Annotated in this window: 61 protein-coding genes, 1 tRNA gene and 1 pseudogene (1 of these 63 cut by a window edge); 30 read left to right on the top strand and 33 right to left on the bottom strand. The window is 68.5% G+C overall.

The window, feature by feature from the left end:
• The 7 genes from EV683_RS09640 to EV683_RS09610 all read left to right on the top strand — a co-directional run.
• Nucleotides 1–455 carry the 3' portion of a Dph6-related ATP pyrophosphatase gene (locus EV683_RS09640; RefSeq protein WP_131862631.1) on the top strand. Its footprint begins 211 nt before the window's first position, so the window shows 455 of its 666 coding nt (coding positions 212–666); its start codon lies beyond the left edge, outside the window; the stop codon is at nt 453–455.
• A 52-nt stretch (nt 456–507) separates the two neighbouring features.
• Nucleotides 508–1,614: a bifunctional 3,4-dihydroxy-2-butanone-4-phosphate synthase/GTP cyclohydrolase II gene (gene ribBA / locus EV683_RS09635; protein ID WP_131862630.1), complete on the top strand. Its 1,107-nt coding sequence runs from the start codon at nt 508–510 to the stop codon at nt 1,612–1,614.
• Between the two features lie 45 nt (nt 1,615–1,659).
• Nucleotides 1,660–2,127: a 6,7-dimethyl-8-ribityllumazine synthase gene (gene ribH / locus EV683_RS09630; RefSeq protein ID WP_066609492.1), complete on the top strand. Its 468-nt coding sequence runs from the start codon at nt 1,660–1,662 to the stop codon at nt 2,125–2,127.
• 68 nt (nt 2,128–2,195) lie between these two features.
• Nucleotides 2,196–2,681: a transcription antitermination factor NusB gene (gene nusB, locus EV683_RS09625; protein WP_066609491.1), complete on the top strand. Its 486-nt coding sequence runs from the start codon at nt 2,196–2,198 to the stop codon at nt 2,679–2,681.
• 64 nt (nt 2,682–2,745) lie between these two features.
• Complete coding sequence (gene thiL, locus EV683_RS09620; RefSeq protein WP_131862629.1) at nt 2,746–3,699, top strand: thiamine-phosphate kinase; 954 nt, start codon at nt 2,746–2,748, stop codon at nt 3,697–3,699.
• Nucleotides 3,683–4,180 carry a phosphatidylglycerophosphatase A family protein gene (locus tag EV683_RS09615; protein ID WP_131862628.1) on the top strand — a complete coding sequence of 166 codons (498 nt, stop codon included), beginning with the start codon at nt 3,683–3,685 and terminating at the stop codon, nt 4,178–4,180. The genes thiL and EV683_RS09615 overlap by 17 nt, the downstream gene beginning before the upstream one ends.
• A 235-nt stretch (nt 4,181–4,415) precedes the next feature.
• Complete coding sequence (locus tag EV683_RS09610; RefSeq protein ID WP_066609488.1) at nt 4,416–4,712, top strand: hypothetical protein; 297 nt, start codon at nt 4,416–4,418, stop codon at nt 4,710–4,712.
• Nucleotides 4,713–4,831: 119 nt separating this feature from the next.
• Here the strand turns inward: EV683_RS09610 and EV683_RS09605 are convergent, their stop codons facing one another.
• Complete coding sequence (locus EV683_RS09605; protein ID WP_131862627.1) at nt 4,832–6,601, bottom strand: ABC transporter ATP-binding protein; 1,770 nt, start codon at nt 6,599–6,601, stop codon at nt 4,832–4,834.
• A gap of 88 nt (nt 6,602–6,689) precedes the next feature.
• A complete protein-coding gene (locus EV683_RS09600) occupies nt 6,690–7,805 on the bottom strand; it encodes a tyrosine-type recombinase/integrase (protein WP_131862626.1) in 1,116 nt (371 codons plus the stop codon).
• 125 nt (nt 7,806–7,930) lie between these two features.
• Here EV683_RS09600 and EV683_RS09595 point away from each other — a divergent pair, with 125 nt between their 5' ends.
• The 16 genes and pseudogenes from EV683_RS09595 to EV683_RS14795 all read left to right on the top strand — a co-directional run bounded on the left by EV683_RS09595 (nt 7,931) and on the right by EV683_RS14795 (nt 20,914).
• Entirely contained in the window at nt 7,931–8,353 is a 423-nt protein-coding gene (locus tag EV683_RS09595) for a pyridoxamine 5'-phosphate oxidase family protein (protein WP_131862625.1), read from the top strand.
• A 231-nt stretch (nt 8,354–8,584) separates the two neighbouring features.
• Nucleotides 8,585–8,731, top strand: coding sequence for a hypothetical protein (locus EV683_RS14290; protein ID WP_165916813.1), 147 nt, complete (start codon nt 8,585–8,587; stop codon nt 8,729–8,731).
• 50 nt (nt 8,732–8,781) lie between these two features.
• A complete protein-coding gene (locus EV683_RS09590; RefSeq protein WP_207910438.1) occupies nt 8,782–9,147 on the top strand; it encodes a quinol oxidase in 366 nt (121 codons plus the stop codon).
• Nucleotides 9,148–9,150: 3 nt separating this feature from the next.
• Nucleotides 9,151–9,831: a LolA family protein gene (locus EV683_RS09585; RefSeq protein WP_207910437.1), complete on the top strand. Its 681-nt coding sequence runs from the start codon at nt 9,151–9,153 to the stop codon at nt 9,829–9,831.
• A gap of 17 nt (nt 9,832–9,848) precedes the next feature.
• Nucleotides 9,849–10,316: an SRPBCC family protein gene (locus EV683_RS09580; RefSeq protein WP_243694743.1), complete on the top strand. Its 468-nt coding sequence runs from the start codon at nt 9,849–9,851 to the stop codon at nt 10,314–10,316.
• A 102-nt stretch (nt 10,317–10,418) separates the two neighbouring features.
• The gene (locus EV683_RS09575; RefSeq protein ID WP_131862623.1) at nt 10,419–10,904 is read left to right on the top strand and encodes a YajQ family cyclic di-GMP-binding protein; all 486 of its coding nucleotides are present in this window, start codon (nt 10,419–10,421) and stop codon (nt 10,902–10,904) included.
• Between the two features lie 206 nt (nt 10,905–11,110).
• Nucleotides 11,111–12,235, top strand: coding sequence for an alanine dehydrogenase (ald, locus tag EV683_RS09570; RefSeq protein WP_131862622.1), 1,125 nt, complete (start codon nt 11,111–11,113; stop codon nt 12,233–12,235).
• A 20-nt stretch (nt 12,236–12,255) separates the two neighbouring features.
• The gene (locus EV683_RS09565; RefSeq protein ID WP_066609479.1) at nt 12,256–13,011 is read left to right on the top strand and encodes a gamma-glutamyl-gamma-aminobutyrate hydrolase family protein; all 756 of its coding nucleotides are present in this window, start codon (nt 12,256–12,258) and stop codon (nt 13,009–13,011) included.
• A 93-nt stretch (nt 13,012–13,104) separates the two neighbouring features.
• On the top strand, nt 13,105–14,439 hold the full coding sequence (locus EV683_RS09560) for a glutamine synthetase family protein (RefSeq protein WP_066609478.1): 1,335 nt from the start codon (nt 13,105–13,107) through the stop codon (nt 14,437–14,439).
• A 145-nt stretch (nt 14,440–14,584) separates the two neighbouring features.
• Nucleotides 14,585–15,445: a flagellar motor stator protein MotA gene (gene motA / locus EV683_RS09555; RefSeq protein WP_066609477.1), complete on the top strand. Its 861-nt coding sequence runs from the start codon at nt 14,585–14,587 to the stop codon at nt 15,443–15,445.
• Between the two features lie 3 nt (nt 15,446–15,448).
• On the top strand, nt 15,449–16,333 hold the full coding sequence (gene motB, locus EV683_RS09550; protein WP_066609476.1) for a flagellar motor protein MotB: 885 nt from the start codon (nt 15,449–15,451) through the stop codon (nt 16,331–16,333).
• Nucleotides 16,333–17,076: a hypothetical protein gene (locus EV683_RS09545; RefSeq protein WP_066609475.1), complete on the top strand. Its 744-nt coding sequence runs from the start codon at nt 16,333–16,335 to the stop codon at nt 17,074–17,076. The genes motB and EV683_RS09545 overlap by 1 nt, the downstream gene beginning before the upstream one ends.
• On the top strand, nt 17,063–18,388 hold the full coding sequence (locus EV683_RS09540) for an HDOD domain-containing protein (protein WP_131862621.1): 1,326 nt from the start codon (nt 17,063–17,065) through the stop codon (nt 18,386–18,388). Before EV683_RS09545 ends, EV683_RS09540 begins: the two co-directional genes overlap by 14 nt.
• Nucleotides 18,381–19,181 carry a TrmH family RNA methyltransferase gene (locus EV683_RS09535; RefSeq protein ID WP_131862620.1) on the top strand — a complete coding sequence of 267 codons (801 nt, stop codon included), beginning with the start codon at nt 18,381–18,383 and terminating at the stop codon, nt 19,179–19,181. The genes EV683_RS09540 and EV683_RS09535 overlap by 8 nt, the downstream gene beginning before the upstream one ends.
• A gap of 416 nt (nt 19,182–19,597) precedes the next feature.
• Nucleotides 19,598–20,374, top strand: a pseudogene (locus EV683_RS14800) (PAS domain-containing protein); the annotation flags it as partial.
• Nucleotides 20,354–20,914: a methyl-accepting chemotaxis protein gene (locus EV683_RS14795; protein WP_424948506.1), complete on the top strand. Its 561-nt coding sequence runs from the start codon at nt 20,354–20,356 to the stop codon at nt 20,912–20,914. The pseudogene EV683_RS14800 and the gene EV683_RS14795, both read left to right, overlap by 21 nt.
• Nucleotides 20,915–20,975: 61 nt before the next feature.
• On the opposite strand, the gene EV683_RS09525 is transcribed toward EV683_RS14795, so the two are convergent.
• The 8 genes from EV683_RS09525 to EV683_RS09490 all read right to left on the bottom strand — a co-directional run bounded on the left by EV683_RS09525 (nt 20,976) and on the right by EV683_RS09490 (nt 29,396).
• Nucleotides 20,976–23,432, bottom strand: coding sequence for an Ig-like domain-containing protein (locus tag EV683_RS09525; RefSeq protein ID WP_131862618.1), 2,457 nt, complete (start codon nt 23,430–23,432; stop codon nt 20,976–20,978).
• A gap of 269 nt (nt 23,433–23,701) precedes the next feature.
• Nucleotides 23,702–24,115, bottom strand: coding sequence for a peptide-methionine (R)-S-oxide reductase MsrB (gene msrB, locus EV683_RS09520; RefSeq protein WP_131862617.1), 414 nt, complete (start codon nt 24,113–24,115; stop codon nt 23,702–23,704).
• A gap of 57 nt (nt 24,116–24,172) precedes the next feature.
• Nucleotides 24,173–24,814 (bottom strand): histidine phosphatase family protein, encoded by a 642-nt coding sequence (locus EV683_RS09515; protein WP_131862616.1) that lies wholly within the window; start codon nt 24,812–24,814, stop codon nt 24,173–24,175.
• A 49-nt stretch (nt 24,815–24,863) separates the two neighbouring features.
• A complete protein-coding gene (locus EV683_RS09510) occupies nt 24,864–25,739 on the bottom strand; it encodes an AEC family transporter (protein WP_131862615.1) in 876 nt (291 codons plus the stop codon).
• 139 nt (nt 25,740–25,878) lie between these two features.
• The gene (locus tag EV683_RS09505) at nt 25,879–27,225 is read right to left on the bottom strand and encodes a deoxyguanosinetriphosphate triphosphohydrolase (protein WP_131862646.1); all 1,347 of its coding nucleotides are present in this window, start codon (nt 27,223–27,225) and stop codon (nt 25,879–25,881) included.
• A gap of 156 nt (nt 27,226–27,381) precedes the next feature.
• Nucleotides 27,382–27,588, bottom strand: coding sequence for a glycine zipper 2TM domain-containing protein (locus EV683_RS09500; RefSeq protein WP_331709423.1), 207 nt, complete (start codon nt 27,586–27,588; stop codon nt 27,382–27,384).
• A 99-nt stretch (nt 27,589–27,687) separates the two neighbouring features.
• Nucleotides 27,688–28,770, bottom strand: coding sequence for an AI-2E family transporter (locus EV683_RS09495; protein ID WP_066610396.1), 1,083 nt, complete (start codon nt 28,768–28,770; stop codon nt 27,688–27,690).
• Complete coding sequence (locus tag EV683_RS09490) at nt 28,767–29,396, bottom strand: SAM-dependent methyltransferase (RefSeq protein WP_131862614.1); 630 nt, start codon at nt 29,394–29,396, stop codon at nt 28,767–28,769. Before EV683_RS09490 ends, EV683_RS09495 begins: the two co-directional genes overlap by 4 nt.
• A 168-nt stretch (nt 29,397–29,564) precedes the next feature.
• Between EV683_RS09490 and EV683_RS09485 the strand changes: the two genes are divergently transcribed.
• Together EV683_RS09485 and EV683_RS09480 are read left to right on the top strand one after the other, a co-directional pair.
• Nucleotides 29,565–31,034, top strand: coding sequence for a sensor domain-containing diguanylate cyclase (locus tag EV683_RS09485; protein ID WP_165916812.1), 1,470 nt, complete (start codon nt 29,565–29,567; stop codon nt 31,032–31,034).
• Nucleotides 31,035–31,118: 84 nt separating this feature from the next.
• A complete protein-coding gene (locus EV683_RS09480; protein WP_066610390.1) occupies nt 31,119–31,601 on the top strand; it encodes an AtaL-like protein in 483 nt (160 codons plus the stop codon).
• Between the two features lie 84 nt (nt 31,602–31,685).
• Here EV683_RS09480 and EV683_RS09475 read toward each other — a convergent pair whose 3' ends face one another.
• Nucleotides 31,686–32,561 carry a dienelactone hydrolase family protein gene (locus EV683_RS09475; protein WP_131862612.1) on the bottom strand — a complete coding sequence of 292 codons (876 nt, stop codon included), beginning with the start codon at nt 32,559–32,561 and terminating at the stop codon, nt 31,686–31,688.
• A gap of 158 nt (nt 32,562–32,719) precedes the next feature.
• Here EV683_RS09475 and EV683_RS09470 point away from each other — a divergent pair, with 158 nt between their 5' ends.
• On the top strand, nt 32,720–33,007 hold the full coding sequence (locus tag EV683_RS09470; RefSeq protein WP_231879819.1) for a hypothetical protein: 288 nt from the start codon (nt 32,720–32,722) through the stop codon (nt 33,005–33,007).
• 65 nt (nt 33,008–33,072) lie between these two features.
• On the opposite strand, the gene EV683_RS09465 is transcribed toward EV683_RS09470, so the two are convergent.
• The 4 genes from EV683_RS09465 to EV683_RS09450 form a co-directional block, all read right to left on the bottom strand.
• Nucleotides 33,073–33,276, bottom strand: a complete 204-nt coding sequence (locus EV683_RS09465) for a hypothetical protein (protein WP_066610387.1) — start codon at nt 33,274–33,276, stop codon at nt 33,073–33,075.
• A gap of 405 nt (nt 33,277–33,681) precedes the next feature.
• Nucleotides 33,682–34,494 carry a crotonase/enoyl-CoA hydratase family protein gene (locus tag EV683_RS09460; protein ID WP_231879818.1) on the bottom strand — a complete coding sequence of 271 codons (813 nt, stop codon included), beginning with the start codon at nt 34,492–34,494 and terminating at the stop codon, nt 33,682–33,684.
• Entirely contained in the window at nt 34,491–35,006 is a 516-nt protein-coding gene (locus tag EV683_RS09455; protein WP_207910436.1) for a DUF4442 domain-containing protein, read from the bottom strand. The genes EV683_RS09460 and EV683_RS09455 overlap by 4 nt, the downstream gene beginning before the upstream one ends.
• A gap of 54 nt (nt 35,007–35,060) precedes the next feature.
• Nucleotides 35,061–35,648 carry a TetR/AcrR family transcriptional regulator gene (locus tag EV683_RS09450; RefSeq protein ID WP_066610443.1) on the bottom strand — a complete coding sequence of 196 codons (588 nt, stop codon included), beginning with the start codon at nt 35,646–35,648 and terminating at the stop codon, nt 35,061–35,063.
• 117 nt (nt 35,649–35,765) lie between these two features.
• On the opposite strand from EV683_RS09450, the gene dapF reads away from it, so the two are divergent.
• Both dapF and EV683_RS09440 read left to right on the top strand, forming a co-directional pair.
• Nucleotides 35,766–36,596, top strand: coding sequence for a diaminopimelate epimerase (gene dapF / locus EV683_RS09445; protein WP_131862611.1), 831 nt, complete (start codon nt 35,766–35,768; stop codon nt 36,594–36,596).
• Between the two features lie 32 nt (nt 36,597–36,628).
• Entirely contained in the window at nt 36,629–37,279 is a 651-nt protein-coding gene (locus EV683_RS09440; protein ID WP_131862610.1) for a DUF484 family protein, read from the top strand.
• A 76-nt stretch (nt 37,280–37,355) separates the two neighbouring features.
• On the opposite strand, the gene EV683_RS09435 is transcribed toward EV683_RS09440, so the two are convergent.
• The 10 genes from EV683_RS09435 to EV683_RS09390 form a co-directional block, all read right to left on the bottom strand.
• Entirely contained in the window at nt 37,356–37,814 is a 459-nt protein-coding gene (locus tag EV683_RS09435) for an OsmC family protein (protein WP_131862609.1), read from the bottom strand.
• 42 nt (nt 37,815–37,856) lie between these two features.
• Nucleotides 37,857–38,540 carry an isoprenoid biosynthesis glyoxalase ElbB gene (gene elbB / locus EV683_RS09430; protein ID WP_131862608.1) on the bottom strand — a complete coding sequence of 228 codons (684 nt, stop codon included), beginning with the start codon at nt 38,538–38,540 and terminating at the stop codon, nt 37,857–37,859.
• Between the two features lie 92 nt (nt 38,541–38,632).
• Nucleotides 38,633–39,220 (bottom strand): LOG family protein, encoded by a 588-nt coding sequence (locus tag EV683_RS09425; RefSeq protein ID WP_066610373.1) that lies wholly within the window; start codon nt 39,218–39,220, stop codon nt 38,633–38,635.
• Between the two features lie 76 nt (nt 39,221–39,296).
• A complete protein-coding gene (gene pheA / locus EV683_RS09420) occupies nt 39,297–40,370 on the bottom strand; it encodes a prephenate dehydratase (protein WP_066610371.1) in 1,074 nt (357 codons plus the stop codon).
• 249 nt (nt 40,371–40,619) lie between these two features.
• Nucleotides 40,620–41,702 (bottom strand): 3-phosphoserine/phosphohydroxythreonine transaminase, encoded by a 1,083-nt coding sequence (serC, locus tag EV683_RS09415; protein ID WP_131862607.1) that lies wholly within the window; start codon nt 41,700–41,702, stop codon nt 40,620–40,622.
• Nucleotides 41,703–41,721: 19 nt separating this feature from the next.
• Nucleotides 41,722–42,168, bottom strand: coding sequence for a PaaI family thioesterase (locus tag EV683_RS09410; RefSeq protein ID WP_066610368.1), 447 nt, complete (start codon nt 42,166–42,168; stop codon nt 41,722–41,724).
• A complete protein-coding gene (locus EV683_RS09405; protein ID WP_066610367.1) occupies nt 42,165–42,638 on the bottom strand; it encodes a PaaI family thioesterase in 474 nt (157 codons plus the stop codon). Before EV683_RS09405 ends, EV683_RS09410 begins: the two co-directional genes overlap by 4 nt.
• Complete coding sequence (gene gyrA / locus EV683_RS09400) at nt 42,635–45,220, bottom strand: DNA gyrase subunit A (RefSeq protein WP_131862606.1); 2,586 nt, start codon at nt 45,218–45,220, stop codon at nt 42,635–42,637. Before gyrA ends, EV683_RS09405 begins: the two co-directional genes overlap by 4 nt.
• A gap of 135 nt (nt 45,221–45,355) precedes the next feature.
• Nucleotides 45,356–46,099 carry an amino acid ABC transporter permease gene (locus EV683_RS09395; protein WP_131862605.1) on the bottom strand — a complete coding sequence of 248 codons (744 nt, stop codon included), beginning with the start codon at nt 46,097–46,099 and terminating at the stop codon, nt 45,356–45,358.
• A gap of 123 nt (nt 46,100–46,222) precedes the next feature.
• The gene (locus tag EV683_RS09390; protein ID WP_066610360.1) at nt 46,223–47,014 is read right to left on the bottom strand and encodes a basic amino acid ABC transporter substrate-binding protein; all 792 of its coding nucleotides are present in this window, start codon (nt 47,012–47,014) and stop codon (nt 46,223–46,225) included.
• Between the two features lie 138 nt (nt 47,015–47,152).
• On the opposite strand from EV683_RS09390, the gene EV683_RS14285 reads away from it, so the two are divergent.
• On the top strand, nt 47,153–47,893 hold the full coding sequence (locus EV683_RS14285; protein WP_165916811.1) for a hypothetical protein: 741 nt from the start codon (nt 47,153–47,155) through the stop codon (nt 47,891–47,893).
• 44 nt (nt 47,894–47,937) lie between these two features.
• Nucleotides 47,938–48,013, top strand: a tRNA-Thr gene (locus EV683_RS09375).
• A 597-nt stretch (nt 48,014–48,610) separates the two neighbouring features.
• On the opposite strand, the gene EV683_RS09370 is transcribed toward EV683_RS09375, so the two are convergent.
• The 8 genes from EV683_RS09370 to EV683_RS09335 all read right to left on the bottom strand — a co-directional run bounded on the left by EV683_RS09370 (nt 48,611) and on the right by EV683_RS09335 (nt 52,914).
• Nucleotides 48,611–49,405: a DNA adenine methylase gene (locus EV683_RS09370; RefSeq protein ID WP_131862602.1), complete on the bottom strand. Its 795-nt coding sequence runs from the start codon at nt 49,403–49,405 to the stop codon at nt 48,611–48,613.
• On the bottom strand, nt 49,353–49,568 hold the full coding sequence (locus tag EV683_RS09365; protein ID WP_131862601.1) for a Com family DNA-binding transcriptional regulator: 216 nt from the start codon (nt 49,566–49,568) through the stop codon (nt 49,353–49,355). The genes EV683_RS09370 and EV683_RS09365 overlap by 53 nt, the downstream gene beginning before the upstream one ends.
• A gap of 211 nt (nt 49,569–49,779) precedes the next feature.
• On the bottom strand, nt 49,780–50,127 hold the full coding sequence (locus EV683_RS09360; RefSeq protein ID WP_207910435.1) for a hypothetical protein: 348 nt from the start codon (nt 50,125–50,127) through the stop codon (nt 49,780–49,782).
• A gap of 14 nt (nt 50,128–50,141) precedes the next feature.
• Nucleotides 50,142–50,414 carry a tail fiber assembly protein gene (locus EV683_RS09355; protein WP_131862600.1) on the bottom strand — a complete coding sequence of 91 codons (273 nt, stop codon included), beginning with the start codon at nt 50,412–50,414 and terminating at the stop codon, nt 50,142–50,144.
• 10 nt (nt 50,415–50,424) lie between these two features.
• The gene (locus EV683_RS09350; protein ID WP_131862599.1) at nt 50,425–51,234 is read right to left on the bottom strand and encodes a hypothetical protein; all 810 of its coding nucleotides are present in this window, start codon (nt 51,232–51,234) and stop codon (nt 50,425–50,427) included.
• 12 nt (nt 51,235–51,246) lie between these two features.
• On the bottom strand, nt 51,247–51,750 hold the full coding sequence (locus EV683_RS09345; protein WP_207910434.1) for a phage tail-collar fiber domain-containing protein: 504 nt from the start codon (nt 51,748–51,750) through the stop codon (nt 51,247–51,249).
• A complete protein-coding gene (locus tag EV683_RS09340) occupies nt 51,747–52,607 on the bottom strand; it encodes a phage tail protein I (RefSeq protein ID WP_131862598.1) in 861 nt (286 codons plus the stop codon). Before EV683_RS09340 ends, EV683_RS09345 begins: the two co-directional genes overlap by 4 nt.
• Entirely contained in the window at nt 52,600–52,914 is a 315-nt protein-coding gene (locus tag EV683_RS09335) for a baseplate J/gp47 family protein (protein WP_131862597.1), read from the bottom strand. Before EV683_RS09335 ends, EV683_RS09340 begins: the two co-directional genes overlap by 8 nt.
• Nucleotides 52,915–53,029: the final 115 nt, after the last annotated feature.

The following is a 53,029-nucleotide window of genomic DNA, read 5'->3' as shown; positions in this document are numbered from 1 at the left end:
CCGACGCCAGCTGGAGCGGCTACGAGGCGGCTTTCGTCAAGCGGCTCCAAGCCTTCGCCGCCGACGGCGTCGAGATGGCGGTATTCGGCGACGTCGACCTCGACGCGCACCGCGAGTGGGAAGAAAAAGTCTGCGCCGCCGCGGGCCTGTCCGCTTCGCTGCCCTTGTGGCAGGAAGACCGTCTCGCGCTGGTGCGCGAGGGTCTGGACGCCGGCATCCGCGCGCTGATCGTCACCGTCAACACGGCGATGGCGCCGGCCGAACTGCTCGGCAGGACGCTGACGCACGAGCTGGTCGACGAACTGGTCGCCGGCGGCGTCGACCCCTGCGCCGAGGCCGGCGAGTTTCACACGCTGGTGGTCGACGGCCCGCCGTTCGTCGCGCCGTTGGCGCTCGTCGCCGGCGACATCCACGCGCACGGCGACTACGCGAGCCTCGACCTGAGGCTCGCCTGAACCGCATCTACAAGGTTGGCCGAGCCCGGCCGACGCAAGGACTGGAAGTCAAATGAACATTTCCCCGATTCAAGACATCATCGCCGATATCGCGGCGGGCAAGATGGTCGTGCTGGTCGACGCCGAGGACCGCGAGAACGAGGGCGATATCGTCGTCGCCGCCGAGCATGTGACCGCCGAGACGATCAACTTCATGGCCAAGCACGCGCGCGGCCTGATCTGCCTGACGCTGACCGAGGCGCGCTGCCGGCAGCTGAACCTGCCCTTGATGGTGACCGACAACGGCACGCCGCACGGCACCAACTTCACCGTGTCGATCGAGGCGGCCGAGGGCGTGACCACCGGCATCTCGGCCGCCGACCGCGCGCGCACCGTCCAGGCGGCGGTCGCGCGCAACGCCAAGCCGGCCGACATCGTGATGCCCGGCCACATCTTCCCGCTCAAGGCGCAGAGCGGCGGCGTGCTCAAGCGCGCCGGCCACACCGAGGCCGGCTGCGACCTCGCGCAGCTGGCCGGCCTCGAGCCGGCGTCGGTGATCTGCGAGATCATGAACGACGATGGCACGATGGCGCGCCTGCCCGAACTTTTGGTATTCGCCGAACAGCACGGTCTCAAGGTCGGCACCATCGCCGACCTGATCCACTACCGCAGCCGCACCGAGTCGCTGGTCGAGGCAGTCGGCCAGCGCCCGGTCGCCACGCCGTTCGGCGCCTTCCAGCTGCACGCCTTCCGCGACGTGACGACGCACGCGACCCACCTCGCCCTCGTCAAGGGCCAGCCGCGCGCCGACAAGGAAACGCTGGTGCGCGTGCACGAGCCGCTGTCGGTGATGGACCTGATCGACCCGATGGGGCAGGGCCACAGCTGGACGCTGCCGAACGCGCTCGGACAGATCGAGGCGCACGGCTGCGGCGTGGTCGTGCTGCTGCACCGCTCCGAGAGCGGCGACGACCTCCTGGCGCGCGCGTTGCCGGGCGAGGGCACCGCGCCTAGCCGGCCGAAGTGGGACAGCAAGACCTTTGGCCTTGGCGCGCAGATGCTCAAGTCGCTCGGCGTCGGCAAGATGAAGCTGATGGCGTCGCCGACCCCGCTGGGCGGCCTGGCCGGTTTCGGGCTGGAAGTGACCGGTTTTTGCCAGCCGGAACACATCCCCGGCTAAATCGGTTAAAATTGCGCCCTTTTTCAAGACAGCCGCGAGGACGCCATGCTTGACGCCATTTCCCGCATCGAACCCGACCTCAACGGCCAGGGCCTGAAGATCGGCATCGTGATGGCCCGCTTCACCGAGTCGGTGTGCCACGGCCTGCGCGACGCCTGCCTCGCCGAGCTGGCGGCGCTCGGCGTCGCCGCCGCCGACGTGACGCTGGCGACCGTGCCCGGCGCGCTCGAAGTGCCGCTGGTGCTGCAGACCATGGCCAAGAGCGGCCGTTTCGACGCGCTGGTCGCGCTCGGCGCGGTGATCCGCGGCGAAACCTACCACTTCGAGCTGGTCTCGAACGAGTCGGGCGCCGGCGTCACCCGCGTCGGCCTCGATTTCGACATTCCGATCGCCAACGCCATCCTGACCACCGAGACCGACGAGCAGGCCGAGGTGCGCATGCTCGAGAAGGGCCGCGACGCCGCGCGCGTCGCCGTCGAGATGGCGCGCCTGCAGGCCGCGCTGTCCGCCTGAGTTCCCCCTTGCAATCGCGGGCGGCCGCCCAGGCGGGCCGCTCGCGCGTTCTTTAAAGGAAGACCCCGATGAAAACGGCACGCCGCCGCGCACGCGAATTCGCCGTGCAGGGCATTTACGAATGGCAGCTGAACCCGGACCGCCCGGCCTCGCTGATCGAAAAACACCTGCGCGAGAACGACTACTTCGCCAAGGCCGACGAGGCGCTGTTCCGCACCATCCTCTACGGTGTGTTGCAGGACGTCGACGCGCTGTCGCGCCAGTTGGTCCAGTTCTACGAGCGCCCGTCGTCCGAGGTCAGCCCGGTCGAGCGCGCGATCCTGCTGATGGCCGCGCTCGAGCTGAACAAGCAGGTCGCGACGCCGTACCCGGTGATCATCAACGAGGCGATCGAGATCGCCAAGACCTTCGGCGGCACCGACGGTCACAAATTCGTCAACGGCGTGCTCGACAAGCTCGCCGCCGAGGTGCGCCCCGAAGAGGTCCGTCTGAAGCCGCGCCGCCGTCAGCCCGAGCCGGCCGCCGCGCCCGACGCCGAGCCGGACGCGCAATAAGCGCCGGCCCGCCCTCCCTAGCTCGCCACCCGCGCCCCAGGCGCGGGTGTTTTCACGTATAGCCATGAACGAATTCGAACTGATCCGCCGCTACTTCGACCGGCCGGCGAAGAACGCCGTACTCGGCGTCGGCGACGACGCGGCCATCGTGCGGCCGACGCCGGGGCACGATTTGCATGTCTCGGTCGACATGCTGGTCGAGGGGCGGCACTTCTTCGCCGACGTCGACCCGGCCGCGCTCGGGCACAAGACGCTGGCGGTCAACCTGTCCGACATGGCGGCGATGGGCGCCGCCCCGCGCTGGGTGGTGCTGGCCGTCGCGCTGCCGCACAGCGACGAGGCCTGGGTCGCGCGCTTCGCCGACGGCTTCTTCGCGCTGGCCGACCGCTTCGACGTCGGCGTGATCGGCGGCGACACCACGCGCGGCCCGCTGACGTTGTCGGTGACCGTGTTCGGCGAAGCGCCGAGCGGCCGCGCGCTGCGGCGCAACGCGGCGCAGGAAGGTGACGACGTGTGGGTCAGCGGCACGCTGGGCCTGGGCGCGATGGCGCTGCGCGAGAAGCTCGCCGGCGACCTCAAGCTGCCGGCCGACGCGCTCGCCGCCGGCCTGGCGCGGCTCGAGCGGCCCGAGCCGCGCGTCGCGCTCGGCCAAGGCTTGCTCGGCTTGGCGCACGCGGCGGTCGACGTCTCCGACGGCTGGTTCGCCGATTTCGGTCACATCCTTGAGCGCTCGAACAAAGGCGCCGAGCTGTGGTTCGACGCGCTGCCGACCCATCCGTGGTTGGCCGAGCGCCGCGCGCGCTATCCGGAGCTGATCGCCGCCGGCGGCGACGACTACGAGCTCGCCTTCAGCGCGCCGGCCGCGAACCGCGCGGCGATCGAGGCGCTTGGTCTGCAACTCGGCGTCGCGGTCACGCGCGTCGGCCGCGTGCGATCGCCGGAAGCCGGCGTGACGCTGGTCGATTCGGCCGGCCGGCCGGTGGCGCTGCAAAGGGCGGGTTATGACCACTTCGCCTGAGCCCGGCTTCGCCTTCCTCGTGCGTCATCCGGCGCACTTCATCGCTTTCGGCTTCGGCGCCGGGCTCTCGCCGCGCGCGCCGGGTACGGTCGGCACGCTGGTCGCGCTGCCGCTCTACGCCCTGCTGATCGCGGCGGGCCTCACGGCGCTCCAGATCGCCTGGTTATGCGCGCCGCTGTTCGCGCTCGGCTGCTGGGCCAGCGGCGTCGCCTGCCGTTCGCTCGGCGTGCACGACCACGGCGGCATCGTGATCGACGAGATCGTCGCGATGCTGGCGGTGCTCGCGTTCGCGCCGCCGTCGCTTGCCGGCTGGGCGCTCGCCTTCGCGCTGTTCCGGCTGTTCGACATCGCCAAGCCTTGGCCGATCCGCCTGTTCGACGAGCGCGTGCACGGCGGCTTCGGCGTGATGCTCGACGACGCGCTCGCCGCGCTGTTCGCGGTAATCGTGCTCGACCTCGCGGCGGGCCTGCTGCCGCTCTAGCCCCGGCCCAGGCCGGAAAAACGCCGCGTCGCTATCGACGCGGCGTTTTTATCGTCGTCCACGACCGTCCCGGGCGCCGCCGCGGCCTCTCTCGCGCATCTGCCGCAGTTCGCGGCATTCATGGCAAAGAAACGGCGGCGAGCGATGTCGACATGGTGACCGGCGCCGCTGCGACCGAGCCCGCTTCGTGCTATCCTTGCGCCCCTCTCTGTCTCGGCGCGGCATCGAAAGGCCCATGAAAGACCCCTGCGACCACTACACCCTGGATTTGATCGGCGGCGTGAAGAAAAAGCCGGGCCGCAAGCCGCTCGGCGTGCGCGCGATGACCGACGCCGAACGCAAGCGGCGCAGCCGTGCCTTGCGCCGCGCGCGCTTCCAGGAGCTGTCGATGTCGGTCGAGCTGTCGCGCGACGCGCAGAAGGCGCTCGACAAGATGGTCGAGTGGTGGGGTGTCAGCAAGAAGGAGGCGATCAACCGCGCGCTGGTGATCGCCTGCCAGTCGCAGACCGGCCGCACCGGCGAGCTGTTCTGAGCGCGCGCATCGCGTCCACCAAAAAGGCACCCGTCGGGGTGCCTTTTTTCATGCCGGCGAGCCGGACGGAGCGGCGATGCCGTTCCGCGGGGCGACAAGTTGGCCGAGTCCGGCCCGGATCAGGCCTCGGCCAAGCTTTCGCCGGTTTGCAGCCGCCACAGCCCGGCGTAGACGCCGTTCTGCGCGACGAGCGCGTCGTGGTCGCCGGTCTCGACGATGCGGCCGTGCTCCATCACCCAGATGCGGTCGGCCTGACGGACGGTCGACAGCCGGTGCGCGATCACGATGGTGGTGCGGCCGCGCGCGACGTGGGCGAGCGAGCGCTGGATCGCCGCCTCGGTCTCGTTGTCGACCGCCGACGTGGCTTCGTCGAGGATCAGCACCGGCGGGTTCTTCAGGATCGCGCGCGCCAGCGCGATGCGCTGGCGTTGTCCGCCCGACAGGCGCTGGCCGCGCTCGCCGACTTCGGTGTCGTAGCCCTGCGGCAGGCGGGCGATGAAGTCGTGCGCCTCGGCGGCGCGCGCGGCGGCCTCGACGTCGGCGCGCGTCGCATCCGGCGTGCCGTAGGCGATGTTGTCGGCGACGCTGCCGTCGGTCAGGAAGGGTTCCTGGCTGACGTAGCCGATCAGCCGGCGCAGGTCCTGGAGCTTGGCCGAGCCGATGTCCTCGCCGTCGAGCAGGATCGCGCCGCGCTGCGGGGTATAAAAGCGCAGCAGGAGTTTGACCAGCGTGCTCTTGCCCGAGCCGGTGCTGCCGACGATGCCGACCGTTTCGCCGGCCCGGATCGTGAGGTCGACGCCGGATAGCGTCGGCGCGGCGCCGGTGTAGGAAAAGTCGACGGCGCGGAACTCGACCGCGCCGGCGACGGCTTCGCGCGGCAGCGCGCGGCCGGCGTAGGGGATGCCGATCGGCGTGTCGACCAGCTGCAGCACGCGTTCGATCGACGCCATCGAGCGCTGGTAGAGGTCGGCGATCTCGGCCAGGCCGGTCAGCGGCCACAACAGCCGCTGGGTCAGGAAGACGAGCACGCTGTAGCTGCCGACCGCCAGTTCGCCCGACAGCGTCATCCAGCCTCCGTAGACCAGCGTGGTGACGAAGCCGGCGAGGATGGCGATGCGGATCACCGGCGTGATCGCGCTCGAAAAACGGATCGCCGCGCCGTTCTTGTCGCGGTAGGCGAGGCTGGCGGCCTCGACATGTGCCGCCTCGAATTCCTCGGCCGCGTAGCTCTTGATCGTCGCGATGCCCGACAGGTTGTTCGCCAGCCGCGCGTTGATGTCGCCGGCCGCCTCGCGCACCGCCGCGTAGCGCGGCGCGAGCCGCTTCTGGAACCAGAAGGCGCCGTAGAGGATGAGCGGCACCGGCGCGAGCGCCAGCGCCGCGAGGCTGGGCGACAGCGCGAAGAACACCGCGCTGACCAGCACCGTCGACGACAGCACCTGCAGGATGCTGTTGGCGCCGCCGTTCAGGAAGCGCTCCATCTGGTTGATGTCGTCGTTCATCACCGCCATCAGCTGGCCGCTCTTCTTCTGCTCGAACCACGCCATCTCGAGCTGTTGCACGTGGCGATAAGCCTCGAGCCGCATGTCGTGCTGCAAATCCTGCGCGAGCCGGCGCCACTTGACCGAATACAGGTACTCGAACAGCGACTCGAAGCCCCAGATCGCCACCGTCAGCACGCCGAGCACGACCAGCTGCACCTTCACGTCGACGAAACCTAGGCGCGCGAGGAAGGAATCCTGGCGGCTGACGACGACGTCGACGGCGACGCCGATCAGCACCTCGGGCAGGATGTCGAACAGCTTGTTGGCGATCGAGTAGACCGACGCGAGGAGCGCGTCGCGCCGGTAGCGGCGCGCGTGGTCGAACAGCTTTTTCAGCGGGTGCATGGCGTGGTTCACCGTTTCTGGCCGTCGCGGCCGGCGCCGGCCGACGGGATTTGCAAAAAGACCGACATCATAACGTGCGGCGCCGCGCTCAGGGTTCGGGCAGCCGCCAGTCGAGGCCGCGGCTCGCGTCGTGGCGCGCGTCGTCCTCGCTATGCAGATAGCGGCGCGTCGTCTGCAGGCTGGCGTGGCGCAGATTCTGGCTGACCAGCAGCAGCGGCACGCCGGCGTCGAGCTGGTGGCTGGCGGCGGTGTGGCGCAGCCAGTGCGTCGTCGCGGCGGCGAGCGTGTCGCGCTTGTCGGCCGGCGCGACCTCGACGGCGCGCGCGAACACCGTCTTGACGATCAGGTAGATCGCCTTGTCCGACAGCGGCGCGAAGCGACGCGCACCCTGTCCGGTGACGCGGCAGACGAGCGGCACGTCCTCGCCGGGCAGCGGCCGCGGCGCGAGGCCGAGCCCGGCGCGGTAGCGGACGAGGGCGGCGAACAGCGCGTCGGACACCGGCACGTCGGCGACGACGCCACCCTTGCCGTGGATGCGCCACCACCAGCGGCCGCGCCGCTCGAACCAGTCGCCCATTTTCGCGCCGGCGATCTCGCTGCGCCGCGCGCCGGACAGGTAGAGCAGCGCGAACAGCCAGCGCGCGCGTTCGGCGTGGTCGCGTTCGCGCGGCGTGCCGGCCGGCAGCGCGTCGAGCGCGGCCAGCACCGCCTGCCAGCAGTCGCGGTCGAGGTGGCGTTCGACGCCGGCGGCGCGCGGCGCGGCCTGCCGCCGCTTCTTCAGGCGGAAGGGGTTGCCCGCCAGGTAGGCCGCGTCGTTCAGGTAGGCGAACAGCGCGCCGAGCACCGTCAGGCTGTGGCGCACGCTGGCGGCCGACAGCGGGCCGCCGAACGGCTTCCATTCCGCGTGCCCGCGCGGCCGGCTCGGCCCGACCCAGCGCCATGCCGGCTGCGGGTCGGCGAGAAAAGCCTGGTAGGCGAGCACGTCTTCGCGCAGCACGCCGGACAGCGATTTGCCGCGCTCGGCCAACCACAGCAGGAAGCGTTCGGTCTCCTTGCGGTAGCTGGCGAGGGTGCGCGGCGAATCGTGGTGTTCGGCCAACCAGAGCGCGACGGCTTCGGCGTCGTCGCGCGCGCCGATCAGCGCGGTCTTTGCGTGCGGGGTGCCGGCGGGCGTAAGCGAAGGTTGGGGCGTAAGGAATTTCATGGCAGACGCGGCGAAGAAACGGTTCCTATATACCACAGCCGGGCCGGCCGTTTTGCGGCGAAACGGCTGGCCCGGCGCGCCATCATGCCTCATAAAGGGAAGGGGTAACTTGCCGGGAGCGGGCCATGACGCGACACGAGCTCTACGAATTCCTGCGATTGCACGACCACGCGGTGATCGCGACGGTGGACGGCGACGGCCGTCCCGAGGCCGCGCTGGTCGGCGTGGCCGTCCTGCCGGGGCTGGAGCTGGTGCTGGATACCAGCCAGCTGTCGCGCAAGTACCGCAATCTGCAGCGCAACCCGCAGGTCGCGCTGGTGATAGGCTGGCGCGACCGGCTGACGCTGCAGTACGAGGGGCTGGCCTGCGAGCCGGTCGGCGCCGAGCTGCAGCACAGCAAGCAGGCCTACTTCGCCCGCTTCCCCGACGCCCGGTTGCGCGAGGCTTGGCCCGATACCGCCTACCTGCTGATCCGGCCGCGCTGGCTGCGCTACTGCGACTACGGCGTCGAGCCGCCGCGCATCGTCGAGATGACCCTGGCCGACTGAGCGCAGACGAACGCGACGTCAACGCCCGCCGGACTACGACGGGCCGGAAGGCTTTACGCTCGCCACGCCGGTCGTCGCTCTCGGCCGCGCGTACGGCGTCAGCCGTTTCGAGCTCGGCTCAAGCGCGTCGAAGGCCTATAACGGAAGCCCGGCGATACGCGGCGGTTCGTGCCGGGGTGGGCAAGGGCTGGGCCGGCGCGCCGCCGTCGGCCGCATGAGGGAGTTTCCGGCATGAAGAGCATGACGAGGTGGATGCGCTGGGTGGCCGCAGCATTGGCGATCGCGACAGCGGTCGGGGCGACGGGCTGTGCGAACGGTTACGGCGCTGGCGACAAGGCGACGCCTTACGAGCGCAAGGGCGGTGGCGGAGGTTATTGATGACGGTCGCTGCAAGCCTCAATCGGCTTTGTTTGTGCGCACTGCTGTTCGTGGCCGCGACCGCGGGGGCTGAAATCGCGCCGGTCCGTCCCGCACCCGGCGCCGATGGCGCGCAACGCGTCGACATCGTCGGCGGCAGCTATTACTTCAGGCCGGCGCATGTCGTCGTCAAGGCCGGTCAGCCGGTCGAGCTGTCGGTGCGGCTGGAGGGCATGGCTGGCGTGCCGCACCGTTTCGTGCTCGAGGGCCCGGACGGGCAGCGTCTCGCCGACCTGACGCTGGGCGAACAGGCACAGCAGATCCGCTTCACGCCGACGGCCACCGGGCGTTACCTGTATTACTGCCCGAACCGGCTGCTGTTCTTTCGCGACCACCGCCAGCGCGGCATGGCCGGGCAACTCGACGTCGAGGAGTGAGTCGTGACGGTGCGCGAAGCCTTGGGCGTGCCGGTCCGGGCGGCGTGCGTGTTCGGTTTGGTCGCGTCGGCTGGTTTTGCTGCGCCGCCTGACGGTGCAGCGTTGCTCGACGCGGCCGAGGCGCGTTACGCCGCGCTGTCCGGCTACGCGGCGACGGTCGTCTCGGTCGCGGCAGACGGCGAAAGGCGGAGCCTGCGCTATGCCTTTCGCCGGCCAGGCTGGGTCCGGATGGACTTTCTCGGGCCGCACGTCGGCGCGGTGCTGGTGTTCGACCCGACCGTGCGCCGCGTCCGCCTGTGGCCCTTCGGCGTCGACCGCAAGCCGGTGCTCGAGCTGTCGCCGGACAATCCCCTGCTGCGCGACCGGCGCGGCCATCGTATCGACCGCTCCGACGTCGGCGCCTTGCTCGAACATCTGCAGGCGCTGCGCCACGGCGGCAGGGTGGTCGAGCTGGACGCGTCGGCCCCGGTGTTGCCGGGGGCGTTTGGCGTCGAGATCGTCGGCGCCGCGGGTCGATCCATCGGCGAGGTGGCGCGCTACCGGGTGTGGTTCGAACGCGCGACGCTGTTCCCGGTGCGTGTCGAGAGCTACGACGCGCGAGGTGCGCCGGTCGAGGTGGTGACGCTGGACCAAGTCGAGCGCGACGTCGCCTTCCCCGACGCGTTCTTCCGGCCCAGCCGATGAGACGGCGAGAATACCGCTTGCTGACGCGTTGGCGCTTTGACGCGCCGCTGGACGCGGTCTGGGAGGCGATCTACGACTCGGCCAACTGGCCGTCGTGGTGGCGCGGGGTCGAGCGGGTCGTCGACCTCGATCGCGGTGCGGCCGATGGCGTCGGCGCGCGCCAGCGGCTGACGTGGCGCAGCGTCCTGCCTTACAGCCTGACCTTCGAGACGCGCGTGACGCGCGTCGAACGCCTGCACCGGCTCGAGGCTCGTGTCGAGGGCGAGCTCGAGGGGCGGGGCTGCTGGCGCTTCTCGTGCGAAAACGGCGTCACCGAGGTGTGCTACGAGTGGCATGTGCAGACCACGCGGGCGTGGATGAACTGGCTGGCGCCGCTGGCCCGGCCGGTGTTCGTGTGGAACCACGACCGGGTGATGCGCGAGGGTGAGCGGGGACTGGCGCGGCTGTTGGCCGAGCGCGCCGCGCGCCGCCCAACGGCGGTCTGAGCCGGTCAGGCGCTTGCCATGCGCTGTGCTCCGGCGGTATAAGGCCCGCAGAACCGGCGGCATGTCGCCGCCGCATACCGACCAGATACAGGAAAGCCAGCAATGCCGTCGTTCGATATCGTGTCCGAAGTCAACAAGGTCGAAGTGCGCAACGCCGTGGACCAGGCCAACAAGGAGGTGTCGACCCGTTACGATTTCAAGGGTAGCGACGCCCGCATCGAAGCGGCCGACAAGGTGCTGACGCTGTTTGCCGACTCCGAATTCCAGCTCGACCAGGTCAAGGAAATCCTGATCGGCAAGCTGTCCAAGCGCGGCGTCGACGTGCGCTGCCTCGACGAGGGCAAGCTCGAGAAGGTCAGCGGCAACAAGGTCAAGCGCGCGATCACCGTCAAGGAGGGGATCGACACCGAGCTGGCCAAGCGCATCGTCAAACTGATCAAAGACTCCAAGCTCAAGGTCCAGGCCAGCATCCAGGGCGAGGCGGTCAGGGTTTCCGGCGCCAAGCGCGACGTGCTGCAGGAGGTGATCGCGCTGGCTCGCAAGGAGGTCGTCGACTTCCCGCTGCAGTACAACAATTTCCGCGACTGAGCCGCAGCGGTCCCGGCAGCACAAGGGGCGCCATCTGGCGCCCCTTGTGCTGTCTGCGCGGTTTCCTCGCGTCGTGCCGGGCGCGCGACGTGGCACGGTTTGGCAAGTCGGCGCTTCTGCATCCAATATCAAAGCAATACGTCGCCAAACGACGGCGTCCGGCCCGCCAGGGCCGGACGCGACGACCCTTGTTCGAGGAGGCCGCGATGGAGATCGGCGTACCGAAGGAAATCAAGAATCACGAGTACCGCGTGGGGCTGACCCCGTCCGGCGTGCGCGAACTCGTCGCGCACGGCCACAAGGTGCTGGTGCAGGCGCACGCCGGTCAGGCGATCGGCTTTTCCGACGAACAGTACCTCGAGGCCGGTGCGTCGATCCTGCCCGACGCCGAGTCGGTGTTTGCGCGTGCCGAACTGGTGATCAAGGTCAAGGAGCCCCAGCCGGTCGAGTGCCGCATGCTGCGCCCGGACCAGGTCCTGTTCACCTATCTGCACCTGGCGCCCGACCCGGGGCAGGCCGCCCTGCTGGTCGAGTCCGGCGCGGTGGCGATCGCCTACGAGACGGTGACCGACGAGCGCGGCGGCCTGCCGCTCTTGGCGCCGATGTCGGAGGTCGCCGGCCGCATGGCGATCCAGGCTGGCGCGCACGCGCTCGAAAAGGCGCAGGGCGGGCGCGGCGTGCTGCTGTCGGGTGTGCCGGGCGTGCCGCCGGCGCGCGTGGTGGTGCTCGGCGGTGGCGTAGTCGGCCTGAACGCGGCGCGGACCGCGATGGGGCTGGGCGCCGACGTCATGATCCTCGACAAGTCGTTGCCGCGGTTGCGCGAGATCGACAACCTGTTCGGCGGCCGCATCAAGACGCTGTTTTCTAGCCAGAGCCATATCGAGGCGGCGATCCGCGACGCCGACCTGGTCGTCGGCGCGGTGCTGGTACCGGGCGCCGCCGCGCCCCGGCTGGTGTCGCGGAGCATGCTCAAGTCCATGCCGCCGGGTGCGGTGCTGGTCGACGTCGCGATCGACCAGGGCGGTTGCTTCGAGACCAGCCGGCCGACCACGCATCAGAATCCGACCTACGTCGTCGACGGCATCGTCCACTATTGCGTCGCCAACATGCCAGGCGGCGTCGCGCGCACCGCCACGCAGGCACTCACGCACGCGACGCTGCCCTACGCGCTGGCGCTGGCCGACCAGGGCTGGCGCGCCGCGCTGATGGCGAACCCGCATCTGCGCAACGGTCTGAACGTGTGCCGGGGGCGCATGACCCACCCGGCGGTCGCCGAGGCGCTCGGCCTGCCCTACGTCGAGCCGCTGCTGGCGCTCGCGCAATCCGAATAGCGTCGACGGGAGAAGCAACGATGAAGCGTCCGGTGGTTGGCATCCCCTGCGATATCAAGCTGTTCCACGCCTTCCCGTTCCACGCGGTCGGCGAGAAATACATCACCGCGCTGACCAGCGGCGCCGGCGCGCTGCCGTGGCTGATTCCGTCGCTGGGCGACGATGCCCTGCTCGACGAGACGCTCGGCTGGCTGGACGGCATCCTGCTGCCCGGCTCGCCGTCCAACATCCAGCCCCACCTCTACGGCGGCGCCCCCAGTCGCGCGGGCATGCTGCACGACCCGGGGCGCGACGCGAGCACGCTGCCGCTGGTGGTCCGCGCGGTCGAGCGGGGCTTGCCGGTGCTCGGCATCTGCCGCGGCGCACAGGAGGTCAACGTCGCACTCGGCGGCGAGCTTTACCAGCACGTGCAGGACGAGCCGGGCTATTTCGACCATCGCGAGTCGAGCGACGCGCCGCTCGAACGGCAGTACGGTCCGGCGCACCATGTGAACCTCACGCCGGGCGGATGGTTGGCCGAGTGGGCCGGAAGCGAGCGCATCGAGGTGAATTCGCTGCACCAGCAGGGCGTCAAGCGACTGGCGCCCGGGCTGGTGGTCGAGGGCGTGGCCGAAGACGGTCTCGTCGAAGCGTTCCGGATGGACGCCGCGCGTGGCTTCCTGCTTGCGCTGCAGTGGCATCCCGAGTGGCAATACTGGAACAACCCTGTGTCGACAGCGATTTTCCGCGCCTTCGGCGACGCGTGCCGGAGCCACCGCGACAAGCGGCTGGAGTAGCCTTCGGCGCGGAAAGAAAGGGGAGGGGCCTTGCGCCCCGGGTCGCCGTCGACGTCGTCAATCCGGCCTGCAAAGCGCAAGGAGGAGCCCGTCATGGCCAACCCGATATTGGAGTGGATGCGCGACCGACGCATCACCGAAGTGGAGTGCATCCTGCCGGACATGGCCGGCGTCGCACGCGGCAAGATCATTCCGAAGGAAAAGTTTGCGTCCGATCAGGAAATGCGGCTGCCCGAGGTGGCGCTGCTGCAGACGGTGACCGGCGACTACCCGGACGCCCACATGCTCGACCTGACCGACCCCGACATGGTGCTCAGGCCCGACCCGGCCACGCTGCGGGTCGTGCCGTGGGCAACCGACCCGACCGCCCAGCTGATCTTCGACTGTTTCCGCTCCGACGGCCAGGTGGTCGACGTCGCGCCGCGCAACGTGCTCAAGCGCGTGCTCGCGCTGTACGCCGAGCAGGGCTGGGCGCCGGTGCTCGCGCCCGAGATGGAGTTCTACCTCGTCGCACCCAACCCCGACCCCGACGTGCCGCTGGCGCCGCCCATCGGTCGCACCGGCCGCACCGAGTTTGGCCGGCGCTCCTACGCGATCGACGCGGTCAACGAGTTCGACCCGCTGTTCGAGGACATCTACGACTACTGCGACGCGCAGGGGCTGGGCATCGACACGCTGATCCACGAGATCGGCGCTTGCCAGATGGAAATCAATTTCGTGCACGGCGACCCGCTCGACCTGGCCGACCAGGTCTTCCTGTTCAAGCGCACCGTACGCGAGGCGGCGTTCCGTCATCAGATGTACGCGACCTTCATGGCCAAGCCGATGGAGAGCGAGCCCGGCAGCGCGATGCACATGCACCAGAGCGTGCGCGAGGTGAAGACCGGCCGCAACCTGTTCACCCTGCCCGACGGCAAGCCCTCGCCGGCCTTCTTCCACTACCTCGGCGGGCTGCAGACCTTCCTGCCGCAGGGCATGCCCTTCTTCGCGCCCTACGTGAATTCGCTGCGCCGGTTGTCGCGCTACACCGCCGCGCCGATCAACGTACAGTGGGGTTACGACAACCGCACGGTCGGCTTCCGCGTGCCGCATTCCTCGCCCGAGAACCGCCGCATCGAGAACCGCGTCGCCGGCGTCGACGTCAACCCCTACCTGGCGATGGCCGCGACGCTGGCCTGCGGTTATCTGGGCATGGTGCGTAGGATAGACTGCACCGAGCCGATGCAGAGCAACGCCTACGAGCTGCCCTACCAGTTCCCGGCCAGCACCGACGACGCGCTCGAGATGCTCTCCGGCAGCGAGGCGCTCGCCAGCGTGCTCGGCCGACGTTTCGTCGATATGTACGTCGCGCTCAAGCAGAAGGAATTCGCCGAATATTTCCGGGTGATCAGCCCGTGGGAGCGCAAATTCCTGCTGCTGCACGTATGAAAGGGCATGGCGGGCTCCCCATGCGGGCGCCCTCATGCCGCGCGCTTTGCGCAAGGCATATCTTTGCTACAATCATCCCCCAATCGCTATTCGAAGCGGGTGGGGGCGTTTTCGCCCGACACTTCCAACACACAGGATCGGATGCATGTTCGTCGGGATCGGTTATTTCATCATTCTCGCCTCGGTGCTCGGCGGCTTCGCGCTGGCCGGCGGTCATCTGGCCTCCTTGTTCCAGCCGGTCGAGATCCTGATGATCGGCGGTGCGGCCATCGGCGCCTTCGTCGTCGCCAACGGCGGCGCGCCGCTGAAGGCCACCCTGAAGGCCTTCCCGACCGTGTTCAAGGGCAGCAAGTACAACAAGGCGATCTACATGGAGCTGTTCGCCCTCTTGTTCGAGCTGTTGACCAAGGTGCGCAAGGAGGGCCTGATGTCGATCGAGGCGGACGTCGAGAACCCCGAATCGAGCCCGATCTTCTCCAAGTATCCGACCATCCTCGCCGACCACCATCTGGTCGAATTCATCACCGACTACCTGCGCCTGATGGTCGGCGGCAACCTGAACGCCTTCGAGATCGAGAACCTGATGGACGTCGAGATCGAGACCCACCACCACGAGGGCGAGATTCCGGTGAACGCGGTCAAGGGCCTCGCCGACGGCCTGCCGGCCTTCGGTATCGTCGCAGCGGTGATGGGCGTCGTGCACACCATGGAGTCGGTCGGCATCCCGCCGTCCGAGCTCGGCATGCTGATCGCCGCCGCGCTGGTCGGCACCTTCCTCGGCATTTTGCTGGCCTACGGTTTCGTCGGCCCGCTGGCCACCATCCTCGAGCACCGGCTGGCCGACAGCACGCGCATCTTCCAGACCGTCAAGGTCACGCTGCTGGCGAGCCTGAACGGCTACGCGCCGCAGGTCGCGGTCGAGTTCGGCCGCAAGGTGCTCGCCTCGGCCGACCGGCCGTCGTTCAAGGAGCTCGAGGAACACGTCAAGCAGGCCAAGGGCAGGTGAGCGATGGCTGACGAATCGCAACGCCCCATCGTCGTCAAGCGCATCAAGAAGGGTGGCCACGGTCACCACGGCGGCGCGTGGAAGATCGCCTACGCCGACTTCGTGACGGCGATGATGGCCTTCTTCCTGCTGATGTGGCTGCTGGGCTCGGTGTCGCAGGGCGACCTGCAGGGCATCTCGGAATACTTCCGCACGCCGCTGAAGGTCGCGCTGGCCGGTGGCAGCGGCAGCGGCGACGCCAACGCCATCGTCAAGGGCGGCGGCCAGGATCTGACGCGCAAGAGCGGCCAGGTCGCCAAGGTCGAGGAGCAGGAGAGGTCTCTCGAGAAGCAGCGGCTGACACGGCTGCAGCAGAAGCTGCGCCAGCGGCTCGAGCAAAGCCCCGTCTTCAAGGACTACAAGAACCAGCTGCGGCTGGAGATGACGCCCGACGGCTTGCAGGTACAGATCATCGACGAGCAGAACCGTCCGATGTTCGACTCCGGCAGCTACCGGCTCTTGCCGCACACGCAGACCATCCTGCGCGAGCTCGGCCGCGAGCTGAACGAGGTGTCCAACCGCATCAGCATCTCGGGCCACACCGACGCCAAGCCGTTCTCACGCGGCGAACGCGCCTACAGCAACTGGGAGCTGTCGGCCGACCGTGCGAACGCGGCGCGCCGTGAACTCTTGGCCGGCGGCATGCTCGACGAGAAGGTGCTGCGCGTCGTCGGACTGGCCGCGGCCGACCCGCTGAACCGTCAGAACGTGTTCAGCTCGGAAAACCGCCGCATCGCGATCGTCGTGCTGAACAAGGAAACCGAAGCGGCCATCCTGCGCGACGGCCTGCCGGCCGACGCGGCGGCCCCGGTCGGCGCAGCCGGTCCAACTTCCAGCGGGACGCCGTGATGCGTCGCCTCATCCGGCCCGGCCTGATCCAGCTTGCCGCCGCCGCGCTCGCCTGGCTGTGGTTCGCGCCGTTGGCCGAGCCGCTCGCCTGGTCCTCGCTCGCCGCGCTCGTGGCGGTCGCGCTGGCGATGGCCTGCCGGATCGCCGCGCCGGCGCGCTGGCTTTACGCGCTGCTGTGGCCGACGGTGGCGATGGCGCTGACGCTGGCGCTGCCACCCTGGCTCTACCTCGCCGCGCTCGCGCTGACGCTGGGTCTTGGCCGCAACGCCTTTTCCGAACGCGTGCCGTTGTACCGTTCTAATCTGCGCGTCGTCGAGGCGCTGGCCGAGCGGCTGCCGCAGGGCGCCGCGCTGCTCGAGGCCGGCTGCGGCGATGCGCGGCTGGCGCTGGCGCTGGCGCGGCGGCGTCCGGACCTGACGATCACCGGCGTCGAGAACGCGTGGCTGGCCTGGGCGTGGGCGAAGTGGCGCTGGTTCGCCGCCGGCCGCCCGGCTGCAGTGCGCATCCGCTTCGCGAGCCTGTGGCGTTGCGACTGGCACGGCTACCACGCGATCTACGTCTTCCTGTCGCCGGCACCGATGCCGCGCGTGTGGGCGCGTTTCCTGCAGGGGGCCGAGGCCGGCGCCCTGCTGATCAGCAACAGTTTCACCGTGCCCGGCGTGACGGCGGACGAAACCCTGCCCCTGGGCGGGCCGCTGCAGCGGGCGCTTTACTTGTGGCGCCGCCCCCATGGAGCTTGCTGACTGGTTTTCCACGATCGCCGCGCGGCGATGGCCCGTCCTTCCCGGTACGCAGGTCGAGCTGTCGCAGCTCGTCGCGCGCCATCCGGACCTGATCCACTTCTCCGACCTGGCCAACCTCTGCTTGTCCGACCCGCTGCTGCTGTTCGACCTGTTGCGCGCCGTCGGCCCGTCGGCGGCGCTGCGGCGTCCCGAGGGCACGCCGACCGTCGAGCAGATGCTGATGCTGATCGGTCTGGAGGCGTCGACGCGCCGGCTCGGGCCGCTGCCGCCGCTGTGGCCGGTCAAGGGACGGCTCGACATGGCGACCTTCGAGGCGGCCGGCGACTGGCTCGGCCGCGGTCGGGTCGCCGCGCTGATCGCCAAGGAATGGCTGTCGATCGCGAACGAGCACAAAGTCGAAGACGTTTTCCTCGCCGCCTTGGTCTACAACCTGCCTGCCTGCCTCTACCTCGTCGAGCGCAACCATGTACCCGACGCGCCGCTGCTGTCGGCGGTGTCGGCCGAGTTCGGCGTCGACTACCCCAAGCTGCTGCTGCGCTTTTGCGACGCCTTCTCGCTGCCGGCCGGGCTGGCCGCGCTGTTCGGCGCTGGCGCCGGCCAGGACGCGAAGCGGCGCCAGCTATTGCGGCTGGCGGTGGCGACCGCCAACGGGCTGGCGCAGGGCTGGTGGCGGCCGCAATTCCTGGCCGGCATCGACGCGGCGGCCCGGCTGATCGGCAGCGACTTCGCGACGCTGCACGCCGCCGTCGCGCACGCCGCGCTGTCGGTCGCGCGCCATCCGCGCGCGCCGGGCTATACCTTCCCGGCGCGCGACCTCGCCCTGTCTCCCGGCGCACCGTCGCCGGCGCCGCGCGAGGTGGCTGCCTTGTCGACCGAGGCCGACCTGGACGCCGCGCTGCGCGAGGCGATCCGGACACTGGCCAACGAGCTGAAGTTCGACCGCGTGCTGTTCTGGCAGGCCGTCGCCGGCCAGCCGGCGCTGCGGCTCAGGTACCAGGTCGGCCTGTCGGCCGAGCACCCCTTGCGCCGTGTCGAGCTCGAGCGCACGCCGGGCGGTTTCTTCGAGCTCTTGTGCGCGCGACCGCAGAGTTTTCACGCGCCAGCGGACGCGCGCGCCCAGCTAGCTGTCCGCTACGCCGACCCCTTCTTCCTCGCCGGCGAACCGGTCGAGTTCGCGGTGATGACCGTGTTCTCGGGCGACACGCTCGTCGGCCTGTTTTACGTCGACAATGCCGTCAGCGGCCGTCCGATCGACGACGACCGCTACCGGCGCTTCAAGACCCTGATTGCCCAACTCGCCCGACATGCCTGATTTCGACCGCCTCAAGCTCATCACCTCGGCCCACAACGACACGATCAAGCAGCTGTCGCGGCTGACAGACAGCGCGCGCGAGCGCCGCCGCGCCGGGCTGATGCTGCTCGAGGGCCTCCACCTGATCGAGGCCGCGCTCGAGGCCGGCCACAAGCCCGCCGCCGTCTACGTCAATCCGGCCGCCGGCCAGCACCTCGAACTGCGCGCCTTGCTCTCCCGGCTCGACTGCCCCGGCTACCTGATCGCCGAAGGCGCGCTGAGCCGCGTCACCAGCCTGGCGAGCGCGCCGGAGATTCTCGCCGTGCTACCACGCCCGGTGCCGAACTGGACGCGCCAGCCCGACTGCGTCGTGCTGCTCGAAGACCTGCAGGACCCGGGCAACCTCGGCACCATCCTGCGCTGCGCCGCCGCGGCCGGCGCCGGCGCCGTCTACCTGTCGAAGGGCTGCGTCGACGTGTTCTCGCCCAAGGTGCTGCGCGCCGGCATGGGCGCGCACTTCGCGCTCGACATCCACGAGGAGGCCGACCTCGCCGCCGTGCTCGACGCCTTCGCCGGCACCCGGGTGGTGACCGCGCTCGACGGCGCGGTGTCGCTGTATGCGGTCGACCTGTCCGGCCCGACCGCCTTCGTATTCGGCAACGAGGGCGCCGGCGTGTCGCCGGCGCTGCAGGCGCTGGCGCCGGCACGGGTGAAGATCCCGATGCCGGGCTCGGCCGAGTCGCTGAACGTCGCGATGGCGGCCACCGTGTGCCTGTTCGAGCGGGTCAGGCAGCGCGAGGCGCCGGGCGCTTGAGTACCGCCAGAGCAAGAGGCCACACCGGCGCGCTCGTCGCCGACCATCGCATCCGGCCGCCAGTGCAGCCGGGCTTGTCGTCGTCCATCGGCCAGGCGCCTCTGCCGGGTGAGCTCGCAGCAGCGGCCGATATGGCCAACATGCCGGCGGCGCCTACCGCACGCCTCGCCGTCGTTCGGCCTGGCGCTACGCTGCACGATGTCCGACCGCACGACAGCGGTCTTCCGCTTTCGCGCTATTGCCGGCGTTCAGGTTCCCCCGTTTGACGCTTTCCCTTATGATCGCGACCATCTCGCGCCGTGCACCGCGCGTCGTGCACTGGCGGATGCGCAGTTTCCGGGGGCCGTCCAGCCCCAGTCGCGGTGTGGCCCCGGCCGCGCCACCCGCCCATTTCCACCTGGCCGTCGATTAGTCCCATGTTCAATAAACGTCTCAAACAAGAACTTGCCGAACTGCGCGAACGCCTCTCCTCGATCGAGCAGGTCCGCAACAGCCTCGACGACGAAATGCTGGCGCTCTACCTCGACCGCGAGGGGCGAATCGAGTCGGTGAACGCCCATTTCGAGCGCGAAATGCACTATCGCGGCGCTGAGTTGCAGGGGCGCCATATCTGCGAGCTGGTCCCTGCCTATTTGCACGGGCTGGACTTTCATTCGAACCTGAAGCGGGCGGTTGACCGTGGCGAACACTTGAGCGGCGCGGTGCGGCTGTTGCGCGGCAACGGCAAGGAAGCCTGGTTGCGCACCATCTTGCAGCCGATACGCGGCAGCGACGGCCGTTTGCTGCATTTTTCGATGTATTCCAACGACCTGACGCGCACCATCGAGGCCTCGCGCGAGCACGAAAACCTGATCAAGGCCTTGCAGCGCTCCACCGCAGTGATCGAGTTCGACCTCGACGGCGTGGTGCTCGACGCCAACGAGCGTTTTCTGCAGGGGATGGGCTATACGCTGGCGCAGATCAAGGGCAAGCATCACCGCTTGTTCTGCGAGCCCGCCGAGGCCGATTCGCCGGCCTATCGAGCTTTCTGGGAGAGGCTGGCGCGCGGCGAGTTCGTCACCGGCCGCTTCAAGCGGGTCGATAGCCAGGGACGCACGGTGTGGCTCGAGGCGTCTTACAACCCGATCACCGACGCACACGACCGCCTGTACAAGGTGGTGAAGTTCGCCACGGTGATCACCGACGAGGTGGAGCGCGAGCAGGCAATTGCCGAAGCGGCGCAGATCGCCTACGGCACGTCGCGGCAGACCGACGACAGCGCACAGAACGGCGCCGAGGTGATTCGGCAGACGGTGCAGGTGATGAACGCGTTGGCCGAGCGGATGCAGGAGGCGGCCGAGGGTATCGCGGCGCTGGACAGACAGTCGCAGCTGATTGGCTCGATCATCCAGAGCATCGGCGACATTGCCGACCAGACCAATCTGCTGGCGCTGAACGCGGCGATCGAGGCGGCGCGCGCCGGCGAGTCGGGGCGCGGCTTCGCGGTGGTCGCCGACGAGGTGCGTCAGCTGGCCTCGCGCACCACGGCCGCGACGAAGGAAATCGTCGACGTCGTGCAACAGAACCAGAAGTTGGCCGAGCACGCCGTGTCGCTGGTCGGCCACGGCAAGCGGCAGGCCGAGCAGGGGCTGGAGCTGGCGAGCCGCGCCGGCGCGGTGATCGTCGACATCCAGGACGGCGCGCAGCGCGTGGTCAGCGCGGTGGGCCAGTTCTCGAGCCGGCTGTCGGGCTGAAAGCCCGCGCAAAATCATGTGAGAAAAACGCCCGGGCCTTGCGGCCCGGGCGTGGCGCCGCTTATTTCAGCGTGATCGGCACGGTGACGCCGCCGCCGAGCGAGGAGGTGACGCGCAAATTGCGCGGCAGCGTGCACCAGAAACCGGCGCTGTTGCCCGTGTTGCTCGGGTTGAGGATGCCGACCGTGCTGCCCAGGCTCAGGTCGAAAGCCCAGGCGCCGGCCGCGTCGACCACCGCCGTACCCACCGCCGTGCCGTTTGCATTGCCGCTGCAGATGCCGTTTACCCGGTAGAGACCGTCGGCGTAGCGCAGCGTCAGCGTCTGGCCGGAGGCGGGGCTGGCGGTGCCGCTGGCGTCCCAGCGCCCCTTGGACTGGGTGTAGCGCGCGCGGGCTGCGGTGATCGTTTCGCCGGCCGACACGGTCACCGTCACCGTCGCCGGCGCGGACTGCGCGCCGGCCTGGTCGACCGCCCGGTAGGTAAAGTTGTAGTTGCCGGCTGCGGTCGTCGCCGGCGGGGTGAAGTCGACGACGCCGCCGCCGTAGCTGGCGCCCGACACGATGCCGAGGCTGGCGTTGCCGGTGACGATCAGCGCGCGGGCCAGGTCGCCGGCGCCGTCCGGGTCGCTGTCGTTGGCAAAAACATTCACCACGTTGGCGACGCCACGTACCGCTTGCGTCGTGTCGTTGACGGCGGTCGGCGTGTCGTTGACGGCGGCGATGGCGATCGCGACGCCAGCTTCGTTGGAAACTTGATTGCCGACCGTGACCCGATAGCCGATGCGGTCGTTGCCGTTGGCGTTCAGCTTGGGCGTGTAGGCGATGCGGCCGTCAGGGGTGACCGTGGCGGTGCCCAGCAGCGGCGCCGAGGTGATGCTGACCGTGCCTCCGGCGACGTTGCTGTCGTTGGCCAGCACGTCGATGACGACCGGCGCTGCGCAAGGTGTACTTGACGGCGCAGTCGAGCAGTCCTCGTGCATGGATACGGCATCATCCTGCGCCAGCGGCAGTACGTTTACCCCCCCGGCGACGTTACCCAGACTCACCTGCAAGGCGTTCAGGCCGCCGCCGCTCGACAGCACCGTAACCTTGTCGGGCGGCGCGAGCAGCGAGTCGACGACCAGCCGGCCGGTCGTCGCGTCTATCGTGCCCAGGCCGCTGACCGTCAGCACTTGCGCGGCGACGCGATCGCCGGAGCGGGCCGCGACCGAGAGGCGGCGGCTGGACGGATCGTAGATTGCCTCGTCGATCAGGATCTGGTCGCCCAGTTGCACCGGCAGATAGCTTGACGAGGCTTGGCCACTGGCGTTGACCGTGTTGGCGCGGACGCACAGCTCGGACGGCAGCGTCGCCGGCGCGCTGCGGCCGAAGTAGCGGCTGCCGCTGGCGGACATCGGGTTGGCCGCGGCGTTGGCCGGCGCGCTGTACGGCGGCACCGGATTGCCGTTCGCATCCAGCGTGGGCGTGCAGGGCGCGTCGAAATAGGACAACTGCGTCGCCACCGTCGCCGGCGGCGGGCCTGCCGGCGTGCGTCCTTGCGTGATCGGGAAAGCCGTGGCGAACACGTTGACCTGGTTGGCCGAGCCCTCGCGCGTGTAACTAGCGCGGTCGACGTGCAGGGCGCCGGCGATCGCGCCGTCGTACAGGCGGCCCGACAGCGCGAAATCCGTGGTCTCGTAGACGAAGCCGTTCGGCCCCTCGACGCGGAAGATATTCGCGTTGCGCGTCGCGCCGCCCCTGACGACGTAGTCGGGCCGCGGGCTGCCGGTGACCGGGCCGAGCCGGGCGGGGTCGGCGATGTATTTCTTGCCGCCCCCCGGGTAGGGGGTCGCGCCGCCGCCGGCGACCAGCGCATCGTAGAACGGGTCCTGCCCGGGCTTCAGGTTAGGGATCGGCGGCAGCTCGGCGCCGCCGGGGGTCGGCGACGGCAAGAGGAAGGGGCCGACGTTGCCGTTCAGCGCCTCGGTGAAGCCGCCGGGCGTCAGGCCGATGTCCTCGGTGAAAAACAAGCGTCCACCGGCGACCTGGTCGGGAAACTCGAACTTGCCGTAGGGGGTGTAGACCGTATAACTGCCGTCGAAAGGCAGTGGGTCGAGTCGGATCCGCAAGCGGGTGAACACGACCTGGTCGCCGGCAGCGACCGGCCCGGTGCCGAAGGCGGCCTCCAGCGCCAGGACCAGCTGCGCGCGCATGGTCTGGCCGTTGCCGACCGGGACGGCGCCGGCGCCGGCGTTGGCCGACCAATAGAAATGCTCGTCGGCGAAGGCGCCGGGGAAAACCTCGGGGGCCCGGCCGCCGGGCACGTCCTGGGGCAGCAGCAGGCACCAGCCGCCGCTCAGTTCGGTCTGGTTGAGAATGACACAGGAATCGAGGGCCAGGCCGGTGGTGTCCTGATACCACTGCGGGTAGCCGTTGGCACGGTCTATCGGTCCGACCCGGGCCAGCTCCGCCTGCGCCGACAGGGCGTGTAAACCGAGGCATACCGACAGGGCGAGCAGGGTCGGTTTGAAGATCTGCATGGTCATTCTCCTTGCTGCGCGAGGGGCAGCAACGATGACGTGCTTGCGCCGGTCGCATTGTTTCAGACTGCCCGTTGTTTTGGTTTTATTGCCTGGTAATACTTTATGCAAGAAATTGCTTTTTGTTGTAATAAGCAAAAATGAAAAATATCGGTTTGGCCTAACTCGGGGCGGCACAAGGAACGGCATTGCCGGGCCGGGCGGACAGCAAAAGGCCCGAACCGTCGGGGTTCGGGCCTTTTGGCGAGGGGCGTCGCGGCGGCGTCGGTCTACGACACGGGGGGCTCAGCGGCGCGGAAGGTCAGCGCCAGCGAGTTGATGCAGTAGCGCTCCCCGGTCGGCTCCGGGCCGTCCGGGAACACGTGGCCGAGATGGGCGTCGCAGCGCGCGCAGCGCACCTCGGTGCGGATCATGCCGTGGCTGGTATCGCGCAGCCGGACGACGCTGCCCGGCACGGCCTCTTCCCAGAAGCTCGGCCAACCGCAGCCGGCATCGAACTTGGTGCCGGAGCGGAACAGCAGCGCGTCGCAGCAGACGCAGCGATAGTCGCCATCGTCGTGCCGATAGTAGTGTTCGCCGCTGAACGGGCGCTCGGTGCCGGCCTGGCGCGTGACGTAGTACTGCTCGGGACTCAGCTGGGCGCGCCATTCGGCGTCGCTCTTGACGATTTTTTCTTCGCTCATCGGTGTGTCTGCCAAAAAGGGGCGGGGCTATGCGGTGAGTCGCGCGCGGCCGGCGGCTTACAGTTCGTCGAGCGCGTCGGCGAGGTGACGGGTGTCGGCCCAGCTCTCGAGCTGCCACTCGCCGTGCGCGTAGCGCAGCCAGTTGAACGCGGCGTTCGGCAGGTCGAAGTCGCGGGGCGTCGACAGCGCGGCGCCGCTGGCGAGCCGGTGGGCGACGTCGAGCACGCCGCCGTGGGTGACGACCAGCACGGTACCGCCGGGGTGGCGGTCGGCGAACCCGGTCAACGCCTCCCGGACGCGAGCGGCGAGCGCGTTCAGACTCTCGCCGCCCTCGGGCGTGAAGTCGGGCTGGCGCGCCTTCAGCCGCTGGTGGTCCTGCGGATGCCGTTCGGCGATCTCGGCGTAGGTCAGCCCCTGCAGCCGGCCGTAGTGGCGTTCGCGTAGCGCGGGGTGGGGCCGGGCCGGGAGGCCGAGCGCGTGCGCGGCGGGCTCGGCGGTCTGCCGGGTGCGGGTCAGGTCGCTGCTGTAGATCGCGTCGAAGCGGTGCCGCGCCGACAGATGGCGTGCCACGTCGCGCGCCTGGGCAAGGCCGCGGGCGTTCAGCGGACGGTCGAGATGGCCCTGGATCCGGCGTTCGGTGTTCCAGTCGGTTTCACCGTGGCGGATCAGGCAGAAACGGGTCGGGAGGGCATGGTGCATGGCACCATTCTAGCAACCGGTTCGGCGTTCTGCCGGATTTCGACGCCGCTCAGTGCAGCGCGAGCCACAGGCCGGCCGGTACGAACAGCAGGCTGGCAAGGTTGCCGATCAGCACGATAGACGCCATCCGGTCCGGCTCCTGCCGGTAGTGTTCGGCCATCAGGAAGTTCAGCACCGCCGGCGGCAGCGCGCCGAACAGGTAGACGAGGCTGGTCTGCAGCGGCGTCAGCGCCAGCCACGACACCATCAGCCAGGCGGCGGCCAGGCCGGTCAGCGGGCACAGCACCGCGCCCAGCAGGCCGACGCGCCAGCCGGCGAAGCTGACGTCGACCATGCGCGCGCCGAGCGCGAACAGCATCAGCGGGATCGACACGTCGCCGAGCATCTTGACCGCCAGCATCAACCAGTCCGGCAGCGCGACGCGCGCCAGCCCGCACGCGACGCCGAGCGCGCTGGCGATCACGATCGGATTGGTCGCGACGTCGCGCAGCCGGGTGTGGCGGCTGAAGAAGTAGGCGCCGAGCGTGAAGTGCAGCAGGTTGGACAAGGCAAACGGCACGACGAAAGCGTTGAAGCCCTCGCGGCCGAAGGCCAGCAGCGCCAGCGGCAGCCCCATATTGCCGTTGTTGTTGAACATCATCGGCGGCAGCAGCGTGCGCGGGCTGAGCCGGAAGGCGCGCGCCACCGGCCAGGCGATCAGGCCGGAGAGCAGGATCACGCCGAGCGAGGCGGGCAACAGCCGCCATTGCGCGGCGAGGTCGAAATCCTTGGCAGCCAGCACGGAAAAAACCAGCAATGGCACGCAGACCTGCATATTGAGCCGGTTCATCGCCGACAGGTCGGGGCGGGTCTTGCGGCTGTAGAGCCAGCCGATCAGCACGATGATCAGGACCGGCAGGATGATGGTGAGGATGCGGACGAGCATGTGCGGGGCGGGCGGGGGAAAACGGCCATTGTCCCCCGCGGCGCCGGCGGCTGCCAAGCCGCCCCCGCGAAGAAGGCGAGGGCTCGGCCAAGCTGCGCGGCGGGCGGGTTTTTGCGTCGCGGCGGCTGAAGACGCTCGGTCAGAGGATGCCGACGCCCGAGATCTCGCGCGCGAGGCTGGCGGCGGCGTTGTCGGTCATCGCGCCGACGAAGTCGAGCACCTTCATGTAGCCAAGGTAGAGCGAGTCGCCGTCCTCGACGGGGGCCTCGGCCATCAGGCCGAGCGCCAGCGCGTGGCGCGCCGACAGCCGCTCGCCGCGCACCCTGGCCGCTACCGCCGGCACCAGCACGTCGAGCAGCGTCGTCAGGCAGGGGAAGGCGGCGATCTCGGTGACGAGCTTGGTGCGGTGGCGGTAGACCTTCTGGCTGGCGAGTTTTTTCGCCTCGAGCAGCGTCTCGCGGATCTCGGGCGCGCACACGTCGATCAGGTCCTTGCCCTGGAAGGCGCCGGCCAAGAGCGTGTCCTGGTGCAGCATGAATTTCTCGGCCACTTCGGTGACGCAGCGGCCGATCGCCATCCCGCGCAGCATCGCGCAGCGCTGGCGCACGCTCGGCGCGGTCCACAGTTTTTCCACCTCGGCGAATTTGGAAAACAGCTTCTCGAACTCGGCGGCGTCGAGGATGCCGATCTCGACCGCGTCCTCGAGGTCGAGTATCGCGTAGCAGATGTCGTCGGCGGCCTCCATCAGGTAGGACAGCGGGTGGCGCGCCCACTGCCCGGGTCCGCGCGCGACCAGACCGAGTTCGTCGGCGACACGGTCAAAGTAGGGCAGCTCGCTCTGGTAGACGTTGAACTTGTCGCGCGCGTAGGCGGGCTCGGCGCTGGCGGTCCACGGGTACTTGATCAGCGCGCCGATCGCCGCGGCGGTCAGCCGCATGCCGCCTTCGCCGGCGTACATCTCGAGCGAGGCGAGCATTCTCAGGCTGTGCGCGTTGCCTTCGTAGGTCTGCACGTCGCGCGCCTCGGCCGGCGTCAGCCCCGCCAGCAAGGTCGCGCGCGCCGGGTCGCGGAACCAGTCGCGCAGCGCGTCCTCGCCGGTATGGCCGAACGGCGGGTTGCCGATGTCGTGCGCGAGGCAGGCCACCTGCACCACCGCGCCGATGTCGAACGGCGTCGTGCCGGCCGGCAACACGCCGGCGTGCGCCATCATCGCGCCGACGCGGTTGCCGAGGCTGCGGCCGACGCTGGCGACCTCGACGCTGTGCGTGAGCCGGTTGTGGGTGTGGTCGTGCTGGGCGAGCGGGTGAACCTGCGTCTTGCGACCGAGGCGCCGGAACGCGCTCGAGAACACCACGCGGTCGTGGTCGATGTGAAAATCGCTGCGCAAACCCGGCGCCCCCTCGCTGGTGGCCGGGGTGCGGGTCGGACGGACCTCGCCGTCGACCCGCTTGAAGCGTTGGGTGGAGAGCAGGCGCTGCCACTGCATCGTTGTCGCGCTCATGACATGGGAAAACCGTGACGGAGACGGTCTATCTTAACGCGGCGCGGGCGAAACGCCAGGGCGAGGACGCCCGGCCGTGGCTGGCGCGCACGCAAAAGCGCGGGCATCATGCCCGCGCTTTTGCGTGACGTTGGCCGAGGCTTACTTCTTGATCTGGTTGCCGATCACGCCGCCGACGGCCGCGCCGCCCACGGTGCCGACCGCGTCGCCGCCGGTTAGCACCGAGCCGAGCACCGCGCCGCCGGCCGCGCCGATCGCGGTATTGCGTTGACGTTCGGTCATGCCGGCGCAGCCGGCCAGCGTGCCGGCCATCAGCGCGATCAGGGTCATCGTTTTCGCCATTTTCATCGCCAAACCTCCCGGAATGTTCAGTGGCAGTAGGGGTTAAGAACAAGACCATGCTAGCAAAGTTCCCCCTTCCCGCCGGCGCGGCTTTGTTAACGAGTCTTAATCCGCACCTCCGCCACCCGGGTGTGCCCGCCGCGGCTCTTGCGCCAGCCAGCGGCCGAACACGCTGTAGCCGACCGCCAGCACGGTCGGCCCGAGGAAGAGGCCTATCATGCCCCAGGCCAGCAGGCCGCCGATCACGCCGAGGAAGATCAGCGGCAGCGGCAGGCCGGCACCCTGGCTGATCAGGTAGGGCTTGAGGAAATTGTCGATGTTCTGCACCAGCAGCGCGCCCCACAGGCCGAGGAAGATCGCGTAGCCGGTGTCGCCGCTGTAGAACAGCCAGATCGTCGCCGGCACCCAGACCAGCAGCGTCGGCAGCTGCGCGACCGCGACGACGAAGCACAACAGGCCGAGCACCAGCGTGCCGGGCACGCCGGCGATCGCGAAGCCGATCATCGCCAGCAGCGCCTGCACCAGCGCGGTGCCGACCACGCCGGTGGTGACGCTGCGCACGGTGCGCGCGATCAGCTCGGGCAGCTCGCCGCCCATGCGGCCACCCAGCCGCGCGACGACGCGTTCGAAGCCGTCCCACAGCGCGTCGCCGTAGGCCAGCAGCACACCGGACACGGCGACGGCAACCGCCAGCTCGAGCAGTCCCCGTCCTAGCGAGGCGCCCTCGCCGAGCAGCCACAGCGCCGCCTCGTTCGCGTAGGGCTTGACGCGGGCGAACAGCGTCGACAGGTCGGCGTGGGCGCTCTGCCACAGCTCGGCCAGCCACGGGCCGGCGAGCGGCAGTCCGGTCATCCAGGCCGGCGGTTGCGGCAGAGTCATGGTCGACAGTTCGCTCAGCAGCCGGATCGCCCGCGGAATGGCGTCGGCCAGTTGCAGCACCATCAGCGTCAGCGGCGCGATCAGCGCGAGCGCCAAGGTCAGCGCGACGATCAGTGCGGCGCTCTTCTTGCGGCCGCCGAGCCGGTCGCGCAGCCAGACGAAGGCCGGCCACGCCGACAACGCGATGATCGCGGCCCAGGTCAGCGCGCCGAGAAAGGGCAGCACGATGCGCAGGCACGCCAGCGTCAGCAGCGCGATGGCCGCCGCGCGGATCATCGTGTCGTAGGGCAGGGGGCGTGCGCGCCTCATCGTCCGGCCCCGGCGGCGAACGGCTTGCGCGCGACGATCTGCAGCACGGCTGCCATGCCGGTATGCAGCCGCCCCTCGAGCACCGGCCTAGTCAGCTCGGTGAGACGTTCGAACTCCAGCCCGGCCAGTTCGGCGCGCAGCGTTTCGGGCTCGTAGAGCAGGTCGACCTCCTTGGGGCCGCCGCTGCCGTAGGCGAGCTGGCGCGGCGTATAGCCCTCGAGCAGCAGTACGCCACCCGGTTTGAGCGCGGCGACGACGTCGGCGAACACGCGGGCGCGGAAGGCGGACGGCAGGTGGCAGAAGATCGCGACGATGCCGTCCCAGCTTTCCGGCTCCAGATGGTAATGCTCGAGGTCGGCGTGCAGGGTGGTCAGCACGACGCCGCGCTGGCGCGCCAGCGCCTCGGCCTTCGCGAGCCCGACCTCGGCCGCGTCGAGCGCGGTCACCGCGCAGCCTTGGCCGGCGAGGAAGACGCCGTTGCGTCCTTCGCCGTCGCCCAGCGACAGCACGCGGTCGCCGGGCTTGAGGCGGTGCGCCTCTTCGCGCAGGAAGTCGTTGGGTTCGGTGCCGTACAGATAGTCGGCGGCGGCAAAGCGTGGATTCCAGAATTCGCGGGCGTCGGACATGGGCTTTCTCGGTTGCGCGGGGTTGGCCGAGCTTATCACATCCGCATGGCGGGGAGCGGCCTCGCCCCAAGCGCCGACGCGGCAGGCTGCACGCCCGGCCCGTGCCGTCGCGCCGAGGTTCTATGCTGCAAGGAGCGGCGTCTGCCGCACACCCGCGAGACCTTTCGGATGACCCGCTTCAATCGGCTGGCGATCGCACAGGCCGGCCTGTTGGCCGGCCTGTTGCTCGCCATGTTCCTGCTCTGGAGTTTCGACCAGAGCGCCCGGCTGTCGGCGCGGATGGAGCGCGAACTGACGCAATTGAGCGATACCTACGTCGCGGCCGGCGCCGAGCAAGTCGGCGCGCTCGACGACGCCCTGCGTCTGCTGCGGCACGCCGAAGAGCGCGACGGTGTCGCCGGACTGGCCGCCGCCTTCGACGCGTGGCGGGTGCTGCGGCCGGAGCTGGTCGAGGCCGCCGCCTTCGACGGACTCGGGCGCCGGCTCGGCGCAGGCGGCGATTCGGCGCTCGGCCAACCCTGGTTCGTCGGCCCGCGCCGGCGCGGGGGCGACGCACTCTACCTCGACGTGGTGCGCCGCGCCCCGGACGGCCGCTGGCTTTTGACGCTGAGCCGCCCGCGCTGGAGCGCGAGCGGCCGCTTCGACGGCGTGATCGTGCTGCGCGTGCGCGCCGAGGCGCTGTCCGAGCGGCTGGCGCGCCTGCCGCCGCCGGCCGGCGTGAGCGTGCGCTGGCGCCATCTCGACGGCACCTTGATGGCGCAGCTGCCGGCGGCGCCGCAACGGATCGGCGCACAACTGGCACGGCCCGACCCGCTGGCGGCGCAAACGGGGAGGGCGCTGCACGTCGACATGCACGACGAGTCGCCGTGGCGGGTCGGCCCGGTCGCGGTTGGCGAGCTGCCACTGTTCGTCGACGTCGCCGCGCGGCGCGGCCCGGTCGACACGCTGTTCATGCGCCAGACGCTGACGGTCGGCGCGATCGGCCTGATCACGCTGGCGGTGGCCGGCGTCTTCCTGCTGGCGCTGGCGCGGCAGCACCGCTCGCTGCTGCGCGCCAGCACGGCGCTCGAGGAGAGCTACCGCGAGATCCACCTGCTGAACGAGAAACTCAGGGAGCGCGCGGTACGCGATCCGCTGACCGGCCTCTACAACCGCGTCTACCTCGAGGAAATGCTGCCCAAGGAACTGGCGCGCGCGCGCCGGCAGGGCGAGCCGGTTACCGTGGTGATGATCGACTTCGACCACTTCAAGCGCATCAACGACAACTACGGCCACGCCGCCGGCGACGCGGCGCTCAGGGCGCTCGGCCAACTCCTGGCCGGCTGGGTGAGGGCGGGCGACATCGTCGGCCGCTACGGCGGCGAGGAATTCATCGTCGTGCTACCCGGTCTGAGTCAGGAGGTGGCGGCGGTGCGCGTCGAATCGTGGCGCAGCGAGCTGGCCGCCACGCCGGTCGCGCTGCCGGGGCTCGACGACGCGCTGAGCGTGACCGCCAGCTTCGGCATCGCCGCCTTCCCCGACCACGGCGACAGCGGTCGCGCGGTGATCGAGAAGGCCGACATCGCGCTCTACCGCGCCAAGCGGCAGGGGCGGAACCAGGTGGTCCGCTACGGCCAGGTCGCCGACGAGCACGCCTGAGGCCGGACGAGCGCCGCCGCCGGGCTTGGCCGGGCCTCGGCGCTGCCGTACACTGCGCGGCGATCAGATCGAGGAGTACCCGACATGCAGTTCGAACATATCGTGCTGGTGAACGACCCGCGCGTCGACAGCGCGCCGCTGACGGTGGCGCAACTGTGGCGCGGCCTGATGCGCCGCGCCGAGGACCCGATGCTCTTTATGGAACAGCTCGAGGGTGCCCGGGTGACCGAGCGCGGTCAGGACTGGTTCCGCCGCGAGCTCGACTTCGGCCACTTCACCGTCGCGGACACCGTCCACGTCGTGCACGAAAAATCGCTGCGCTTCGACACCGAGGCGAGCGAGTCCCACCCCGGCGGCAGCCTGACCGTCGCCATCGAGACGCCGGCGCCCGGCGTGTTGTGCGTGCGCTTCAGCTACCAGACCGGCCTGCCCGAACAGCCGGGACAGGAGGGCGGCGACGCGTCCGACAGCTATTTCGTTCCCTGGGTGAAATCGGCCTACCGCGACACCGACGTCGACGCGATCCGCCAGATCCGCGCGCTGGCGGCCGCCGGCGAGCTCGGCTGAGTCCACCCGGCCCGCAGCACGGCAAGACGCCGCGCACCGTAACGGGTACGCGGCGTTTTTTGTCGCCGGCCGCCCTGGACGCCGTCAGGGCTTGACGCCGTGGCGGGCGAACCAGTCGAGCATGCGCGCCCAGCCGTCGCGCGCCGCGGCGGGGTGGTAGCTCGGCCGGTAGTCGGCGTTGAAGCCGTGGTCGGCATCCGGATAAACGACGATGTCGGAGCGCCCGCCGGCCTGCTTGAGCCGCGCCCGCATCCGCTCGACCGATTCGAGCGGGATGCCCTTGTCGCGCCCGCCGTAGAGGCCGAGCACCGGCACCTTCAGCGCCGCGGCGACCTCGATGGGCTGACGCGGCGCATTCGGCGTGAGCTCGCCGCTCAAACGGCCGTACCAGGCGACCCCGGCCGCCAGCCGCGGGTTGTGCGCCGCGTACAGCCAGACGATCCGACCGCCCCAGCAAAAGCCGGTCACGGCGAGGCGCCGCGCGTCGCCGCCATGAGCGACGGCCCAGGCGGCGGTCGCGTCGAGGTCGGTCATCACCTGCGCGTCGGGCACCTTGGCGACCAGTTGGGCAAGCAGTTCGGACACGCTGTCGTAACGGCGTGGATCGCCCTGGCGGAAGTAGAGCTCCGGCGCGATCGCGAGGTAGCCGGCCTTGGCGAGCCGGCGACACAGGTCCTGGATGTGTTCGTGCACGCCGAAAATCTCCTGCACCACCAGCACCACCGGCAAGGGCCGCTTAGCGCCGGCCGGCTGCGCGCGGTAGGCCGGCAGCAGCGCCGCGCCGACCGGGATGGCGACCGTGTCGGCCTCGAGACCGGTCGTGTCGGTGTTCAGCGTCGAGGCGGCCACCGGCTGCACCGCCAGCGCGAAGCCGGTGCTGATCAGCAGCGACAGGAAGTCGCGGCGCGGCGGGTCGGGCGGAGCGGCGTCGCGCGCGGTCAGGTCGTCGGGGTCTTGCATCGTATCCTCCTCGAATCAGCGGGACCGACGTCGGCCAGAGGCGTCCGCGTACCCTTCGGCTTGCCAAAACGCGTATCGTGCCGTCGCCGTCCGGCCGGCTTGACGCCGGCGTGAGGCGTTTTGCTATGCTGGGGCATCGTGTTCACGGAGCCATTTGCATGAGAGCCGACTTCCTGCGACCCGTTCTACGCCTGGCCGCGGCGGCGCTGGCCGTGTCGCTCGTCGCCTGCAGCAAGGTCACGCCGGCCAATTTCGACAAGATCAACAACGGCATGAGCCGCCAGGATGTCACCGCCATCCTCGGCGCGCCCGACGAAGCCAGCGGCGCCAGCCTGCTCGGGCTGTCGGGCGGTTCGGCGACCTGGCGCGACGGCAGGACGACGATCACCGTGCAGTTCATCAACGACAAAGTGGTCGGCAAGTCGCTCGATAGCAGCGGCAACTGACGGCGGAGCCCACAAAAGCCTCGGCCAACCCGCTTGGAGTTGGCCGAGGGCTACGCCGGAGGCATTCAATGGACCGGCGTCCTGTCGTGGGGATGATGCCGTTTCCACGAGTCGATCCCGTGATTGACGGCCGCGACGACGCCGAACACCGCCAGCGTGGCCAGCAGCGCCAGCGGGATCCACGGCTGGGCGACGAACAGCACCACGGCCATGATCAGGGTGAACATCAGCGTGCCGGTATACCAGCCGGCCTGTTTGCGTGCGTTCATGGTCTTTCTCCCGTCGTCCGGCCTGCGCCGGACGACAAATTCCCGGACTCCTGCCAATTCGACCTTGGCTTTTGGTGAAGTTTAGACCATGGCCGCGGCCAGTCGTGCGCGCCTGGTTTTGCCGGGGTCGTCCAGTCCCAAACGATTGCGAACGCGTTTTTGAACAAATCCGGTTGCTGTTTCTGCCAATCCCTCATGGTCTGGATGCCGCGTTGCCGCAGCTGGTCGCGGCAATGACGGCAATCGTCGCTTTAAGCATGCACCTCAAAATCTAACATAATATAAATTATGCGAACTAGAATATACGCCGCGCGGTGGTAGAAACCCCTCTTCCGACGCGAAAATCGTGCTCAAGATGCCGAAAACCCGGCCGTTTCGTCAAACGGCCGGGTACTGGGCGCGGCTTCAGTCGCGGAACGTCGCTGCCTGCCGGTCCGCGGTCGCCGCGGCGGCCAAATCTTCGGACAACAGCATCGCCGCGTTCCATTGCGCGACGAACGCCAGGCCGTCGCGTACGCCGTGGTCGCGGCTGTAGTTCAGCACGCGCTTGGTGCCGCGCACCGCCAGCGGCGAACGCGCGGCGATCTGGCTGGCGGTGTCCAGCGCGGCGGCGACGACGGCGTCGCGGTCCGCCGCGAGCCGGTTCACCAGTTTCGCGGCGAAGGCTTCCGCCGCCGTCACGTCGCGGCCCGTGTACGCCCATTCGCGCGCCACGCCTTCGCCGACCACGCGCGGCAGGCGCTGTAGCGTGCCGACGTCGGCGACCATGCCCATCGCCACCTCGCGCACGCCGAAGAACGCGTCCTCGCTCGCGTAGCGGATGTCGGCCGCCAGCGCGATGTCGAGGCCGCCGCCGACGCAGGCGCCGTGCACGGCGGCGATCACCGGTTTGCGGCACGCCTCGAGGCTGTTGACGCTGGCCTGCAGCGCCTCGATCTCGGCCAGCAGTTTCTCGCGCTGACGGCCGCCGCAAGGGTCGGCTATCCGCGCCGACAGCCCGGCGAGCATGGCAAGGTCGAGACCGGCGCAGAAATGCCGGCCGTGTCCGGCGAGCACCACGGCGCGGACGTCAGCGCTGCGGTCGCACCACTCCATCGCCTCGCGCAGTTCACGCCACAGCGTCGCGTCGAGCGCGTTGGCCTGCCGCGGCCGGTTCAGCGTCACGCAAGCCACGGCGCCGTGACGTGCGACTTCCAGACTCTGCCATTCCATTTTCATGCCCCCTCCCCGGTCCGCTCGCGTTTCTTCGGAACCCACGCCCATACCATTTCGCAGGCGATCGGCGCCTCGCCGCTGGCGTCGGTGACGACTACCGGCACGGTCACCTCGCCCTTGTCGGCGCGAAAGAAACCGTCGATCTGTTCCTCGCTGAGCGTCGCGACCGCGCGCATGTCGCCCTGCGAGCGCCGCTGGTAGTTGACCCGCATCGATTTGAGCAGCATCAGCTTGTCGTCGGGCACGTTCATGCCGACGACGAAACCGGTCGCGGTCTCGGCCAACAGCGCCATCGCCGCCGCGTGCACGCCCTTGATGTGGTTCTGTACCTTGCGGCGGTTTCGGATCGATACCACCACCTGGTGCGGCGTCACGCGGTCGAAGCGCAACGACGCGGTGCCGAGAAACGGCACCAGCCGCGCAAACAGGCGGGTCAGGATGGGGCTGCGCAACGACGGCGGCAGCGCGTTGCAGCGCGCGGCGAGCCGGCTCATGCGGTTCGGGCTTCGGTTCATGGATATCCTCGTGTGGACGGTGTTTTTCTTGTCGGTTTTTTTCGGGAGGGCGTTTCAGGCGCCCGGGGGAATGCCCAGCTGCGCGCGCAGCGCCGACTTGACCTGGGGCAGCAGGTCCGGCGCCATGCGCGCCAGTTGCAGCGCGCCCTGCAGCGACGCGTAGAGCAGATCGGCGGCCTCCGCGTCGGACGAGGACGGCGCGAAAGCGCCCTCCTCGCGCCCGCGCCGCACAAGGGCCAGCGCCCAGGCGCGCATCTCGGCGACGAACAGCGCCGCCTCGGCCTTCAGCGCGTCCGGCAGCGTGTGGAACTCGGCCGACAGGCTGCCCGACGGGCAGATCTGCTGTTCGTTCCGATAGTAGGCGTCGGACAGCGCGATGAAGCGCTCGAGTTGGCCGCGCGCGTCGAGCTCGGCCGCCGCCTCGATGTAGCGCGCCAGTCGCCGGCGGTAGCGGCGTACCAGCTCGACGCCGAGGTCGACCTTGTGCGGGAAGTGGTAGTGGATCGCGGCGTTTTTCACGCCGAGCTCGCGGCTGATGTGCTGGTAGCTGAAGCCGTTGAAGCCGCGTCCGAGCCACAGCAGCTCGGCGAGGTCGAGAATCTTGCCGCGGGTGTCGTCGCGCGCGGCGGGGGCTGTCTGCATCGTCGTCATGACTTCACTTTACTTATCGATCAGTAAGGGTGTCAATTTTCCGGATGACGGCAGTATGCGGGGTGTTAATATGATGCCGATCCGCGATTCCCCCTTCACAAGCACAGCATGAAACTCAAATTCAGCAAGATGCACGGCCTCGGCAACGACTTCGTCGTGATCGACGGCGTGCGCCAGACCGTGACCCTTAGCCCCGAGCGCATCCGCGAGCTGGGCGACCGGCACTTCGGTATCGGCTTCGACCAGTTGTTGCTGGTCGAGGCGCCGCGTGACGCCGACAACGACTTCCGCTACCGCATCTTCAACAACGACGGCGGCGAGGTCGAGCAGTGCGGCAACGGCGCGCGCTGCTTCGCGCGCTTCGTCACCGAGCAGCGGCTGACCAACAAGCCGGCGATCCGCGTCGAGACGGCGCGCGGCGTGATCGTGCCGCAGCTGGAGGCCGACGGCAGCGTGAAGGTCGATATGGGCGTGCCGCGCCTGGCGCCGGCCGAGATTCCCTTCGTCGCCGACGCCGAGGCGGTGAGCTACCCGCTCGAGGCGGCCGGCGGCACCTGGCAGATCAGCGTGGTGTCGATGGGCAATCCGCACGCGGTCCAGGTGGTCGACGACGTCGACGCCGCGCCGGTCGGCGCGGTCGGCGCGGCGATCGAGTCGCACCCGCGCTTTCCCGAGCGCGTCAACGCCGGCTTCATGCAGGTCGTCGCGCGCGACGAGATCCGCCTGCGCGTGTTCGAGCGCGGCGCCGGCGAGACGCTGGCCTGCGGCACCGGCGCCTGCGCGGCGGTGGTCGCCGGCATCCGCCGCGGCCTGCTGGACGAGACGGTCAAGGTCCACACGCGCGGCGGCGACCTGAGCATTTCCTGGGCCGGCCCCGGCCAGCCGGTCTACATGACCGGTCCGGCGGTGACGGTGTTCTCCGGCGAAGTCGAGTTCTGAACGGGCGCGGCTCAGCGCAAAGCGGGGTGACGATGCATAGCGACGAGGTGTTGGCGTTTCTCGAGGCCGATCCGGCCTTCCTGCAGGCGCATGCGGCGCGTTTCGGCCTCAGGCCGGCCGCCGAGCGGGTCGTCGTACCGTTGGCCGAGCGGCAGCTGCTCGAGCTGCGCGACAAGACGCGCCAGCTTGAGGGCCGGCTCGCGCAACTGCTCGCGCACGGCGAGGCGAACGACCGCACGCTCGGCCGCCTGCACCGGCTGACGCTGGCGCTGTTGGCCGAGGACGAGCCGTCGGCGCTGGTCGAGGCGCTGACGTCGACCTTCGCCGACGCCTTCGGACTCGACCGCGTCGCGCTGCGGCTGTGGCACCCGGCCGCAGCCGCCCTCCCCGCGCTGTGCTGCACGCGCGAGGCGACCCGCCAGCACGCGCGCAATCTGTCGGCGCCCTATTGCGGCCCCTACGCCAGCGACGAGGTGATCGGCTGGTTCCCGGCGCAGCCGGTGCTCGAATCGTTCGCCCAGCTGCCGCTGCGCGCGCCGGGCCGCGAACCCTTCGGCCTGCTGGTGCTCGCCAGCGGCGACGCCGACCGGTTCACCCGCGCGATGCACACCCAGTACCTCGCGCAGATCGGCGAGATGGTCTCGGCCGCGCTGTTGCGCGTGCTCGAACGCGACGCGCGCTGAACGGCGTCCGGTCACGAAAAAGCTCGGCCAACCCTCGCAAGGTTGGCCGAGCTTTTTACTTGACGCCGCCGGCCGCTCAGACCGTCTCGGGGACCTTCACGACGGCGCCGAGCGAATCGACCACCGTCACCCGGGTCGGGATCGCGGCGGCGACGCTCTGCGTGACGGTGCAGAAATCTTCGAAGCTGGCCAGGATGCGGTCGAGCTTGCCGTAGGCGTGCGCCGGCAGGCCGAGCCGCAGCGTGACGGCGATGCCGGTCACGCGCAGGCGGCCCCGCTCGTTGCGGTCGACCTCGCACTCGGCCGCGGTCGACAGCGGTGCGTCCGGTTCGCGGTACTTGCGCAGCGCGAACAGCAGGCTCGCCGTCAGGCAGTTGGCCACCGACGCGAGCAGCAGCTGCGTCGGCGCCGGCCCTGCCCCGCCGCCCAGCGGCGGCGGCTCGTCGGCGACCAGCGACTGGCCGCCGTCGAAGCGGGTGTCGAACTGGTAGTCCTGACGCTGCGTCAGCGTCAGCCTGATCACTTCCTCGGCCATGGTTCTTCTCCTTTGCGCACCCGGGTTGAACGGACCGGCGGCTCAGTGCAGCAGCGGCTTGAGCGCCGCGACGGCCGCCTGGCACGAGGCGAATACCTCGGCCGGGGTGGCCGCGCCGTACATATAGGCCGGCGCGGTGACGAAACGGTGCGCCTCGTCGACGCAGGCGGCGTCGACCGGCGTCTCGACGTGGGTCTGGCCCCAGGCCTCCAGCGCCTCGACCAGCGCCGCGCCCTCGGCGTGCGTGCCGACGGTCAGCTTCGCGCCCTGGATACCGGCGTCGCGCGCGGCCAGCGCCAGCACCAGCGGCGCCGCGCACAGCGCGAGCAGCGGTTTCTGCTCGAGGATGAAGTCGAGCGCGACGGTGCGCACGTCGTCGTAGAGGCGTGCGTCGCGGCCGTCGGTCGCGAAGGTGGAAAGGTTCTTGGCCGCGCCGAAACCGCCGGGGAACAGCACCGCCGCGTGCTCGGACGCCTTGAGCCGCGACAGCGGCGCGATCTTGCCGCGCGCGATGCGCGCCGACTCGGTCAGGATGTTGCGCGCCCCGTCCCCGTCCTCGCCCTTGGCGTGGTCGAACACGTGCATCTGCGGCCGGTCGGGCGCATAGCAGACGTAGGGAATGCCGGCCTGGGACAGCGCGATCAAGAGGCCGACCGCCTCGGTGATCTCGGCGCCGTCGACCACGCCGCAGCCGGACAGCACCACGGCGACGGATTGTTCGGACATGGGGTTCTCCTTCTTGGGGTGAAGAAAAAGGTGGGCCACGCTTGATGCGGGCGACGGTCACGGCGAAGCCGCCGCCCGACTTGGCCGGCGCGCTAGCCCGCGACCGTCGGCAGCCAGCGGTCGGCCGCGCGATGGTGGTAGGTGCGCAGGGCCGCGAACAGGTCGTCGATGTCCGGGTGGGCGGTGACGAGGCCGCGGTTGTCCTCGCGGATGAAGCCCTCGGTGATGCCCTTGTCGATCAGCGCCATCAAGGGGTCGTAGAAGCCGTTGAGGTTCAACAGCGCGACCGGCTTCTTGTGCAGGTGCAGCTGCGACCAGGTGACCATCTCGAACAGCTCCTCGAAGGTGCCGAAGCCGCCCGGCAGCGCGACGAAAGCGTCCGAATGCGCGGCCATCTGCGCCTTGCGCTGGTGCATCGACTCGGTGACGATCAGCTCGCTCAGTCCGCCGTGCGCGACTTCCTTGTCCTTCAGAAAGCCGGGGATGACGCCCTTGACGCGCCCGCCGGCGGCTAGCGCCGCGTCGGCGACCGCGCCCATCAGGCCGACGTTGCCGCCGCCGTAGACCAGCGTCAGCCCCTCGTCGGCGACGCGCCGGCCGAAGGCCTCGGCGGCGGCGCGGTATTCGGGGCGCACGCCCGGATTGGCGCCGCAGAAGACGCAGATCGATTCCAGTTCCATCCTGTTTCCCATAAAGCTGTTTGTGCCGCCGGCGCGGAAAGCCCCCGCCGGCGCGATCGAGCGGAGCCGCGCCGGGTCAGAGCACCGCCACCGGGTAGGAGCCGAGCACCTTGACGTAGGCGGCGCGCGCCGCGAGGCCGTCGAGCGCCTGCTGCAGCGCTGCGTCGCCGTGATGGCCCTCGAGGTCGATGAAGAACACGTAGTCCCACAGGCCGGCGCGCGACGGGCGCGATTCGAACTTGGTCATCGATACGCCGTTCTCGGCCATCGGCGCCAGAAGCGAGTGCACCGCGCCCGGGCGGTTGGGCGCCGAGACGACGATCGAGGTCTTGTCCTGGCCGCTGGGCGCGACGTCCTGGTGGCCGAGCACCAGAAAGCGCGTGGTGTTGTTCGGCTCGTCCTCGATGTTCTCGGCCAGCTTGACGAGGCTGTAGCGCTCGGCGGCCGACTGGCCGGCGATCGCGGCGAAGCTGTCGTCCTCGCTGGCCAGCCGCGCCGCTTCGGCGTTGCTCGCCACCGACACGCGCTCGACGTCGGCCGGCAGGTTCTTGTTCAGCCATTCGTGACACTGCGCGAGCGACTGCGCGTGCGAGTAGACGCGGCGGACGCCGTCGAAGTCCGGCGTCTTGCGCAGCAGGTGGTGGTGGATGCGCAGCACCACCTCGCCGCAGATCTTCAGCGGGGTGTTGACCAAGAGGTCGAGCGTGCGGCCGACCGCGCCCTCGGTCGAGTTCTCGACCGGCACGACGGCGTAGTCGAGCTGGCGCGATTCGACCAGGCGGAACACCTCGTCGATCGACGCGCAGGCGACGGTATGCGCGGCGTGGCCGAAGTGCTTGACCGCCGCCTGCTGGGTGAAGGTGCCCTCGGGGCCGAGGAAGGCGATGGACAGCGGCCGTTCGAGCGCCAGACACTCGGACATGATCTCGCGGAACAGCCGCGCGACCGATTCGCCCGGCAAGGGACCCGGGTTGATGTCCTTGATGCGGCGCAGGACCTGCGCCTCGCGCTCGGGACGGTAGACGACACCGCTCCCCTTGATCTCGCCGATGGTGCGCGCGTGCTCGGCGCGCTCGTTGAGCAGTTTCAGAACCTGGGCGTCGATGCTGTCGATGGCGTCCCGATGTTGTTTTAGCAGTTCTTCCGACACGTTCTCAGTCTTTCAAATGGCAGGTGGCCTTGGCAATCGACTAAGTTTCCGCGAGATGGCCGGTCGTCGCAAGGCGTGTCGCGAGAAATTCCCGGTGCCGGCGCGCTCGCGGGCGGCACGAGGACGACGCCCCCTGCGCCTGAACGCGCGGCAGCCAGTTTGCGCCCGGATCGTCCCGCGGGCGACAAAAAAACCCGCCGGCATGCCGGCGGGTTCGCAAGGTTGGCCGAGCCGCCCCTTGCCGCGGGCTCAGCCGTGCTGGCGCGCGAAGTCGAGCATGAAGTGCACCAGCTGCTTGACGCCCTCGATCGGCATCGCGTTGTAGATCGACGCGCGCATGCCGCCGACGGCGCGGTGACCCTTGAGCTGCACGAGGCCGTTCTTTTTCGCCTCGGACAGGAAGGTGTCCTCGAGCGCCTCGTCCTTCAGGCGGAACACCACGTTCATCTGCGAGCGGAACGGCGCCTCGATATGGGTGGTGTAGAAGCCGTCGCTGGCGTCGATCGCGTGGTAGAGCAGCCCGGCCTTCTCGGTGTTGCGCGCCGCCATCGCCTTGACGCCGCCCTGCTCCTTCATCCACTTGAACACCAGGCCGGCGATGTAGATCGGGTAGGTCGCCGGCGTGTTGTACATCGAGTCGGCGTCGGCGTGGGTCTGGTAGTTGAGCATGGTCGGCAGGTCGGCGCGCGCGCGGCCGAGCAGGTCTTCGCGCACCACCACCAGCGTCAGGCCGGACGGGCCGATGTTCTTTTGCGCGCCGGCGTAGATCAGGCCGAACTTGGATACGTCGACTTCGCGCGACAACAGGTCGGACGACATGTCGCACACGAGCGGCACGTCGACCTCGGGCACGAAGTCGAACTGCAGGCCGCCGATGGTCTCGTTCGAGGTGTAGTGCAGGTAGGCGGCGTTCGGGTCGCACTGCCATGCGTCCTGGCGCGGCACGTAGCTGTAGCGGCGGTCTTCGCTGCTGGCGACGACGTTGACCTTGCCGTAGCGGCGCCCTTCCTTGGCGGCGAGCCTGGACCAGTGGCCGGTGTCGACCAGGTCGAAGCCGGCCTTGTCGCCCAGCAGGTTGAGCGGCACCATCGCGAACTGCAGGCTGGCGCCGCCTTGCAGGAACAGCACCTTGTAGTTCGACGGGATGCCCATGAGTTCGCGCAGGTCGTGCTCGGCGTCGTGGATGATCTCCATGAACTCCTTGCCGCGATGGCTCATTTCCATCACGCACATGCCGGAGCCGTGCCAGTCGAGCATCTCGCTCTGCGCTTCGGCCAGCACTTCGTGCGGCAGGACCGCCGGGCCGGCGGAAAAGTTGTACACCTTGGCCATCTTGTCTGTCTCCAACGTGTCAGGCAGCGGTTTGCAAAAGGAAGTGCGCGCGCGCGACGGCGACCGGCCGGCTCGGCTCGTCCTGCCAGGCCTCGATCAGCACGTGCGCGACGCGCTTGCCCTGCTTGGTGATCGTGCAGCGGGCGTACAGCGTCCGGGCGCGCCCGGAGCGCAGGTAGTCGAGCGAGAAGTCGACGATCTTCGGCGTCTCGAGCGATTCGCGGTTCCACATCAGGTGGATCAGCGCGGCGTTCTCGAGGAAGCCGCCGATCAGCCCGCCGTGCAGCGCCGGCAGCACGGTGTTGCCGACGTTCTTCGCGTCGAACGGCAAGGAGAACAGCAGCCCGCCCGTCTCGTCCTCGGCGAATTCGACGCCCATCAGCCGCGCGTACGGAATCGCGTCGATGATGTCCCGGTAGCGCTTCTGATCGCGCAGCTCGAGCAATCGTTCCATGAAGGCGCTCATTTCGTCCCTCCGTCGCGCCAGATCGGCAGCGGGGTCGATTCGCGCATGAAGGTGGCGACGCCGTGCGCGATCGGATCGTTCGCGTCGTCGTGATAGCAGACGGCGCGCGTGAAGCCGACCTGGCCGGCGAGCCGGTAGCATTCGGCGGTGCAGAAGATCGCTCGCCCCGGCGTCGCGGCCTTCAGGTAGTCGATGCGCAAGTCGAGCGTGGCGATCGTCTCGAGCTCGGCCAACCTTGCGGAGACCGCGATCGCGCTGGTGGTGTCGACCAGCGAGGTGATCACGCCGCCGTGCACCACGCCGGTCGCCGGATTGCCGACGAGGTCGGGCCGCCATTCGACCTTCAGCGTCGGCTTGACGCCGTCGAGGCCGACGTATTCGAAGCCGAGCGTCTTGCAGTGCGGCAGCCTGGCGAACACCGCCGCGAGCGTCTCGAATACTTCGCGGTTGGCGGGGGTGTTCACGCTCATGCCCCGGCGCCCTCGCCGGCCGCTTCGCCTCCTTCGGCCTCGTCGTCGCCCTCGGCAACCTTCTCGATGCCGATCAGCTTCTCGCCGTCGTCGAGGTTGATCAGGCGTACGCCCTGTGCGGCGCGGCCGGTCTCGCGCACCTCGGCGACCTTGGTGCGGATCAGCACGCCGCCGGTGGTGATCAGCATCACGTCGTCGCTCTCTTCGACCAGGACGGCGGCGACGAGGCGACCGTTGCGCTCGCCGGTGTCGATCGCGATCACGCCCTGCGTGCCGCGGCTGGTCAGGCGGTAGTCGCCGACCGGCGTGCGCTTGCCGTAGCCGTTTTCGGTCGCGGTCAGCACCTGCTGCGCGTCGTCGCTGGCGACCAGCAGCGAGATCACCTGCTGGCCCTCGGCCAACATCATGCCGCGCACGCCGCCGGCGGCGCGGCCCATCGCGCGCACGTCGGTCTCGCTGAAGCGCACCGACTTGCCGGCGTCGGAGAACAGCATCACCTGGTCGTTGCCCGAGGTGAGCGCCACGCCGATCAGCTTGTCGTCGTCGTCGAGGTTGATCGCGATGATGCCGGCGGTGCGCGGACGCGAGAAGTCGACCAGCGAGGTCTTCTTCACCGTGCCGTTGCCGGTGGCCATGAACACGTACTGGTCTTCGCGGAATTCCTTGACCGGCAGCACCGCGTTGATCTTCTCGCCGTCGGCCAGCGCGAGCACGTTGACGATGGGCTTGCCGCGGCTGGTGCGGCCGCCCTGCGGCACGTTGTAGACCTTGATCCAGTAGCAGCGGCCGAGGCTGGAGAAGCACAACAGATAGTCGTGCGTGTTGGCGACGAACAGCGTCTCGACGAAGTCGTCTTCCTTGGTCGCGGCGGCGAGCTTGCCGCGGCCGCCGCGGCGCTGCGATTGATAGTCGCCGACCGGCTGCGCCTTGATGTAGCCGCCGTGCGACAGCGTGACCACCATGTCCTGCGGGGTGATCAGGTCCTCGATGTTGATGTCGCCGCCGAACGGCTCGATCTCGGAACGGCGCGCGTCGCCGAACTGCGCCTTGATCGCGGTCAGCTCGTCGGAAATGATCTGGTTGATGCGCTCGGGGCGGTCGAGGATGTCGATCAGGTCGAGGATCACGTCCATGATCTCGCGGTACTCGCCGACGATCTTGTCCTGCTCGAGGCCGGTCAGGCGCTGCAGGCGCAGCTCCAGAATCGCCTGCGCCTGCGTGTCGGACAGGCGGTAGCCGTCTTCCTTGAGGCCGAAGGCCTCGGCCAACCCTTCCGGGCGCGCCTTGTCCGGGTCGACGCGCGACAGCATCTCCTCGACCAGGTCGGAACGCCAGGCGCGGCCCATCAGGCCGGCCTTGGCTTCGGACGGCGTCGGCGACGCCTTGATCAGCGCGATAATTTCGTCGACGTTCGACAGCGCGACCGCCAGACCTTCGAGCACGTGGCCGCGTTCGCGCGCCTTTCTGAGTTCGTACAGCGTGCGGCGCGTCACCACTTCGCGGCGGTGGCGCAGGAATTCTTCCAGGATCTGCTTGAGGTTCAACAGGCGCGGCTGGCCGTCGACCAGCGCGACCATATTGATGCCGAAGCTGTCCTGCAGCTGGGTGAGCTTGTACAGGTGGTTGAGCACCACCTCGGGCATTTCGCCGCGCTTCAGTTCGATCACCACGCGCATACCGGACTTGTCCGACTCGTCCCTGAGGTCGGAGATGCCTTCGATCTGCTTGTCGCGCACCAGTTCGCCGATGCGCTCCAGGAGGCGCGCCTTGTTCACCTGGTACGGGATCTCGTCGACGATGATCGCTTCGCGGTCGCCCTTGCCGATCGGCTCGACGTGGGTGCGCGCGCGCATGATCACGCGGCCGCGGCCGGTGCGGTAGCCTTCCTTGACGCCGGCGGTGCCGTAGATGATGCCGGCGGTCGGGAAGTCCGGCGCCGGGATGATGTCGATCAGCTCGTCGATCGTCAGCTCGCTATTGGCCAAGAGCGCGAGGCAGGCGTCGACCACCTCGTTGAGGTTGTGCGGCGGGATGTTGGTCGCCATGCCGACGGCGATGCCGGAGCTGCCGTTGATCAGCAGGTTCGGGATCTTGGCCGGCAGGATCAGCGGTTCGTGCTCGGAGCCGTCGTAGTTCGGGCCGAAGTCGACGGTTTCCTTGTCGATGTCGGCCAAGAGTTCGTGCGCGATGCGCGCCATGCGGATCTCGGTGTATCGCATCGCGGCGGCGTTGTCGCCGTCGACCGAGCCGAAGTTGCCCTGGCCGTCGACCAGCGGATAGCGCAAGGAAAAGTCCTGCGCCATGCGCACGATGGTGTCGTACACCGCGGTGTCGCCGTGCGGGTGGTATTTACCGATCACATCGCCGACGATACGCGCCGATTTCTTGTACGCGCGGTTCCAGTCGTTGGACAGTTCGTGCATGGCGTACAGCACGCGACGGTGCACCGGCTTGAGGCCGTCGCGCACGTCGGGGAGCGCGCGGCCGACGATCACGCTCATCGCGTAATCGAGGTAGGAGCGGCGCATCTCCTCTTCCAGGCTGATCGGAATCGTTTCCTTGGCGAAAAGCTGATCTGTCATGGGTAAATGGGCAATCGCTCTTGATGGCAAATACCTGCGATCTTAGCACGGCGCGGCCCTGCCGGTCAGGCCCGCCCCCGCCGGCCGGCAAGAAAAAAGCCGGCCCGAAGGCCGGCTGCGGCGAAGTGCGTGACCTCAGCGCGTCGCGATCTTCAGCCGCGTCTCGAGGTGGGCGATGCCCCAGGCCATCAGAATGGTCAGCGCGAGGTAGACGAAGGAGATCGTCAGGTACGGCTCCCAGTAGCGCGAGTAGACGCCGGCGACGGTGCGCGCGGCGAACGCCAGCTCGGCAAGGCCGATCGCCGACACGAGCGAGCTGTCCTTGAGCAGCATGATCGCCTCGTTGCCCAGGGGTGGCAGCATGCGGCGGAAGGCCTGCGGGATCACCACGAAGCGCATCGCCTTGCCGTAGGAGAGGCCGAGCGAGCGCGCCGCCTCCATCTGGCCCTTGTCGATCGACTGGATGCCGGCGCGGAAGATCTCGGTGATGTAGGCGCCGGCGTTCAGCGTCAGCGCCAACAAGCCAGAGAAAAAGGCGCCGTAGTTCTGGCGGATGTCGCGCGCCAAGTCGCCGTCGATCAACAGCCCGTCGGTCGGGTGCACCAGCATCGGCATCAGCGCGAAGTGGACCAGCAGAATCTGCACGAACAGCGGCGTGCCGCGGAAAAAGGTGACGTAGGCGCCGGCCGGCCAGCGCACGCCGAGCTTGAGCGCCCATTTGAGCGCGCCGTGGCGCGCCTCGGCCAACCTGGCCACCCCCATGAAAAGGCCGATCAGCACCCCGAAGAAGATCGCGATCAAGGTGATGCCCAGCGTCATCTTGATCCCGTCGATGAACAGGGGCAGATACTCGACGATCATCTGCCAGCGAAAATCCATGATGTCCTCCCTACGAACATCGTCTTGTCATGCGTCGCCCGGCGGGCGCGCCGTTGGCCCGTCGCGGCGGACGGGCGGTCATGAAAAAACCTTCCCCGGCGTTTGCCGGGGAAGGGGCCCTGCTCAGTTACCGAAATATTTCTTGTAGATCTGGTCGTAGGTGCCGTCGGCCTTGATCGCCGCGAGCCCCTTGTTGATCTTCTCCAGCAGCTCGGTATTGCCTTTTTTCACCGCGAAACCGTAGAACTCGGGGGCGAAGGTCTGCGCGTCCTCGACGGTGACGATGCCGCTGCCCGGGTTGTTCTTCACGTAGTTGATCACCACGCCGTTGTCGCCGACCGACGCCTGCACGCCGCCGCTTTCGAGCTCCTTGAGCGCCAGCGGCATGCTTTCGAAGCGCTTGATGTTCGGGCTGGTTTTGCCGAGCAGCTTCTGGACCACTTCGTCGCCGGTGGTGCCGGTCTGCACCGATACCTTCTTGTTCTTGAGGTCCTGGAAGGACTTGACGTCGCCGACACCCTTGCCGACGGCGATCAGCTGGCGCGCCTCGAAGTAAGGCTCGGAAAAGTCCATGCTCTGCTTGCGCTGGTCGGTAATGGTCACCGACGAGGAAATGATGTCGCGGTCGCCCTGGTCAAGCGTTGCGAAAATGCCCTCCCACGGCGTGTTCAGGAAGCGGACCTTGAAGCCACCCTTTTCCGCCACCGCGGACAGCACCTCGACCGAGAAGCCGACCACTTCGTTCTTGTCGTTCTGGAACTCGAACGGCGCGTACGCGGCGTCGCTGCCGACGATGTATTCGCGCGCCTCGCCCGCCGCACCGGCAGCCGGCGCTTCCTCTTTCTTGCTGCAGGCCGTCACGGCGAGCGCCGCGGCCACCACGCCGGCAAGTACCCATTTCTTTTGCAAAATCATGCGGATTCCCCCTCGTAATTCGTCGATCGGTATCGATTCTCATGGGCTGCGCCCAGTCGGGCGCAAAGCCTTTCCATGTTAATATAAAAAACACAGCCCATCCTGTAATTGCCGATTGTATACGACTACGCCCCCATCATGACTTTCAACGCATTCCGACGCCTGTGCGCGCTGGGGCTGCTCGGCCTCTGCCTTGCCGCACCGGCCCAGGCCACCCTCGAGGACGCGCCGCTGCCTGGCGACTTCCAGCCCAGAGCGCCGGCGCGCGCCAAGGCCAACCGGGCCGCTGCCCCGGCGCCCCAGCCGGCGGCCACCCCGGTTCGCAAGGTGCAAGCCGAGCCCCGGCCCGTCCGGACGACCACGTCGGGCCCGAAACGGGCCGACCGGGCAACAAAACGCGACCACAAGGCCTCGCCCCGCCCGGTGGCCGGCAAGAAACGACCGTCGAGCGTGAGTCCGTCGCTCAAACCGAGAGCGCGAGGCGTTAGCCGTCCGGTCGCGATCAAGGCGAAGGACGGCAAGCGCGGCCGCATCGCCACCCAGGCGACGTCCCGCCGCCACGAGGGCAAGCAGCCGACGTCGAAGGCCGCGGGATCCGCCCGCCCGCTGCAGGCGTCGAAGCGCACCGCCCGCCCCACGCACGCCATCGGCAACCGGGGGACCGCCACCCAAAAGGCGACGGCGCGCAAGCTGCGCGCGGCCGGCCCGGCAAGCATGCAAAAGAAATCGGCCACGCCGGCGCGCGTCGCGGCCAAGCCCAAACGTGTCGTGCGCAGCCAAAAGGTGCGCCCGCAACAGAAGCAGCGCCCGGCCAGGTCGGCCGCAACGGCCAAGTCAAGGGTGCAGACCCTGCACCGGGTGAGCAAATCCGGGCGCTGAGGCTTGCGGCATATGACGTAACTGGGCGATAATCCGCCTCCTTCGCCGGCGTAGCTCAGTTGGTAGAGCAGCTGACTTGTAATCAGAAGGTCGAGGGTTCGACTCCTTTCGCCGGCACCAGATACGACGGGCCTTGCAGCAATGCAAGGCCCGTTTTGCGTGCGGGGTTTTAGGCGGAATATTAGACAATCGTGTCTAATATTCCGCTCCGGCGAGTCTCGGAAGTGAGAGCCTTGACCGTACTTTCCGGGACGCCGAGCCGGGCTGCCGCCTGCGAAATACTGACCCCTGCCCGCCTCGGCTCCGCCACCTGCTCAACGGCAGCTTTCTCGGGGCGGCCCAAGTGCTTGCCTTATCAGCCCACCCAAGCTGATTCTGTTTCCCATCCGACGTTTCCGCCCGTCGCGCCTCTCTCTATACCGAGCCATCCCCGTTGCTGGGTGGTTATCATGCGCCGCCTTCCGTCCGCGCACGGCCCCGCGCCCCTGGCGACCCTGCTCGCTGCTTCCCGCGCCAAGTGCATCGGCTGTCTACGCACACCTGTAACGCGGCGCGCATTTTGGCACCCGTTTGCGCTAGTTTTGGCACCACAGCTTAACACCACGCCGCACCGGATTTGCGCGTTAATTGTCACGAAGCCCCGCGCAATGCGGGGCTTGTTGCTTCTGGCCTTGGCGTGCAAGGCTTTTCAGGTAGAATATTATTGGGGTTTTGTTTTTAGAATAACCCGCCCAGCGCCTCAGGCTCCCGGTTGGTAATCACCAGCTCCCGGCTGGTTTCGGGTGCGCCGTGGGCGTTGCCGGTGCTGTACTTGATGTCCAGCCCTTCCATCCAGAAACCCTTGAACGCCGCCCGAATGTCGGGGTGGTCATTGATGCTGACCATCACCTTCCCCTTGCAAGTCCGCATTGCCTCGGCCAGCTGCAGGTATTGGTCGAACTCGAAAGGCACGCCGTAGCCTTCGGTTTGCCAGTACGGCGGATCGGCATAGAAGAAGGTATGCGGACGGCCATAGCGCTTCAGGCAGTCCTGCCACGAAAGGTGCTCGACGTTGGTGCCAGCCAACCGCAGATGCGCTGCACTGAGGTTTTCTTCGATCCTGCAGAGGTTGATCATAGGCGCGGTGGTGGCTGTGCCGTAGTTCTGGCCAGCCACTTTGCCGCCAAACGCATGGTGCTGCAGGTAGAAAAAACGCGCCGCGCGCTGGATATCGGTCAGGGTCTCCGGGCGGGTCATCTGCTGCCACTTGAACACCTCGCGGCTGCTCAGTGCCCACTTGAACTGCCGGACGAACTCCTCCATGTGGCTCTGCACCACCCTATATAAATTCACCAATTCCCCGTTCACATCATTCAGCACCTCGACCGGCGCGGGGACGTGGCGCAGGAAGTACAGTGCCGCGCCACCGCAGAACAGTTCCACATAGCACTCGTGTTTCGGGAACAGGGGTAACAGCTTGTCAGCCAGGCGTCGTTTGCCGCCCAGCCAAGGGATGATCGGACTGGCGTCCATCGTCGTCTCCTTGTTGTGGCGCTCCTGGGCGCTCGGAGGGGAGGCTCTCGGCCTTCAAATGGTTCATGGCCCGACAGCGCGGGCACTTGATGGTCAGTTCGATATAGCGGCCAGAGGCCAGTTTGCGGCCACACTGGCCACAGCGAATTTCAACGTTAAACATCTGCAAGCCCTTATCGGGTGTCAATTATTCCGCTAGACTTGCCGCGCTTTCAGCGCTGAAGGCGGCAGCCTCGGGATGACTTGCAGCTATGGTCTGCGGGTCAGCTGGCCGGGAGGGTGCTCCAACACCCTCCCGGTCGCTGTCTTCTCTTCCTACGCGCTCAACAAACGGCGCGCGTCGTTGTAGTGCGATCCCAACTTGTAGCGGGGACTCATAGCCGAGCGACGGCATCGTCCAGACTCAGACCGTGCCGCATCTGCACCTGGTACGCCTGCACCTCACACCACAGCCGATGCCGTGCCCACAGGGCGTAGGCCAGCGAGTGCGTGGCCATGCCGGCCGGTGCGATCGCCAGTGCCAGGGACCAGTGGGTGCCGCCCACCAGCGCGAGCAGCGCCACCAGCGCCATGCCCACCACGCCCTCCTGGTACCACTGGCGAACGTGCTCGTACTCGTGGGCGTGGATGCCGGCGTCGGCGCGGTACTCGGGACGGATGCGCACGATCGGGTCGTTGGCCGTGCCGCCTACCCCGGAGGGCAGGCGGTCGGTGTAGATCACCAGGTGGGGCAATCTCACGGCTGCACCGGCCATACGACGTTATCGAGGTCAGCGGCGGCTTCCGGCACGTCGCGCAACGCCTGGCGGTAGCTGGCCCAGGCGGCTTTCTGCTCAGCGGTCAGCGGTGCGTCGGACAGCTGGGTCCAGTCGCACTCGTTCAGCCGGCGGTTGCGCTCGGCACGCAGTGCCTGTGCCCGCAGTTCGGCGGGCGAAGCCAGCCCGGTGGCGGTCATGATCAGGGTGTGCTCGTCGCGCTGATCAGAGTGGCTCTTCTGCAGTTGTTGCATGGTTCAGTCCTTAGCGATTGGTATTGGTGATGCCTGCGAAGACGCCGCCCAGCATGCCGGCAGGCGGCGTACCACTGGCGGCCACGTCCAGGATCAGGTCGAAGATGTTGTACATCTGCGGGGCACGATGCTGTGGGTTCCACTTGCCGGGCACAATTTGCGGCAGCGCGAGGTAGAGGGTGTCGCCCACGGCTGGTGCACCACCGACGCCGATATCGACGTGGACGTATTCGCCCGCGTTGTTCGAGCTGAAATGGTGGGTGACCTGATTCCACACACCTTTTTTTGCACTGTCCGTCCAACCCCAATCCGCCCCGCCGACCACCTTGTGGTACATCACCACACTGGTGAACTCACTTACCTTGACGTGCTGGTACGGAATATGAAAAACGTACGGCCCGAACCCTGCGGCGATGCTCTTGATCGTGAGCTGGACGATGTTGAACTTGGCCGAAAAGTGCTGGCGGTCGCAGCCCATGTATTGAAGGAGTTCACGCACCACCGGCGGGCGGGTGGTCGGATCTTCGCCAGTTCGCACCGGGATGATGGTGACGTCAAACTTACCCCAGAAGTCACCACCAGCATGCACTCCCATTGCCAGCGGCAATTGCTGTGGTTCCGTACCGCCGAGCGCGGTAAGGCTGGCGTTGAAGTTGACAGCGATGGCCGGATGCTCATCCAGATGGCCCGCACGCCAGTTGTCTAGATCGGCAATCTTGGCGGTGACGCGAGCATCGACGTGTGCCTGCTTATTGGCGACCTCTTGGGTCAGGGCGGTGGTCGAGTCGACCAGCGCGGCGATTTGGGATTCCAGGCTCATAGGGCTTCTCCTTTATTGCAGGTAGGGTTTGATGACGAGGCGCTGCAACTTGACCATGGCGTTGGCCAGTGAGGCGTACTCGCCGGCCATTGCCAGCGACAGACCGGCGCCGGTGGACTGCACCGCCACGCTGTCCGCCGGTACCGCTGATAGCGTCAAGTCATAGGCCAGTAGCAGATCGACGCCGGCCGCTTTGTACGCGAGCGGTTTGTTCTGATCGCTCCAGACGGCGAGCATCGTGCCGTCAGCCAGCACGAAGCCGACTTCGCGCACCCAGAACTCGGTGTTGCCGGCGGCCAAGGCGGTCAGGTGAATCTGGCGCGAACTGACGCGCTTGCCATCCGCCACCGGGTAGCGGGCGCGCTCGGAGCGCAGACCGGTCTGGCCCTGGTTGGGCGTGTAGCCCATGTCGCCCAGGGCGATGTGGGTGATCTGGGCAGCCAGGCCGTCATTGCCGGCGCGCCAGATCGCGTTGAGACCGACTTCCAGAATCGTCGGCAGTAGTGGCGTGCTCATTGAACCTCCATCGAAACACGTAGAACGGACAGCGGGCGGCAGGCCGAGGCGAGCCGCACGGCGTTGGTTGCGGGGGCCGGCTGTACCGGCTGCGGCTCGGCCAACAGGCGCGTCACGGCATGCGCCTGCTGGACGTTGGCGGCGCGCAGCGGCTGCTCCGCAGATGTTGGCTGCACGGCCAGCGGCTCGGCGGCATTGCGGCAAGTGGCGGTGGTGGCCACGGAGCTGGCCAGGCGCAGCGGCTGCGCGGCCGGCGTCGGCTGCACGGCCTGGGCGTCGCCGGCCCAGCGGCCGACGGCGGCGGCTTCCTGGGCGTTGGCCAGCGACCAGGCGGGCTGGTCGAAGCGCACGCCCACCTTGAAGCCGTAGCCGCTCCGTGCAGGCTTCACGACGTCGACCATACGCCGGAGGCTGTCGTATAGCCCGGCGGTAAGGATGGGCTGCCCTGGCAGCAGGTTGTCGTTCACCCACAGCAGCAGATCGAAGGTGTACGGGGTGGCCGGTGGGTTTTGCTGCCACCATTCGGCCAGTTCGGCCGTCACGCCGAAGATGGCCAACACCTCATCCAGGGCATAGCGGGTACCACGGTAGCGGTGCAGCTCTATGGCGCGCTTGATCAGCGCCCGGCGTTGTTCGTCGGTGCTGGCCAAATACCAGCCTTCGTGACCCATGACGTGGAACTGCTCGCCCAGGGCTGGCAGCGCCTCGCTGCTGACGCTGTCCACCAGATTGACCAGGGTCGGCGCGGTGTCCAGCTGCTGGATGCGCGAAAGCAAGGCGTCGAAAGCCGCCAGCCGGCTATCGTGCGCCAGCGAGTCGGGGAGCAGCCCGGTTGGGCGCGGCGTCCAGTTAGCCATCACTCCTCCCCGTCACACGGACGTTGATGGCCGTGCAGCGCGCCCACTCATGGGGTGCGAGCGAGCGAACGGCTGCCGGTTCCAGCAGCTCGACGCGGTACACGCCTGGCACCGATAGAGCAGCCACCAACTGGCTGGGAACGATGTCGCGGCCCAGCTTCGCCGCCAGCGTGCTGACGTGCTTCTCGGCGGCGGCCTGCAGCAATGCTCCCGCCGATGTCGCGTCGGCATCGGTGTAGAGCGTGAGCTGGGCATCTACCACGTAGTCCACCGGCTGCGGTGCCAAAACTTCCACCAAGTCGGTCAACGGGCGGGCCTTGGTGTGACTGACCTGCTCCCCCTAAACAGGGCCACCTGAAACTTAGTAAAGTTCGTTTTATACGAGGAGAACGGACTTGAAGAAGCGGTTCACGGAAGAGCAG

The organism is Crenobacter luteus, from assembly GCF_004345725.1.
GTDB classification, from domain to species: domain Bacteria; phylum Pseudomonadota; class Gammaproteobacteria; order Burkholderiales; family Chromobacteriaceae; genus Crenobacter; species Crenobacter luteus.
The sequence above is the reverse complement of the archived record's forward strand: the minus strand, read 5'-3'. Positions and strand labels throughout refer to the sequence as shown.

Excerpts from the sequence above, each read along its gene's own strand:
- EV683_RS09545 (WP_066609475.1), top strand. The coding sequence starts at position 16,333 with ATGCGTCGCCTCATCCGGCCCGGCCTGATCCAGCTTGCCGCCGCCGCG.
- EV683_RS09525 (WP_131862618.1), bottom strand. The coding sequence starts at position 23,432 with ATGCAGATCTTCAAACCGACCCTGCTCGCCCTGTCGGTATGCCTCGGT.
- EV683_RS09450 (WP_066610443.1), bottom strand. The coding sequence starts at position 35,648 with ATGCAGACAGCCCCCGCCGCGCGCGACGACACCCGCGGCAAGATTCTC.
- nusB (WP_066609491.1), top strand. The coding sequence starts at position 2,196 with ATGAAAACGGCACGCCGCCGCGCACGCGAATTCGCCGTGCAGGGCATT.
- EV683_RS09395 (WP_131862605.1), bottom strand. The coding sequence starts at position 46,099 with ATGGATTTTCGCTGGCAGATGATCGTCGAGTATCTGCCCCTGTTCATC.
- EV683_RS09510 (WP_131862615.1), bottom strand. The coding sequence starts at position 25,739 with ATGCTCGTCCGCATCCTCACCATCATCCTGCCGGTCCTGATCATCGTG.
- EV683_RS09565 (WP_066609479.1), top strand. The coding sequence starts at position 12,256 with ATGAAGCGTCCGGTGGTTGGCATCCCCTGCGATATCAAGCTGTTCCAC.
- EV683_RS09500 (WP_331709423.1), bottom strand. The coding sequence starts at position 27,588 with ATGAAAATGGCGAAAACGATGACCCTGATCGCGCTGATGGCCGGCACG.
- EV683_RS09535 (WP_131862620.1), top strand. The coding sequence starts at position 18,381 with ATGCCTGATTTCGACCGCCTCAAGCTCATCACCTCGGCCCACAACGAC.
- ribH (WP_066609492.1), top strand. The coding sequence starts at position 1,660 with ATGCTTGACGCCATTTCCCGCATCGAACCCGACCTCAACGGCCAGGGC.
- EV683_RS09340 (WP_131862598.1), bottom strand. The coding sequence starts at position 52,607 with ATGGCTAACTGGACGCCGCGCCCAACCGGGCTGCTCCCCGACTCGCTG.
- EV683_RS09595 (WP_131862625.1), top strand. The coding sequence starts at position 7,931 with ATGACGCGACACGAGCTCTACGAATTCCTGCGATTGCACGACCACGCG.
- EV683_RS09480 (WP_066610390.1), top strand. The coding sequence starts at position 31,119 with ATGCAGTTCGAACATATCGTGCTGGTGAACGACCCGCGCGTCGACAGC.
- EV683_RS14290 (WP_165916813.1), top strand. The coding sequence starts at position 8,585 with ATGAAGAGCATGACGAGGTGGATGCGCTGGGTGGCCGCAGCATTGGCG.
- EV683_RS09350 (WP_131862599.1), bottom strand. The coding sequence starts at position 51,234 with ATGAGCCTGGAATCCCAAATCGCCGCGCTGGTCGACTCGACCACCGCC.
- EV683_RS09515 (WP_131862616.1), bottom strand. The coding sequence starts at position 24,814 with ATGCACCATGCCCTCCCGACCCGTTTCTGCCTGATCCGCCACGGTGAA.
- EV683_RS09425 (WP_066610373.1), bottom strand. The coding sequence starts at position 39,220 with ATGGAACTGGAATCGATCTGCGTCTTCTGCGGCGCCAATCCGGGCGTG.
- EV683_RS09355 (WP_131862600.1), bottom strand. The coding sequence starts at position 50,414 with ATGCAACAACTGCAGAAGAGCCACTCTGATCAGCGCGACGAGCACACC.
- EV683_RS09605 (WP_131862627.1), bottom strand. The coding sequence starts at position 6,601 with ATGCACCCGCTGAAAAAGCTGTTCGACCACGCGCGCCGCTACCGGCGC.
- motB (WP_066609476.1), top strand. The coding sequence starts at position 15,449 with ATGGCTGACGAATCGCAACGCCCCATCGTCGTCAAGCGCATCAAGAAG.
- EV683_RS09470 (WP_231879819.1), top strand. The coding sequence starts at position 32,720 with ATGAGAGCCGACTTCCTGCGACCCGTTCTACGCCTGGCCGCGGCGGCG.
- EV683_RS09575 (WP_131862623.1), top strand. The coding sequence starts at position 10,419 with ATGCCGTCGTTCGATATCGTGTCCGAAGTCAACAAGGTCGAAGTGCGC.
- EV683_RS09435 (WP_131862609.1), bottom strand. The coding sequence starts at position 37,814 with ATGGCCGAGGAAGTGATCAGGCTGACGCTGACGCAGCGTCAGGACTAC.
- msrB (WP_131862617.1), bottom strand. The coding sequence starts at position 24,115 with ATGAGCGAAGAAAAAATCGTCAAGAGCGACGCCGAATGGCGCGCCCAG.
- EV683_RS14285 (WP_165916811.1), top strand. The coding sequence starts at position 47,153 with ATGACTTTCAACGCATTCCGACGCCTGTGCGCGCTGGGGCTGCTCGGC.
- EV683_RS09440 (WP_131862610.1), top strand. The coding sequence starts at position 36,629 with ATGCATAGCGACGAGGTGTTGGCGTTTCTCGAGGCCGATCCGGCCTTC.
- ald (WP_131862622.1), top strand. The coding sequence starts at position 11,111 with ATGGAGATCGGCGTACCGAAGGAAATCAAGAATCACGAGTACCGCGTG.
- motA (WP_066609477.1), top strand. The coding sequence starts at position 14,585 with ATGTTCGTCGGGATCGGTTATTTCATCATTCTCGCCTCGGTGCTCGGC.
- EV683_RS09410 (WP_066610368.1), bottom strand. The coding sequence starts at position 42,168 with ATGAGCGCCTTCATGGAACGATTGCTCGAGCTGCGCGATCAGAAGCGC.
- thiL (WP_131862629.1), top strand. The coding sequence starts at position 2,746 with ATGAACGAATTCGAACTGATCCGCCGCTACTTCGACCGGCCGGCGAAG.
- EV683_RS09465 (WP_066610387.1), bottom strand. The coding sequence starts at position 33,276 with ATGAACGCACGCAAACAGGCCGGCTGGTATACCGGCACGCTGATGTTC.
- EV683_RS09455 (WP_207910436.1), bottom strand. The coding sequence starts at position 35,006 with ATGAACCGAAGCCCGAACCGCATGAGCCGGCTCGCCGCGCGCTGCAAC.
- EV683_RS09405 (WP_066610367.1), bottom strand. The coding sequence starts at position 42,638 with ATGAGCGTGAACACCCCCGCCAACCGCGAAGTATTCGAGACGCTCGCG.
- EV683_RS09615 (WP_131862628.1), top strand. The coding sequence starts at position 3,683 with ATGACCACTTCGCCTGAGCCCGGCTTCGCCTTCCTCGTGCGTCATCCG.
- EV683_RS09610 (WP_066609488.1), top strand. The coding sequence starts at position 4,416 with ATGAAAGACCCCTGCGACCACTACACCCTGGATTTGATCGGCGGCGTG.
- dapF (WP_131862611.1), top strand. The coding sequence starts at position 35,766 with ATGAAACTCAAATTCAGCAAGATGCACGGCCTCGGCAACGACTTCGTC.
- EV683_RS09600 (WP_131862626.1), bottom strand. The coding sequence starts at position 7,805 with ATGAAATTCCTTACGCCCCAACCTTCGCTTACGCCCGCCGGCACCCCG.
- EV683_RS09490 (WP_131862614.1), bottom strand. The coding sequence starts at position 29,396 with ATGTCCGACGCCCGCGAATTCTGGAATCCACGCTTTGCCGCCGCCGAC.
- EV683_RS09505 (WP_131862646.1), bottom strand. The coding sequence starts at position 27,225 with ATGCAGTGGCAGCGCCTGCTCTCCACCCAACGCTTCAAGCGGGTCGAC.
- gyrA (WP_131862606.1), bottom strand. The coding sequence starts at position 45,220 with ATGACAGATCAGCTTTTCGCCAAGGAAACGATTCCGATCAGCCTGGAA.
- EV683_RS09390 (WP_066610360.1), bottom strand. The coding sequence starts at position 47,014 with ATGATTTTGCAAAAGAAATGGGTACTTGCCGGCGTGGTGGCCGCGGCG.
- EV683_RS09475 (WP_131862612.1), bottom strand. The coding sequence starts at position 32,561 with ATGCAAGACCCCGACGACCTGACCGCGCGCGACGCCGCTCCGCCCGAC.
- elbB (WP_131862608.1), bottom strand. The coding sequence starts at position 38,540 with ATGTCCGAACAATCCGTCGCCGTGGTGCTGTCCGGCTGCGGCGTGGTC.
- EV683_RS09370 (WP_131862602.1), bottom strand. The coding sequence starts at position 49,405 with ATGGACGCCAGTCCGATCATCCCTTGGCTGGGCGGCAAACGACGCCTG.
- EV683_RS09345 (WP_207910434.1), bottom strand. The coding sequence starts at position 51,750 with ATGAGCACGCCACTACTGCCGACGATTCTGGAAGTCGGTCTCAACGCG.
- serC (WP_131862607.1), bottom strand. The coding sequence starts at position 41,702 with ATGGCCAAGGTGTACAACTTTTCCGCCGGCCCGGCGGTCCTGCCGCAC.
- EV683_RS09540 (WP_131862621.1), top strand. The coding sequence starts at position 17,063 with ATGGAGCTTGCTGACTGGTTTTCCACGATCGCCGCGCGGCGATGGCCC.
- EV683_RS09495 (WP_066610396.1), bottom strand. The coding sequence starts at position 28,770 with ATGAGGCGCGCACGCCCCCTGCCCTACGACACGATGATCCGCGCGGCG.
- EV683_RS09560 (WP_066609478.1), top strand. The coding sequence starts at position 13,105 with ATGGCCAACCCGATATTGGAGTGGATGCGCGACCGACGCATCACCGAA.
- EV683_RS09460 (WP_231879818.1), bottom strand. The coding sequence starts at position 34,494 with ATGAAAATGGAATGGCAGAGTCTGGAAGTCGCACGTCACGGCGCCGTG.
- EV683_RS09365 (WP_131862601.1), bottom strand. The coding sequence starts at position 49,568 with ATGTTTAACGTTGAAATTCGCTGTGGCCAGTGTGGCCGCAAACTGGCC.
- ribBA (WP_131862630.1), top strand. The coding sequence starts at position 508 with ATGAACATTTCCCCGATTCAAGACATCATCGCCGATATCGCGGCGGGC.
- EV683_RS09485 (WP_165916812.1), top strand. The coding sequence starts at position 29,565 with ATGACCCGCTTCAATCGGCTGGCGATCGCACAGGCCGGCCTGTTGGCC.